The sequence below is a fragment of the Stappia sp. ABD4_338 genome (genome assembly GCF_056312175.1).
This window is the reverse complement of the sequence record NZ_CM149982.1, coordinates 571185-627263: the sequence shown is the minus strand read 5'-3', so window position 1 is coordinate 627263 and position 56079 is coordinate 571185. Positions and strand designations below refer to the sequence as shown.

General features: G+C 66.5%; 55 protein-coding genes and 1 tRNA gene (2 of these 56 running past the window's edge). 28 read left to right on the top strand and 28 right to left on the bottom strand.

What is annotated here, in order from left to right; all coding sequences use genetic code 11:
- From ACYX4S_RS02815 to ACYX4S_RS02800, 4 genes are all read right to left on the bottom strand, one after another.
- Positions 1-280: the beginning of a LysR family transcriptional regulator gene (locus ACYX4S_RS02815; protein WP_476361810.1), read on the bottom strand. It extends 608 nt beyond the left edge of the window; the window shows 280 of its 888 coding nt (coding positions 1-280); the start codon lies at positions 278-280; the stop codon falls past the left edge of the window.
- A gap of 867 nt (positions 281-1147) precedes the next feature.
- Positions 1148-1735, bottom strand: a complete 588-nt coding sequence (locus ACYX4S_RS02810; RefSeq protein ID WP_476361809.1) for a hypothetical protein — start codon at positions 1733-1735, stop codon at positions 1148-1150.
- Positions 1728-2321: a hypothetical protein gene (locus ACYX4S_RS02805; protein ID WP_476361808.1), complete on the bottom strand. Its 594-nt coding sequence runs from the start codon at positions 2319-2321 to the stop codon at positions 1728-1730. The genes ACYX4S_RS02810 and ACYX4S_RS02805 overlap by 8 nt, the downstream gene beginning before the upstream one ends.
- Before the next feature lie 71 nt (positions 2322-2392).
- Complete coding sequence (locus ACYX4S_RS02800; protein ID WP_293724069.1) at positions 2393-2869, bottom strand: Lrp/AsnC family transcriptional regulator; 477 nt, start codon at positions 2867-2869, stop codon at positions 2393-2395.
- A 207-nt stretch (positions 2870-3076) separates the two neighbouring features.
- Here ACYX4S_RS02800 and ACYX4S_RS02795 point away from each other — a divergent pair, with 207 nt between their 5' ends.
- The 3 genes from ACYX4S_RS02795 to ACYX4S_RS02785 are packed head-to-tail and all read left to right on the top strand — an operon-like array spanning position 3077 to position 6129.
- Positions 3077-4162, top strand: coding sequence for a mitochondrial fission ELM1 family protein (locus ACYX4S_RS02795; protein ID WP_476361807.1), 1086 nt, complete (start codon positions 3077-3079; stop codon positions 4160-4162).
- A 57-nt stretch (positions 4163-4219) separates the two neighbouring features.
- Positions 4220-5185 (top strand): thioredoxin-disulfide reductase, encoded by a 966-nt coding sequence (gene trxB / locus ACYX4S_RS02790; protein WP_476361806.1) that lies wholly within the window; start codon positions 4220-4222, stop codon positions 5183-5185.
- A gap of 53 nt (positions 5186-5238) precedes the next feature.
- Entirely contained in the window at positions 5239-6129 is an 891-nt protein-coding gene (locus tag ACYX4S_RS02785) for a LysR family transcriptional regulator (protein WP_293724188.1), read from the top strand.
- 517 nt (positions 6130-6646) lie between these two features.
- Here ACYX4S_RS02785 and ACYX4S_RS02780 read toward each other — a convergent pair.
- The 15 genes from ACYX4S_RS02780 to kynU form a co-directional block, all read right to left on the bottom strand.
- Positions 6647-7360, bottom strand: a complete 714-nt coding sequence (locus ACYX4S_RS02780; RefSeq protein ID WP_476361805.1) for a DNA helicase — start codon at positions 7358-7360, stop codon at positions 6647-6649.
- A gap of 201 nt (positions 7361-7561) precedes the next feature.
- Complete coding sequence (msrP, locus tag ACYX4S_RS02775) at positions 7562-8524, bottom strand: protein-methionine-sulfoxide reductase catalytic subunit MsrP (RefSeq protein ID WP_476361804.1); 963 nt, start codon at positions 8522-8524, stop codon at positions 7562-7564.
- A gap of 135 nt (positions 8525-8659) precedes the next feature.
- Positions 8660-10045: a DHA2 family efflux MFS transporter permease subunit gene (locus ACYX4S_RS02770; protein ID WP_476361803.1), complete on the bottom strand. Its 1386-nt coding sequence runs from the start codon at positions 10043-10045 to the stop codon at positions 8660-8662.
- Between the two features lie 173 nt (positions 10046-10218).
- Positions 10219-11367 carry a PQQ-dependent sugar dehydrogenase gene (locus ACYX4S_RS02765; RefSeq protein WP_476361802.1) on the bottom strand — a complete coding sequence of 383 codons (1149 nt, stop codon included), beginning with the start codon at positions 11365-11367 and terminating at the stop codon, positions 10219-10221.
- Positions 11368-11495: 128 nt separating this feature from the next.
- On the bottom strand, positions 11496-13577 hold the full coding sequence (locus ACYX4S_RS02760) for an elongation factor G (RefSeq protein ID WP_476361801.1): 2082 nt from the start codon (positions 13575-13577) through the stop codon (positions 11496-11498).
- Positions 13578-14835: 1258 nt separating this feature from the next.
- Positions 14836-16035, bottom strand: a complete 1200-nt coding sequence (locus tag ACYX4S_RS02755) for a pyridoxal phosphate-dependent aminotransferase (protein ID WP_476361800.1) — start codon at positions 16033-16035, stop codon at positions 14836-14838.
- A gap of 109 nt (positions 16036-16144) precedes the next feature.
- Positions 16145-17836: a TadG family pilus assembly protein gene (locus ACYX4S_RS02750; RefSeq protein ID WP_476361799.1), complete on the bottom strand. Its 1692-nt coding sequence runs from the start codon at positions 17834-17836 to the stop codon at positions 16145-16147.
- A gap of 18 nt (positions 17837-17854) precedes the next feature.
- Positions 17855-18286, bottom strand: coding sequence for a TadE family protein (locus ACYX4S_RS02745; protein WP_293724037.1), 432 nt, complete (start codon positions 18284-18286; stop codon positions 17855-17857).
- 346 nt (positions 18287-18632) lie between these two features.
- The gene (locus ACYX4S_RS02740; RefSeq protein ID WP_293724035.1) at positions 18633-19607 is read right to left on the bottom strand and encodes a branched-chain amino acid ABC transporter permease; all 975 of its coding nucleotides are present in this window, start codon (positions 19605-19607) and stop codon (positions 18633-18635) included.
- A 15-nt stretch (positions 19608-19622) separates the two neighbouring features.
- The gene (locus ACYX4S_RS02735) at positions 19623-20495 is read right to left on the bottom strand and encodes a branched-chain amino acid ABC transporter permease (protein ID WP_293724033.1); all 873 of its coding nucleotides are present in this window, start codon (positions 20493-20495) and stop codon (positions 19623-19625) included.
- A 5-nt stretch (positions 20496-20500) separates the two neighbouring features.
- A complete protein-coding gene (locus ACYX4S_RS02730; protein WP_476361798.1) occupies positions 20501-21217 on the bottom strand; it encodes an ABC transporter ATP-binding protein in 717 nt (238 codons plus the stop codon).
- The gene (locus tag ACYX4S_RS02725) at positions 21214-21999 is read right to left on the bottom strand and encodes an ABC transporter ATP-binding protein (RefSeq protein WP_293724186.1); all 786 of its coding nucleotides are present in this window, start codon (positions 21997-21999) and stop codon (positions 21214-21216) included. Before ACYX4S_RS02725 ends, ACYX4S_RS02730 begins: the two co-directional genes overlap by 4 nt.
- Before the next feature lie 124 nt (positions 22000-22123).
- Entirely contained in the window at positions 22124-22750 is a 627-nt protein-coding gene (kynB, locus tag ACYX4S_RS02720) for an arylformamidase (RefSeq protein ID WP_476361797.1), read from the bottom strand.
- A 42-nt stretch (positions 22751-22792) separates the two neighbouring features.
- Positions 22793-23644 carry a tryptophan 2,3-dioxygenase gene (gene kynA, locus ACYX4S_RS02715; protein ID WP_422069612.1) on the bottom strand — a complete coding sequence of 284 codons (852 nt, stop codon included), beginning with the start codon at positions 23642-23644 and terminating at the stop codon, positions 22793-22795.
- A 12-nt stretch (positions 23645-23656) separates the two neighbouring features.
- Positions 23657-24892, bottom strand: a complete 1236-nt coding sequence (gene kynU / locus ACYX4S_RS02710; RefSeq protein WP_476361796.1) for a kynureninase — start codon at positions 24890-24892, stop codon at positions 23657-23659.
- A gap of 204 nt (positions 24893-25096) precedes the next feature.
- Between kynU and ACYX4S_RS02705 the strand changes: the two genes are divergently transcribed.
- Together ACYX4S_RS02705 and ACYX4S_RS02700 are read left to right on the top strand one after the other, a co-directional pair.
- Positions 25097-25828 (top strand): GntR family transcriptional regulator, encoded by a 732-nt coding sequence (locus tag ACYX4S_RS02705; protein ID WP_476361795.1) that lies wholly within the window; start codon positions 25097-25099, stop codon positions 25826-25828.
- Positions 25829-25936: 108 nt separating this feature from the next.
- Positions 25937-27331: an L-serine ammonia-lyase gene (locus ACYX4S_RS02700; protein WP_476361794.1), complete on the top strand. Its 1395-nt coding sequence runs from the start codon at positions 25937-25939 to the stop codon at positions 27329-27331.
- Here the strand turns inward: ACYX4S_RS02700 and ACYX4S_RS02695 are convergent.
- The 5 genes from ACYX4S_RS02695 to ACYX4S_RS02675 all read right to left on the bottom strand — a co-directional run bounded on the left by ACYX4S_RS02695 (position 27312) and on the right by ACYX4S_RS02675 (position 32132).
- Positions 27312-27809 carry a GNAT family N-acetyltransferase gene (locus ACYX4S_RS02695; protein ID WP_476361793.1) on the bottom strand — a complete coding sequence of 166 codons (498 nt, stop codon included), beginning with the start codon at positions 27807-27809 and terminating at the stop codon, positions 27312-27314. The two genes, ACYX4S_RS02700 and ACYX4S_RS02695, sit on opposite strands and share 20 nt — an antisense overlap.
- Positions 27810-27923: 114 nt before the next feature.
- A tRNA-Arg gene (locus ACYX4S_RS02690) sits at positions 27924-28000 on the bottom strand.
- 182 nt (positions 28001-28182) lie between these two features.
- The gene (locus ACYX4S_RS02685; RefSeq protein ID WP_476361792.1) at positions 28183-29691 is read right to left on the bottom strand and encodes a sensor histidine kinase; all 1509 of its coding nucleotides are present in this window, start codon (positions 29689-29691) and stop codon (positions 28183-28185) included.
- A gap of 166 nt (positions 29692-29857) precedes the next feature.
- Positions 29858-31288, bottom strand: coding sequence for a dihydrolipoyl dehydrogenase family protein (locus ACYX4S_RS02680; RefSeq protein ID WP_476361791.1), 1431 nt, complete (start codon positions 31286-31288; stop codon positions 29858-29860).
- A gap of 25 nt (positions 31289-31313) precedes the next feature.
- Positions 31314-32132 carry a TVP38/TMEM64 family protein gene (locus ACYX4S_RS02675; protein WP_476361790.1) on the bottom strand — a complete coding sequence of 273 codons (819 nt, stop codon included), beginning with the start codon at positions 32130-32132 and terminating at the stop codon, positions 31314-31316.
- Positions 32133-32550: 418 nt separating this feature from the next.
- On the opposite strand from ACYX4S_RS02675, the gene rpmH reads away from it, so the two are divergent.
- The 9 genes from rpmH to ACYX4S_RS02630 all read left to right on the top strand — a co-directional run bounded on the left by rpmH (position 32551) and on the right by ACYX4S_RS02630 (position 41847).
- Entirely contained in the window at positions 32551-32685 is a 135-nt protein-coding gene (rpmH, locus tag ACYX4S_RS02670) for a 50S ribosomal protein L34 (protein WP_293724006.1), read from the top strand.
- A gap of 34 nt (positions 32686-32719) precedes the next feature.
- Positions 32720-33175 (top strand): ribonuclease P protein component, encoded by a 456-nt coding sequence (gene rnpA, locus ACYX4S_RS02665; RefSeq protein ID WP_293724004.1) that lies wholly within the window; start codon positions 32720-32722, stop codon positions 33173-33175.
- A gap of 9 nt (positions 33176-33184) precedes the next feature.
- Positions 33185-35005: a membrane protein insertase YidC gene (gene yidC / locus ACYX4S_RS02660; RefSeq protein ID WP_476361789.1), complete on the top strand. Its 1821-nt coding sequence runs from the start codon at positions 33185-33187 to the stop codon at positions 35003-35005.
- Positions 35006-35359: 354 nt separating this feature from the next.
- The gene (locus tag ACYX4S_RS02655; protein WP_476361788.1) at positions 35360-36046 is read left to right on the top strand and encodes a CatB-related O-acetyltransferase; all 687 of its coding nucleotides are present in this window, start codon (positions 35360-35362) and stop codon (positions 36044-36046) included.
- Between the two features lie 94 nt (positions 36047-36140).
- A complete protein-coding gene (yihA, locus tag ACYX4S_RS02650) occupies positions 36141-36797 on the top strand; it encodes a ribosome biogenesis GTP-binding protein YihA/YsxC (RefSeq protein WP_293723996.1) in 657 nt (218 codons plus the stop codon).
- A 216-nt stretch (positions 36798-37013) separates the two neighbouring features.
- The gene (locus ACYX4S_RS02645; protein ID WP_476361787.1) at positions 37014-39170 is read left to right on the top strand and encodes a putative bifunctional diguanylate cyclase/phosphodiesterase; all 2157 of its coding nucleotides are present in this window, start codon (positions 37014-37016) and stop codon (positions 39168-39170) included.
- Positions 39171-39309: 139 nt separating this feature from the next.
- Positions 39310-40197, top strand: a complete 888-nt coding sequence (gene argB, locus ACYX4S_RS02640) for an acetylglutamate kinase (RefSeq protein ID WP_293723992.1) — start codon at positions 39310-39312, stop codon at positions 40195-40197.
- Entirely contained in the window at positions 40194-40952 is a 759-nt protein-coding gene (locus ACYX4S_RS02635; RefSeq protein WP_476361786.1) for a pyrimidine 5'-nucleotidase, read from the top strand. The genes argB and ACYX4S_RS02635 overlap by 4 nt, the downstream gene beginning before the upstream one ends.
- Positions 40953-40962: 10 nt before the next feature.
- A complete protein-coding gene (locus tag ACYX4S_RS02630; protein ID WP_476361785.1) occupies positions 40963-41847 on the top strand; it encodes a DUF817 domain-containing protein in 885 nt (294 codons plus the stop codon).
- Here the strand turns inward: ACYX4S_RS02630 and ACYX4S_RS02625 are convergent.
- On the bottom strand, positions 41822-42751 hold the full coding sequence (locus ACYX4S_RS02625; protein ID WP_476361784.1) for a LysR family transcriptional regulator: 930 nt from the start codon (positions 42749-42751) through the stop codon (positions 41822-41824). The two genes, ACYX4S_RS02630 and ACYX4S_RS02625, sit on opposite strands and share 26 nt — an antisense overlap.
- 135 nt (positions 42752-42886) lie before the next feature.
- Between ACYX4S_RS02625 and ACYX4S_RS02620 the strand changes: the two genes are divergently transcribed.
- From ACYX4S_RS02620 to ACYX4S_RS02610, 3 genes are all read left to right on the top strand, one after another.
- Positions 42887-43990: an alkene reductase gene (locus ACYX4S_RS02620; protein ID WP_476361783.1), complete on the top strand. Its 1104-nt coding sequence runs from the start codon at positions 42887-42889 to the stop codon at positions 43988-43990.
- An 84-nt stretch (positions 43991-44074) separates the two neighbouring features.
- Entirely contained in the window at positions 44075-45085 is a 1011-nt protein-coding gene (locus ACYX4S_RS02615) for a zinc-binding alcohol dehydrogenase family protein (protein WP_476361782.1), read from the top strand.
- A gap of 137 nt (positions 45086-45222) precedes the next feature.
- On the top strand, positions 45223-45738 hold the full coding sequence (locus tag ACYX4S_RS02610) for an alkylphosphonate utilization protein (protein ID WP_476361781.1): 516 nt from the start codon (positions 45223-45225) through the stop codon (positions 45736-45738).
- A gap of 35 nt (positions 45739-45773) precedes the next feature.
- On the opposite strand, the gene ACYX4S_RS02605 is transcribed toward ACYX4S_RS02610, so the two are convergent.
- A complete protein-coding gene (locus tag ACYX4S_RS02605) occupies positions 45774-46679 on the bottom strand; it encodes a DMT family transporter (RefSeq protein ID WP_476361780.1) in 906 nt (301 codons plus the stop codon).
- 188 nt (positions 46680-46867) lie between these two features.
- On the opposite strand from ACYX4S_RS02605, the gene dapD reads away from it, so the two are divergent.
- Complete coding sequence (dapD, locus tag ACYX4S_RS02600; protein WP_293717784.1) at positions 46868-47725, top strand: 2,3,4,5-tetrahydropyridine-2,6-dicarboxylate N-succinyltransferase; 858 nt, start codon at positions 46868-46870, stop codon at positions 47723-47725.
- A gap of 84 nt (positions 47726-47809) precedes the next feature.
- Here dapD and ACYX4S_RS02595 read toward each other — a convergent pair whose 3' ends face one another.
- Positions 47810-48481 carry a class I SAM-dependent methyltransferase gene (locus tag ACYX4S_RS02595; protein WP_293717786.1) on the bottom strand — a complete coding sequence of 224 codons (672 nt, stop codon included), beginning with the start codon at positions 48479-48481 and terminating at the stop codon, positions 47810-47812.
- A gap of 196 nt (positions 48482-48677) precedes the next feature.
- Between ACYX4S_RS02595 and ACYX4S_RS02590 the strand changes: the two genes are divergently transcribed.
- Entirely contained in the window at positions 48678-49106 is a 429-nt protein-coding gene (locus ACYX4S_RS02590; RefSeq protein WP_476361779.1) for a DUF805 domain-containing protein, read from the top strand.
- Positions 49107-49163: 57 nt separating this feature from the next.
- A complete protein-coding gene (gene dapE / locus ACYX4S_RS02585; protein ID WP_476361778.1) occupies positions 49164-50333 on the top strand; it encodes a succinyl-diaminopimelate desuccinylase in 1170 nt (389 codons plus the stop codon).
- Between the two features lie 43 nt (positions 50334-50376).
- On the opposite strand, the gene ACYX4S_RS02580 is transcribed toward dapE, so the two are convergent.
- The gene (locus ACYX4S_RS02580; RefSeq protein ID WP_476361777.1) at positions 50377-51498 is read right to left on the bottom strand and encodes a PAS domain-containing protein; all 1122 of its coding nucleotides are present in this window, start codon (positions 51496-51498) and stop codon (positions 50377-50379) included.
- Between the two features lie 397 nt (positions 51499-51895).
- Here ACYX4S_RS02580 and ACYX4S_RS02575 point away from each other — a divergent pair, with 397 nt between their 5' ends.
- From ACYX4S_RS02575 to ACYX4S_RS02540, 8 genes are all read left to right on the top strand, one after another.
- Positions 51896-52105, top strand: coding sequence for a hypothetical protein (locus tag ACYX4S_RS02575; RefSeq protein WP_476361776.1), 210 nt, complete (start codon positions 51896-51898; stop codon positions 52103-52105).
- Complete coding sequence (locus ACYX4S_RS02570) at positions 52105-52323, top strand: hypothetical protein (protein ID WP_422069636.1); 219 nt, start codon at positions 52105-52107, stop codon at positions 52321-52323. Before ACYX4S_RS02575 ends, ACYX4S_RS02570 begins: the two co-directional genes overlap by 1 nt.
- Positions 52324-52458: 135 nt before the next feature.
- On the top strand, positions 52459-52869 hold the full coding sequence (locus ACYX4S_RS02565) for a DUF3775 domain-containing protein (protein ID WP_293717797.1): 411 nt from the start codon (positions 52459-52461) through the stop codon (positions 52867-52869).
- A gap of 242 nt (positions 52870-53111) precedes the next feature.
- On the top strand, positions 53112-53261 hold the full coding sequence (locus tag ACYX4S_RS02560) for a hypothetical protein (protein ID WP_293717799.1): 150 nt from the start codon (positions 53112-53114) through the stop codon (positions 53259-53261).
- A gap of 52 nt (positions 53262-53313) precedes the next feature.
- A complete protein-coding gene (locus tag ACYX4S_RS02555) occupies positions 53314-54228 on the top strand; it encodes a DMT family transporter (RefSeq protein ID WP_476361775.1) in 915 nt (304 codons plus the stop codon).
- Positions 54229-54231: 3 nt separating this feature from the next.
- The gene (locus ACYX4S_RS02550; RefSeq protein ID WP_476361774.1) at positions 54232-55221 is read left to right on the top strand and encodes an acetyltransferase domain-containing protein; all 990 of its coding nucleotides are present in this window, start codon (positions 54232-54234) and stop codon (positions 55219-55221) included.
- Between the two features lie 165 nt (positions 55222-55386).
- Positions 55387-55839, top strand: a complete 453-nt coding sequence (locus ACYX4S_RS02545; protein ID WP_476361773.1) for a hypothetical protein — start codon at positions 55387-55389, stop codon at positions 55837-55839.
- 52 nt (positions 55840-55891) lie between these two features.
- Positions 55892-56079, top strand: the 5' end (the start) of a protein-coding gene (locus ACYX4S_RS02540) for an anhydro-N-acetylmuramic acid kinase (protein WP_476361772.1). 976 nt of this gene lie beyond the right edge of the window; the window shows 188 of its 1164 coding nt (coding positions 1-188); it begins with the start codon at positions 55892-55894; the stop codon falls past the right edge of the window.

Sequence of the window (56079 nt, the reverse complement as noted above, 5' to 3'; positions counted from 1 at the left end):
GGCGAATGACGCCGCGAAACGCATCCGCATTGGCGACCCGCTCCAGCATCTCGCCGGTGAGTTCCAGGATGCGCTCCGCGTAGGGAATGATTTCACGCCCCTCCGCCGTCAGCTTGCACTGTCGCTTCCTGCGCTCAAACAGCACCACGCCGAGTTGGTTCTCGACGGAGGCCACGCGCTGGGAGATCGCCGCCTGGGTGGTGTTGAGTTTTTCCGCCACCGCGCGAAAGCTCTTCAGCCGGGCGAGCCAGACCAGTGTCTCGAGCTTGTGCTGGCGCATCCGCGTCCTTCGGGCTTCGGGTTCGACCGCCCGCGAACCGGGCACCTGGCGGGGAAACCGCGAGGACACATGCGAGACGGGGACAGGCAAGCGAGGCCCGATCCGGAAGCAGATTATCCCTGAACCGTCTCAGTTTCTTGACAGCCGGAGTGCCCTCCGCCGGCGGCACGGCGACGCCTCCCTCTCCACGTCCCCCCACGCAAGGGCGACGCGCCCGCGACCCGGGGCCCATTGGCACCCCCGGTCGCAGTGGCAAGGCTCCGACCGGGGGGCGAGGATCGGTCCCCAACGCGTAGGCCTATCGCTCTCATACGTGGATTGGGCCCCGGATCTTCGCTTCGCTACGTCCGGGGTGACGCCCGTGAGGAGGCGAGGCATGGCACCTGAGCGGCGATTGAAGGATGAAGCGGGCGGGACGAACAGGGCACGCCCACACTCCTTGTCATCCCTGCGAAGACCGGGATGACACCGGGAGGATGCACCCCTCTCCACCGTCACCCCGGGCAAGGGCGGCACGCCCGCGACCCGGGGCCCATTGGCAACCTCGGTCGTGGTGGCAAGGCACGGACCGGTGCGGCGGGGATCGGTTCCCAACACGCCGGCCTGTCGCTCTCATACGTGAATTGGGCCCCGGATCTTCGCTTCGCTACGTCCGGGGTGACGGCGGAGCGAAAAGACATGCCGGGAGGCGGTTCGCGACTGGCGGACAAAAGGTGGAGAAGTGAGAAAGCTTGCCGTTCTGTTTCGCCTTCCCTGTGACGGTAGACAACCGTTAGCCGATGGCGATTGCGTCGGATTTCGGCAGCAAATTCGGTGAAGTTGAGACAAAATCGCGGGAGTGAAACCGACTACGTAAATGCCAGCGATTTATGGCAAATTCCAAAAAGGGTTAGAATCTTCTGATGCAAACTTCGCCAAAGCCCGCCGCAAAGGAGTATCGACATATTCAGGCGCTTTCTCGATATACTCCTTCGACAAACATTTCCCCTTGTCATCCAAGCTGGACAGATATTGAAGTGCGGCTTTGACCGAAAAAGAGCGGTGGGCCTTCTCCTGAAAGTTACTTGGCAGGTCTGTCCAGACCACGGCGTCCACGTTTTTTTCCGTGGCCCACCCAAGTATCACTTCCTTGACCGAAGTACTTCTTGAGCGGCTTGCTTCGGAGCGATTCACGTATCCGATATGCTGTTCGATTGTACCTTCGCGGCGGCGAAGGTCCGTAACTGCCTCTTCCCAGGAAGTGCGCCTGCTATAGCAGTAGGAAACCTGAACCATAGCACCGTGCTTCTCGTCGAGCACGAGTGTCAACGCACCCGATCTCGAGCCGGAAATACGTGAAAACTCAATTTGCAGTGACGGCCCATCGGAACGCCAAGGTTCGTGGCGCGCATCGAATTCGCAATTGCTATCCCACAATAGAGATCCCCACCCGAGAATGGCAATTTTCTCAGTCACAAGACTTTTCCGTGCAATCAGCTTCAATCCCTTGACAGCCACACCAGAGTGGAAAGATCAGGGAGAATACAAAAGAGAGAACAAGCAACGGCCCCGCGATTTTCCAAAAACCCACAAGGTTCAACGTCGAGACGATTCCAAGAGCGGCACCAAGAAGTCCAAGCCAGAGCCCCGCAGCCGCCAGGATAAGCGCCAATCGCACGACGGTATCAGGGTGGTGTGCAGCCACCCGCATCTTTGCCCAAATAGAATTTCTCGGCTGAGGCGTAAACTTCAGACAAACATCGCCCTCGCAATTACCTGCAGGTGTCGTCCCGTCCAAGCCCAGCGCACTCCGGTACCACTCAGACATAACGACTACATTAATATTTTCACAAATACGAATTCTTCCGGAATTCTTGCAATCATATAAATTCCTAAAATTATTATCTATCTTCCTAATCTGACAGAATACAAACCGCTCCCTCTTACAATTCTCTATCTTTACAATTGTGCGAGAGGGGAAAGCAGACATCCACACCCAACCTTCATTCGCTTCATCTCTCAGAGCCGCACGAATGATCCATTTTTGACAGATGCTTTTCATGAAGATCTCCCTCCAAAAAATAGACAACATTCTATTTGTCGAAAGATCAATTTAAAAGAAAACACTCCCCCTCACCCCAGTTCCTTCACCGGGACGACGGGTTCGTTCTTGGTCTGGCGAATGGTGAGGGCCGTGCGGACGCTGTCGACGTTCGGGGCGGCGGTGAGCTCGCGGATGATGAAGTTCTGGAACGCCTGCAGGTCCGGCACCACGCATTTGAGCAGGAAATCGACCTCCCCGGACAGCATGAAGCTCTCGCGGACCTCGGGCCATGCCTGGATGCGTTCCTCGAAGGCGTTGAGATCGGCCTCGGTCTGGCTGTGCAGCCCGACCATGGCGAAGGCGGTGACATCATAGCCGAGTTGCTTCTCGTCGAGCAGCGTCCGGTAGCCGATGATCAGGCCCGCCTCCTCCAGCGCGCGCACACGCCTCAGGCACGGCGGCGCGGAAATGCCGACACGCCGGGCAAGCTCCACATTGGTGATGCGCCCGTCGCTCTGCAGTTCGTTGAGAATATGCCAGTCAATGGCATCGAGGCGGATTTTCACGCTGGTCTCCTTCGCCAATCGCAGGCACACAGGGATCCCGCATCCGCATGTGCGACGCCCACCCCCGGACCACATGCGCCAACGCAACGCGACGTACCGGAAGAAGCGCCTTTCGGCGGTGCGACTCGCATCCTGACAAGGCTCTCCATTAGGATACGCCCCTTAAGATTTTTTGCGCAGTTGTGCAATAGTGTGACACCAGAAGGCATGAACGGGAAATATCACGAAAGCGAAGGCCGCGCGCGCCCCGATCGTCCGCTCGGACACGACGAGGGCGGCGAGGGCCGCGAACCGCCACCGCTCACGGCGCGAAACTGCTGGATCGTCACCGACGGAAAGGCCGGCGACGAGACCCAGTGCGTCGGCGTCGCCGAGGCGCTGTCGCTGCCCTACGAGCTGCACCGCGTGAAACCGCGCGCGCCCTGGCGCTGGCTGATGCCGCGCTTCGGGGTGATCGACCCGCGCGAGGCACCCGGTGCCCCGGGCAGCCCGCTCGCCCCGCCGTTTCCCGACATGGTGATCGCCTCGGGCCGGCGCGCCGTCAGCTATCTCGCGCATATCAAACGCGCAAGCGGCGGACGCACCTTCACCGTGTTCCTGAAGGACCCGCGCGCGGGAAACGGGATCGCCGACTTCATCTGGGTGCCGGACCATGACCGCCTGCGCGGAGACAACGTGCTGGTGACGGCGACGGGGCCGCACCGCTTTTCCCGCCAGCGCATCGAGGCCGCGCGCAAGGCGCCGCCGGCGGAGATCGCCGCGCTGCCGCACCCGCGCGTCGCGGTTCTGGTGGGCGGTGACAGCCGGCACTACCGCTTCAACGACATCGACACGGAACGCTTCCTGAAGGGGCTGCACCGGTTCGAGGCGGAAGGGGCGCGTTTCATGATCACCGGGTCGCGCCGCACGCCGGCCGCGCTCCATGACGCGGTCAGCGTGCTGGCCCGCGACGGCGGGCACCTGATGTGGGACGGCGGGGCGGCAAATCCGCTGCTGTCCTACCTCGCCAATGCCGACGCGATCGTGGCGACCGCCGATTCGGCCAACATGGTCGGGGAGGCTCTCGTGACCGGAAAACCCTTGCATGTTTTCCACCCCTCGGGCGGTCACAGGAAGTTTGAGGAATTTATTGCCGGATTGACCCGCATGGGAGTTGTCCACCCCTTCCCCGGACCGCTCAAAGAGACTACCTACGAGCCGATCGATGCAACGCCCCGGATCGCCGCCGCGATCCGCTGGCGCTACCTTGCCCATCGCAACCGGATCGACGCCGGGGCAGCCGCGGAGGGCTGAGACGGGCCGCGGGCGGAACGCGCAGACCGACCGCGCAGAGCGAGAAAGAGAACGACCATGGCCGAAAGACACCACAAGCTCCTGATCGTCGGCTCCGGCCCCGCCGGCTATACCGCCGCCGTCTATGCCGCGCGCGCCATGCTGGAGCCCGTCCTCGTCACCGGCATCCAGCCGGGCGGCCAGCTCACCATCACCACCGAGGTGGAGAACTACCCCGGCTTCGCCGATCCCATCCAGGGCCCGTGGCTGATGGAGGAAATGCGCAAGCAGGCGGAGAACGTCGGCACCGAGATCGTCTATGACACGATCCTGTCGGCCGACCTCACCGTCCGTCCGTTCCGCCTGACCGGCGACAGCGGCACGGTGCATACCTGCGACGCGCTGGTGATCGCCACCGGCGCGCAGGCAAAGTGGCTGGGCATTCCCACCGAGCAGGAGTTCATGGGGGCCGGCGTGTCGGCCTGCGCGACCTGCGACGGCTTCTTCTATCGCGGGCGCGAGGTGATCGTGGTCGGCGGCGGCAACACCGCCGTGGAGGAGGCGCTCTATCTCGCCAACCTCGCCTCCAAGGTGACGGTCGTCCACCGCCGTGACAGCTTCCGCGCCGAGCGCATCCTGCAACAGCGCCTGGAGGCGAACCCGAAGATCGAGGTGATCTGGGACAGCGTCGTCGAGGCGGTCCTGGGCGGCGGCACCCCCAAGGCGGTGACCGGCGCGCGCCTGAAGAACATCAAGACCGGCGAGACGCTGGAGGTCCAGGCGGACGGCTTCTTCGTCGCCATCGGCCACGCTCCGGCGGCGGACCTGTTCAAGGAGCAGCTCAAGATGAAGCCGTCGGGCTACATCTGGACCGCCCCGGACAGCACCCAGACCTCGATCCCCGGCGTCTTCGCCGCCGGCGACGTGACCGACGAGGCCTACCGCCAGGCGGTGACCGCCGCCGGCATGGGCTGCATGGCCGCGCTCGAGGCGGAACGTTTCCTAGCGGAAGCGGAGCTTGCCGGAGCGCAGGCGGCGGAATAGCCTGAACATCACGAACGCTCCAACGACACAAGACTGGCAGGTCAGACGTGCCTCTGGACTGGGACAAACTGCGCATCTTTCACGCCGCCGCGCAGGCGGGCAGCTTCACCCACGCGGGCGACGCGCTCAACATGAGCCAGTCCGCGGTGAGCCGCCAGGTCAGCGCGCTGGAGCATGATCTCAAGGTGCCGCTCTTCCACCGCCATGCGCGCGGCCTGCTGCTCACCGAACAGGGCGAGGTGCTCTATCGCACCGCGCGCGAAGTGTTCATGAAGCTGGAGTCGGTCCAGACCCGCCTGACCGACAGCCGGGAGAAACCCTCCGGCACCCTGCGCATCACCACGACGGTGGGCCTGGGCTCGACCTGGCTGACCAAGCGGCTGAACGAGTTCATCGATCTCTACCCGGAGATGGAACTGCGCCTCATCTTCGACGACGACGAACTCGACCTGGGCATGCGCGAGGCCGATGTGGCCATCCGCCTGCGCAAGCCCACCCAGCCCGACCTGATCCAGCGCAAGCTCTTCACGGTGCATTTTCACCTCTACGCCTCGCCGGCCTACCTGCAGCGCTTCGGCGCGCCGAAGACCATCGAGGATCTGGAGAGCCACCGTATCGTCACCTTCGGCGAACACGCGCCTTCCTACCTGCGCGACATGAACTGGCTGGAGACGGCGGGAATGCCCGTCGGCGAGATCCGCCGCTGCGTGCTCAGGGTCAACAACGTGGTAGCGATCCGCCGCGCGGTGGAACGCGGCATCGGCATCGCCATGCTGCCGGACTACATCAACGAGGAAGGCTCCAATCTCGTGCAGCTCATGCCCGAGACCGAGGCGCCGAGTTTCGACACCTATTTCACCTACCCCTCGGAACTCAAGAACACCGCCCGCGTCACCGCCTTCCGCGATTTCCTCCTGTCCAAGGCCGAGCGCTGGACCTTCTGAAGACGGCCATCTTCCGGCACGTCCCCGACCGCGCGGCCGGCCCCGGCCGCGCGCTTCCCCTCGCCTCTCCGCGCCGTTTTCACGACCATGCCCGTCCCGGTGTTTGGCTCCGCCTCTCGGGCCGGCATGACGCGCACCTGCCCACCATTCGGTCACGCTGCACCGCGCAAAGCGCGGGAAGGTGATGCGAAACCGGGCAGATGCCGCATGTTCAGGCGGCTGGACGCACCCGATTTTTGCAGTTGCGACAAGAGCATGACAGGATCTGCAGGGCTGGCCGAAGTGCTCCGCTTATTTTGCATATCAGCAATGCAAGAGTGCCTCTTGTGTGAGCGCCTTGTGCACTGCATATATCCATCAGGCTGTTGGTTCGCTTCGTTGCTATCTCCTCCCAGCGACGTCTGATGCGGCCAACTGTTCCCCTCTGGAAGGTGATTGCGCCACTTAGGTGGCAAAATCAAATAACTGCCGGGTCCTCGGACCCGGCATTTTTTTTGCGCGCGTCGATCCCCGCCGATCAGGCCGGATCGTTCAGCCGCATCTCTCCCTCATGCAGGAAACAGGTGCGCGAGAACGCGTCGGCGCGTCCCGGCCAGGGAGCGGCCACGTCGTCAGGTCCTGGAAGCCGCGCGCGGGCCGGATCGAAGGCGCGCGCCACCTGCGACAGGAAGACGATCACAAGGCCCTGTTCGTGGGCAAGCGCGCCAAGGGCGGCAACCTCGCGCGTCTGCGCCCCGGCCCCTTCATCGCGCGCCAGAAGCTGCAGATAGTCGATGACGACGAGACTGCCGGGCGCGGCCCCCGCCATGCGCTCGCCGACGAGTACCGCATCGAGTTCGTCCAGCGTCTCGATGTGCAGCCCGCCACCCACGGTTTCTTCCGCGCCGCCACGCGGCGTCAGGAGACTGGCGGCTTCCCACGGAGCGTAGAAAAGCGAGAAGAAGACGGCCATGCGCCCCTGCCCGGCGGCTTCCCGCAGCAGATCGAGCGCGAGCGCGGTCTTGCCCTGCCCGGGCCTTGCAGCAAGCAGCAGCGTGTCACCGGGGGAAAGCTGGCCGAGAAGGCGCCGGGCCGGTGCATGGCGCTCCGCCTGCGCGGCAAGCAGGCTCCAGCGGGCCTGCCCCTGCTCGCGTGCCACGTGGTCAAGCGCGGCGTGTAGCGGAATGCCCTTTTCGCGGGCAAGCAGGCGGGCGCGGCGTTTCAGGCGATGGATGGGAGCGGTGAGACGCATGTTCGAACCTCCGTCACGGGCGGAAAACGCAATCCCTCCTCATGCGAACGCCCGAACAGATGGCTCAAGGGTGTAACGGCCCCGTATGACGGATACTTCCCCGAAGTGGAGGGAGGGAGGCGCGGGCCAAGCCTTGCGACCAAGACTAGACCGCCGCCTCGCGCCGGACAAGGGACGCACGCTCACCCTCCCCGTCTTCCCTCACAGGTAGAGGCGCTCCCCCTCCATCCCCTTGTAGAGGTCGGCGACCTGTTCGCCATAGCCGTTGAACAGCAGCGTGGGCCGATAGCTGCCGTCGTTGAGGAACTGCTCGCGCGCCTGGCTCCAGCGCGGATGCGGCACCTCCGGGTTCACATTGGCCCAGAAACCGTACTCCGCCGACTGGATCTCTTCCCAGAAGCTCACGGGACGTTCGTCGGTGAAGGAGAAGCGCACGATCGACTTGATCGACTTGAAACCGTATTTCCACGGCAGGGCGAGACGCAGAGGCGCGCCGTATTGCTTGGCGAGCGGCTTGCCGTAGACGCCCGTCACCAGGAACGCGAGTTCATTGGTCGCCTCGGCGAGCGTCACGCCCTCCACATAGGGCCAGGGATACCAGGTCGCGCGCTGGCCGGACGCCGTGTCCGGATCGAGGAAGGTCTCCATGCGCAGGTATTTCGCCTCCGCCTTCGGCCCCGCGAGACGCACGAGATCGGCCAGCGCGAAGCCGGTCCACGGCACGGCCATCGACCAGGCTTCCACGCAGCGGTGCCGGTAGAGCCTTTCCTCGAGCTGCACCTTCTTCAGAAGATCGTCGATGCCGATGGTCTGCGGATTGTCGCAAAGCCCGTCGATCACGACCTCCCACGGACGGATCTTCAGCGCCTGCGCGGCTTCCGCGATCTGCTTGTGCGATCCGAATTCATAGAAGTTGTTGTAGCGCGACGTCAGCCGTTCCGGCGTGATCTCCCGGTCCAGCTTGAAGGCCTCGTTGCGCGGCGCCGGATAGAGCCCCGCGCTCGGGTCCTCCTCGGCAAATGCCGGCCGTATGCCGCCAAGACCGGCAAGGATCGCGCCCGTTCCGGCCATTCCCGCCAGAACCGCGCGCCGGTTGAGGAACACATGCTCCGGCGTCGCCATGCTCTCGGGAAGCTCCCAGCTCCGCTTGCGAATGATGTTCATCGGTCCCGCGTCCTCTCCTCGCCGGCCGGCTCTCTCCGGCCGTCGTCTCCCTGACCTAGCGCGAGGCCCCGCGCACGGCAAATCAAGTGCCGTTGAACGGATGGTGCCATTCCCGTGAGCAGTCGGCCGCGCCACTCACGCCGGCGTGCGGAACCGGTGGCCCGACGCGTCCTGGCCGGCAGAAGCGGACAGCAGCGCGAAGACGGGCACGGACACGAGCGCGAGCCCCGCCGTCACCATGAAGGCGACATGAAAGTTGACCAGCGCCAGCGTGTCGCCCGTGAACCAGCCGGCGGCCTCCAGCACGAACCCGGCAAGCGCCACGCCCAGCGCCAGCGACACCTGCTGGAACACCGAGCTCATGGCGGTTGCCTGGCTCGCCTCGTCCGACCCGACGCTGGTGAACATCAGCCCGTTGGAGGAGGTGAAGAGGAAGGACCGCGTCAACCCGGTGACGTAGAGCACCAGAACGAAGACCCACACCGGTGTGTCGGGCTGGAACCCCGCCATGGACAGCGTCAGCAGCGCGCCGCCCAGCGAGGCAATCACCAGCGCCGTGCGGAAACCGAGCGCGGCGAGCGCCCGCTTGACGATGAACTTCATCGAGATGGCGCCGAAAGCTCCGGTGAAGGTGATCAGACCGGACTGGAAGGCGTTGTAGCCGAAGCCGGTCTGCAGCATCAGCGGCATCAGAAAGGGCATCGACCCCGAGGAAATGCGGAACAGGTTGGTGCCGAGAAGCGTGAGCCCGAAGGCCCGGTTGCGAAACAGCACCGGGTCGAGAATCGGGCGCGCCGCGCGGCGCGTGTGCCGGACATAGGCGCCGAGCGCGCAGACGCCGACGAGCGTCGTCACCAGCCCCACCACCGGCGGCAGTGCCGGCAGGCTGATGACCGAGAGCCCGAAGACGATTCCAGCCGCCGCCGTACCCGTGAGCAGGAAGCCCTTCCAGTCGAGGCCGGACGTCTCGCGCCGGGCGATGTCGGGCAGGTAGATGCCGCACATCCAGATGCCGACGAGCCCGATGGGCACATTGACGAGAAAGATCCAGTGCCACGACAGATAGGTGGTGAGGAACCCGCCGAGCGGCGGGCCGGCCATGGGACCGATGAGGCCGGGAATGGTCATCAGCGTCATGGCATGGACGAGATCCTTCTTCTCGAAGGTTCGCACCAGGATAAGACGCCCCACCGGCACCATCATCGACCCGCCCATGCCCTGCAGGAAGCGCGAAAGCACGAAGGTCAGCAGGGAGTCGGAAAAGGCGCAGGCGACGGATCCGCTCACGAAGACGAGGATCGCGGTGCGAAACACGCGGCGCGCGCCGAAGGTGTCGGCCATCCAGCCGCTCACCGGAATGAACATGCCGAGCGCCACCAGATAGGAGGTGAGCGCCAGCTTGAGCGCGATGGGACTGGTGCCCAGGTCCGCGGCGATCACCGGCAGCGAGGTGGCGATGACGGTGGAATCCATCATCTCCATGAAGAACGCAAACGCGATGATGAGCGGGATCGTGTTCATTCGGATCGTGGGCGGATCGTGGGTGCGCGCGGCCGCAAGGAGGGAAGACGGCGACCGCTCCCCTTCCAATAGCCCGAATGGCGCGCGTTGGAAATCCCGGGAGATGGACGGCGGCCCGGCGCAGGACACGCCGGACCGGAAAAGCGATCATATGATCCAACGACGGGAAAGCCTCAGGGAGCTGCGGTGATGCGGTAGATGCCGCCGTCCGCCTCGTCGGTGGAAAACCACAAGGCCCCGTCGGGGCCGTCGCGCAGCGTGCGCACGCGCCCGTACTCGCCTTCAAGCATCTGCTCCTCGCCGACGATCGCGCCACCCTCGACCTCCAGCCGCGAAATGAGCTGGTCCTTGAGCGCACCGACGAAGAGGTCCCCGCTCCAGCCCGGCACCGCCTCGCCGGTGTAGAAGGCCATGCCCGAGGGCGCGATGGAGGGGTCCCAGTAGTGGAGCGGCTGTTCGTAGCCTTCGGCCTCGGTGCCCTGGCCGATGCGCGCGCCGGAATAATGGCGTCCGTAGGAGATCACCGGCCAGCCGTAGTTGAGCCCGGCTTCGGGGCGGTTGATCTCGTCACCGCCGCGCGCGCCATGTTCCACCGTCCACAACCGGCCGGTCGCCGGCTCGATGGCCGCTCCCTGCACGTTGCGATGGCCCATGGACCAGATCTCGGGAAGGGCCTTGGTCCCGTCCGCGAAGGGGTTGTCGGAGGGGATCGACCCGTCCGCTCCAACACGCAGGACGGAGCCCGCATGATCGCGCGGGTCCTGCGCCCGCTCCGACTCGCCCCGGTCGCCCAGCGTCACGAAAAGCGTTCCGTCGGGCACGGGGACAACCCGCGAGCCGAAGTGGCGTCCGCCGCCGGTCTTCTTCTCCATGCGGGCGATGACCGAAACATCCTCGAGCCGGGCTTCACCGCCCTCGCGCACGAGCCGTGCCCGCGCGGCCGCCGTCGAGGCGCCTCCCTCGCCGGGTTCGGAGAAGGTGAAATAGAGGATGCCGCTCGTGTCGAAGTCGGGGGAAAGCGCCAGGTCGAGAAGGCCGCCCTGCCCGGAGGCCGCAACATCCGGCACGCCCGCAACCTCGGTACGGGTCTCCCCGTCAGCGGAAACCAGCAGCATCCGCCCTTCGATCTCGTTCACCAGCAGAGTGCCGTCGGAAAGGACCTCGAAGCCCCAGGGATAGGCAAGCCCGGTCGCCACCGGCGTGACGGCGATGCGCCCGGCCTGCGTGTCATGCACCCTGGCATCCGCCGCCCCGGCGGGGGACAGCGCGAAGGTGGCGATCATGGGTGCCGCCAGTGCGGCAAGAAGTGGTGTGCGTCGCAAGATCTCGCTCCTCCAGACCGTTGAGCCCCGCCCCCTTACGTGGGCCGGCGGGGAAAAAGATCCAGAGAAGGGCGGCCCGCACGCGTAGGAAAGTGCCTCGCGCGGGCCGGATGTCCGGTTCGAAGGGCCTATGCCGCCCGCCTTCCGTGACGCGCGAGCGCCTGTTCCGCAGGCTTTCCCGCAAGCTCGGAAAGATGGTCGAAGCGGGCGGTGTAGCTCGCCACGCCCGCCGTCGCCGAGCGCAGGTCGACGATAAGCCCTTCCATCTCACCGGCCGGCAGCAGGCAGGCGACCTCGTCCCAGCCCTCCCAGCCGGGACGCGCATCGAAACCGAGCAACTGCCCCCGGCGTCCGGAGACGATGGCGTTGATGCGCGCCGTCGCCTCGCTCGGGCAGGTGACGGTCACCTTGTGCACCGGTTCAAGCAGCACCGGGGAGCATTGCGACAGTCCTTCGCGCATGGCCTGGATCGCGGCCATGCGGAACGCCTGGTCCGAGGAATCCACGCTGTGGAAGGACCCGTCGGTCAGCGTTACCGCCACATCCACCAGAGGGAAACCGAGTGGTCCCTCGCGCAGCGCCTCCTCCACGCCGGCGCGCACGGCGGGGATATACTGCTTCGGGATCACGCCACCGGTGATCGTGTCGGCGAAGACGAAACCCTCGCCGCGCTCCAGCGGACGGATCTCAAGCGCCACGTCGCCGAACTGGCCGTGCCCGCCCGACTGCTTCTTGTGCCGCGCCCGCACGGACGCCTTGCCCCGGATGGTCTCGCGGTAGGCGACCTTCGGATCGAAGGTCTCGACCGACAGGCCGTATTTGCCTGAAAGCCGCTCCAGCGCCACGCGCAGGTGCATCTCGCCCTGCCCCTCCAGCCGGGTCTCGCCGCTGTCCTCGTCATGCTCCACGCGAAGCCCCGGATCCTCCTCGCCAAGGCGGGAAAGGGCGGCCGTGAGCTTCACCTCGTCCCGCCTTTCGATCGGCGAGATGGCAAGCGTCATGACCGGCTCCGGCGCCACCAGCGGCGCGAGCTGCGGGACCTCGCCGGCCCCCGCGCCGCCCAGCGTTTCACCGCTCACGACCCCCTCGAGCTTGCCGAGCGCCACGGTGTCGCCGGGCCCGGCCGTGTCGCGCTTCAGCGCCTGCTGGCCGTTGAGCCTGTAAAAACCCGAGACCCTGGCCGTTGAACCGTCGGCGCGGCGCAGCGTGTCGCCGTCCCCGACACGCCCGTTCAGGATGCGCGCGAGCGACAGCTTGCCGGTATGGGTGGTGTGGATGGTCTTGAGCACCTGCACCAGAGGTTCGCCGTCGGCCTCCACGCCGAGCCGCGCGCGGGTCTCCGCAACGCCGGGCGCCTCGTGTCGCAGTGCCTTGAGCAGACGCCCGATGCCGTTGCCATGCTCGGCCGAGCCGAAGAACACCGGGCAGATGAGCCCGTCACGCATCTCACCGGCGAGGTCGGCGAAGATCTGGTCGCTGTCGAGCACCAGATCCTCCAGCAGTGCCTCCATGAGCGTGTCGTCGTGATCGGCCAGCGTCTCGAGCATGGAGAAGCGCGCCTCCACCTCGCGCGCCGTGTCCTCGCCGGGGATCGCGATCACCTCGCTCGGCGCGTGCTCACGGTAGACATGGGCGCGTTCGAGCGCCAGGTCGATGTATCCGGTCGCGACCCCGTCGCGCCAGATCGGGATCTGGCGCAGCACCAGCGGCACGGACGAGGCCGGCTGCAGCAGCATCAGGACATCGCGCATGCGAAGCGTCGTGCGATCGATCTTGTTGAGGAAGAGAAGTCGCGGCACGCCGGCATCCTCGAGCTGCTTGAGGATGAGCTGGAGCGCGGGCACCTTCTTCTCGTCGGCCTCCGCGACCACGATCGCCAGGTCGACCCCCGGCACCACCCCGGCGCTTTCCGCGAGGAAGTCCACCGCCCCCGGGCAATCGAGAAAGGTGTAGCTGTCGCCGATGAACTCCGCCGAGGCGGTGTTGACCTCGACGCTCATGCCGTGGGCACGCGCTTCCGGCGCGCCATCGCCCACCGTGTTGCCCGCCCCGACGGTTCCCTGTCTGGAAACGGCCCCGGTGCGCGCCAGGATCGCCTCCAGCAGCGAGGTCTTTCCGCTGCCGAAGGGGCCGACGATACCGATGCACCGGGGCCCGGCGTCCTTGCCGCCGGTGTTGTCCGTGCCTGCTTTTGCCCTGTCTTCGCCCATGGTCGCACTCCTTCCCGTTCCGGCTCCCGGGGGAGCCTGTTGTCGCAGAAGGAACCGGGCGCGGCAGATACCGGACGGCGCCGCGCACCGGCACCGCCGCCCGCCGTGAACGGGCGGACATTCATCGTCGCGCCGATACGGCAGGTGACGCAAGGAAAACCCGTGCTGCACTGCGTGATGGACAGGGGCGGAAAACGGCCTCCGAGCACCCGGCGACCGGGGGAATTGGCATGTGTTTGGTGCCACTCCTCCACCGTCACCCCGGGCAAGGGCCAAAGGCCCGCGACCCGGGGCCCATTGGCAACCTCAGTAGGAGCGAAAAGGGCCGGGCGGTTACGGAGGCGGCAGCGTCCCACCATCCGGCGTCACAAGCGGAAACGTGGATTGGACCCCGGATCTTCGCTTCGCGACGTCCGGGGTGACGCCTGTGGGGAGGCAAGGCATAGCGCCCGCGTGGCAGTTGCGGAATGAGCCGTGCGGGACGAACAGGGCCGCACCACACTCCCTGTCAGCCCTGCGAAGGCAGGGAGCCAGTAACCTCGAACGGGTGTATCTCGCACCGGCGTTGCCCCTCGCACCCTGCGGAGGATACCGGCTCCGGGTCTTCGGCCTTGCCGAAACCGGGATGACACCGGGAGGATGCCCCCTCTCTCGACGTCTCCCCGGGCAAGGGCCGTAGGCCCGCGACCCGGGGCCCATTGGCAACCTCGGTGGGAGCGGAAAGGCCCGAGCGGTTGCGGAGACGGCAGCGCTTCACCACGCTGATTGCACATGCGGAAACATGGATTGGGCCCCGGATCTTCGCTTCGCTTCGTCCGGGGTGACGCCTGTGGGGAGGCGAGGCATGGCGCTCACGTGGCAGTTGCGGAATGGGAGCGCGAACGAACAGGCCCACACCACACTCCCTGTCATCCCTGCGAAGGCAGCGAGACAGTCGCCCCGAACGCTTGTGTGACGTGACGGCGTTGCCCCCTCTCCGCCGTCACCCCGGGCAAGGGCGACACGCCCGTGACCCGGGGCCCATTGGCAACCCCGGTCGTGGCGGCAAAGGCCCGGGCGGTTGCGGAGGCGGCAGCGTCCCACCATCCGGCGTCACATGCGGAAACGTGGATTGGACCCCGGATCTTCGCTTCGCGACGTCCGGGGTGACGCCTGTGGGGAGGCGAGGCCCCTGAGTGAAGACGCAAAAAGGCCGGCGGATCGCTCCGCCGGCCCCGTGTTCATGCGGTCGGGAGCCCTTGGGGGCGCCCCTTGCGCCTTATTTCAGGTTGCCGCAGAAGCGCTGGATGCGCGTGCAGGCTTCCTCGAGCGCCTCGGTCGAGGTCGCGTAGGAAATGCGGAAGTTCGGGCCGAGGCCGAAAGCCGAGCCCTGGACGACGGCCACGCCCTCGGTCTCGAGCAACTCGGTGACGAAGTCCTCGTCCGTCTCGATCACCTTGCCCGACGGCGCGGTCTTGCCGATGGTGCCCGCGCAGGAGGGGAACACGTAGAACGCGCCCTCCGGCGTCGGGCAGGTGATGCCCTTGGCCTGGTTCAGCATGGAGACCACGAGATCGCGACGGGTCTTGAAGACCTCGTTGTTGGTCGGAATGAAGTCCTGCGGCCCGGTGAGCGCCTCCACCGCCGCCCACTGGGCGATCGAGCAGGGGTTGGACGTCGACTGGGACTGGATCTTCGCCATCGCCTTGATGATCTCGACCGGCCCGCCGGCATAGCCGATGCGCCAGCCGGTCATGGCATAGGCCTTGGAGACGCCGTTGACCGTCAGCGTGCGGTCGTAGAGGGCAGGCTCCACCTGGGCGAGCGTGGTGAACTCGAAGTCGTCGTAGACGAGATGCTCGTACATGTCGTCGGTCATCACCCAGACGTGGGGATGACGCTTGAGCACCTCGGCGATGGCCTTGAGCTCGTCACGCGTGTAGGCGGCACCCGAGGGGTTCGACGGCGAGTTGAAGATGATCCACTTGGTCTTCGGCGTGATCGCCGCCTCGATGGCCTCCGGGGCGACCTTGAAGGTCGTCTGGTCGGCATCGACGATCACCGGCTCGCCGCCGGCCAGGAGCACCATGTCCGGATAGCTGACCCAGTAGGGCGTGGGAACGATGACCTCGTCGCCCGGGTTCAGCGTCGCCATGAGCGCGTTGTAGAGGACCTGCTTGCCGCCGGTGCCGACCGTGATCTGGCTGACGTCGTAGTCGAGGCCGTTCTCGCGCTTGAACTTGGCGGAGATCGCCTGCTTCAGCTCGGGGATGCCGTCGACGGCCGTGTATTTCGTCTTGCCTTCGCGGATCGCGATCACAGCCGCCGTCTTGATGTTCTCCGGCGTGTCGAAGTCGGGCTCGCCGGCGCCGAGGCCGATGACGTCCCGGCCCGAGGCCTTGAGTTCCCGCGCCTTGTTGGTCACGGCAATGGTTGCAGACGGTTTGACGCGCGACAGCGCGTCGGCGATGAAGGCCATGATGATCTCCCGATAGGATCCGATTGGCGGTGGAAGTACCGCCGCGGACCCTACTGCCGTGCCTGCGCGCGCGCAAGGTCCGCGCAGGCCGGCTGGAGACATGCAAACCCTACCCCGCCAGAACCCCGCCGTCGCAACGCACGCCGAAGAGACGCAGGTCCGCCTCGCCCACGTTGACGCCAAGCACGCCGAGCAGCGTGTTGAGCGCCGAGTCGAGCGGAAGCGCGACCTTCGCGAGCGTGTCCGTCACCGCGTCGGAGACGGCAAGCTCGCCCAGCCCCATGCCCAGCATCCTGATTTCCAGCGAGAGATCGCCCAGCAACGAGGACACGGCGGTCTGCAGGAGCGCGTCGGAAGACAGGCTCTTGCCCGGAGCGCGGCCAATGTCGGAGCGCGAAAAGGAGACGGACCGCTCCCGTGCGCTACCGCTTTCAACATGGGCGATACCGTCGACCTTGATCAGGGGCAGTTCGACAATCCGTGTCTTGTCCACCGGCGCAGGGGCGGAAAAGTCGGCCATCGTGTCCAGGTCGATCTCGCCGATCCACAGGTTCGCAAGACCCGGCTTCGCGCCAACCCGTACGGAAACCGCTCCCGATGACTGGCACGCCACCCGCTCGAGCCCCGCGCTCGCATGGGCAAGATCGAGGTAGACCGGCAGCCGCAGGCGAATGGTCTTGAGAAGCCCTTCGCCACCGACCTCCGCAAGCAGGCGAAGACGCATCTGCGCGGTGGAAATTCGCGTTCCGGGCCCGCCCACAGCCATGAGGGTGGTGCCCTGCATGGGCTCGCCGATGGCAAGGGCAAGGCGGGCGCGCGCTATACCCGGCACCCCGAGATCGAGATCGATCTCCACCTGTCGTTCGCCGTTGGCCAGCGTCGTCGCGGCGGAAACGAGTTCGAGCGCGGAGGCGGAGATGTCAAAGCCCGGCGCCTTGTCGCCGACGGCAAGACTCGCGAAGGGGCCGGCATCGACCATCGTGGAAAGCGGCACGTCGAGACCCGACCCGGCGGAACGGGCGAGCTTGCGCAGCGCAAGCGAGGCAGCGGCATCGCCATTCGCCCCGGCCACATCCGCCACGACCTCCAGGAAGTCGCCCAGCGTCACCGACGCATCCAGCACCTCGCCATAGGTGCCGGCGGTCACCTTGCCCGACGTCGCAAGGCCGGAGAGAGCATCCGCCACGGTGATATCCGCATCGGCAAGCGCGCGGTAGTCCATCACCGACAGGGACACGGAACCGCCGGTCAGCGCACCGAGAACCTGGTTGGCCACACCGCCCTGAAGCGATGCCAGCCGGCTGCCGATGCCGAAGGCCGCGAGTTCGGCACGCGCGGCAACCGCCATCACGCTGATTTCCGGCTCCTGTACCGAGAACGCGCGAGCGAAGAAGATATTGCCCGGCCGGCTCAGGGCCACCTGCACCGCGTTGTAGGGCGTGCGCCCGGGCGAGAAGCGGCTTTCCGGTGCGACCTTAGGGTCGGCCAGATAGAAGCCGCGAACCACCTCGTAGTCGGCCTCGACCCCGTTCGCCGCAAGTGTCGCCTCGACCCGCTGCTCGGCCTGCTCGATGTCGCCCGCCCCGGCAATGGCGGCAAGATCCGAAACCCCCTGCAGGACCCGCCGCTCCAGGTAGAGCGACCCGATGTCGATCGCGAGCGCGGCAAGCCCCGCGATCATCACGAAGAACAGGCCCGCCATGATGGCGACGGAACCGCGTTCATCACGCCGGAAACCACGCGTGCCCGACAGAAGTCGCGCCGGCAGGACACGAAACGAGGAGTGCTTCAACATGCGCATGACGACCTCCCCCGCGTTTCAGTAGCCGCCGCGCGACACGACCGCGGCACGCACGATGGTCTCGCTGGGAAGGGGAAGGAACGGACGCATCTGCCAGATCGGCAGGTCCGTGGCGGAATAGCTCACCACGACGCGAAACTGGCGTGTGTCCGAGGGAAGCGGCGCCGCCTCGACGCTGACCTTCTCGCCATCGATCAGGACATAGGAGCCGGCACTCGCCTGGACGTGCCCCTGAACGAGGCGCAGCCGCTCCGCGTCGGAAAGCCCCGCGACGGAGGCACGGGCCGCGTCCGCGGCAAGCTGGGCAACGCTGTGCGCGGCACCAAAATAGATGCCATAAGCAATAATACCGAGCATAACAGCCAAGAAGACGGGGGCGATGATCGCGAATTCTACCGCAGATGTCGCCGTCGTGTCCGAAGTTATGGATCTTGTTTTTCTGACTTCCATGACGGAACTCCGATGCAAGTCACCTGAAAATGACACCTCCCGACCAGAGAGGACCGCTTCTCCCCATATGCCCCTACGTTATTTTTGGTACCCGAATCTAAAAAAAGGCTGAAACAAGTACCAAAGTGACAAACTCAATACATGAGTCTGCTTAAAGTTTACGCGGAAAAATCCATGCGAATACCCGCCGCATTTTCTTCTGCGTATACATTCAAGAAAGAGAAAGTTTTGAAAAATCAATGCGCTTCGAGAGCAGCGGGGGCCAACGCAAAAAGGGCCGGCAGCACGCGCCGCCGGCCCTTTGCATTCGTATCGCCGGGGTTTGGCTCCCGGGACGAGCCCGTCTTCAGGGCGCGTCGCCCGATCCCGTGGCGCCGGCTTCAGGCGTCTTCCGGCCGCCACGCGGCTCGGGCAGAAGCCCCTCGGGACGGAACCGCAGCACCACCTGCAGCATCAGCCCGATCAGGAACACGCGAAGATACTTGGCCTTGATCGCGTATTCGGCCGGAAGCTGGTCGGTGACCATCTCCGACATGGACCAGATGATCCAGATGACCGCGACACCGAGGATGGCACCGCGGTTGTTCCCCGCGCCACCAAGGATAAGCATGATCCAGACGAGGAAGGTGGCGATCATAGGATCGATCGCCTCCGGCGTGATCGTGCGGTTGAAATGGGCAAACAGCGCGCCGCCGAGCCCCATCAGCGCCGAGCCGAAGATGAAGGCCTCCAGGCGGCGGAAGGGCACGTCCTTGCCCATGGCGCGCGCGGCGTCCTCGTTGTCGCGGATGGCCCGCATCATGCGTCCCCAGGGCGAGGCAATCTGGCGCTCGACCAGAAGATAGGCCACGAACAGGATACCGGCGACCAGCGCCAGATAGGCAAGCTGCGAGGCAAGATAGGGCAGATCGCCGAAGGGGCGGGGAATGCCGGTGATGCCGCGCGCCGCACCCGTCAACCATCCCTCGGACTTGATGACGAGGCGGATGATCTCGGCGACGCCGATGGTGGCGATCGCCAGATAGTCCGAGCGCAGGCGCAGACAGATCTTGCCGATGGGCCAGGCGATCAGCCCGGCGGCGATCATCGCCCCGATCCAGCCGACCGGGGCGGGCAGCGAAAACCCGCCGATACGGTCCGCCACCGCCGGAGACGTGAGCACTGCCGAAGTATAGGCCCCCACGGCGAAGAAACCGGCGATGCCGACGTTGAACAGCCCCGTGAAACCCCACTGGATATTCAGCCCCAGCGCCAGAAGCGCATAGATGCAGATGAAGATCCCCATGAAGACGGCGTAGTTGAGAAGGCCGATCCATTCCATGTCGTCGTCCCTCCCTTAGAGAACCTTGCCCTTGAGCAGCCCGGTCGGGCGCACAATGAGCATGATGAGCAGGATCGCGAAGGCGGTGGCCGCCTTGTATTCGCTCGGCAGGACGAGGGTCGACATCTCCTCCGCGATGCCGACGACCAGCCCTCCCAGAACGGCGCCCTCGATGCGACCGACGCCGCCGAGGATCGCGGCCGCGAACATCGGCAGCAGCATGGTCCAGCCCATCATCGCCTTGAGCTCGTAGTTCAGGCCGAGGAACACGCCGGATGCCGCGCACAGCCCGCCGACGATGATCCAGGTGAGCCGCACGACCTTGGCGTTGTCGACGCCCGACAGCAGGGCCAGGTCGGGGTTGTCGGACATGGCGCGCATGGCCTTGCCCCACCTGGAATACTTGAGGAAGAGCTGCAGCGCCGCCACGATGGCGATCATCGCCAGGACGGTCACGATCTCACGGTCGCGCAGGCGCAGGCCGAACCAGTCCTCGGGTCGCACGATGCCGCGCGAATAGGTCTGGGAATCCACGCCCCACACCATCTGCACCACGGAGCGGAGCATCAGCGCCACGCCGAGCGAGGCCATGACCGTGACGATCTTCGGCCGCTCGCGCAGATAGGCATAGAAGGTCTTGTCGAGCGCCACGGCGATGGCCGCCGTCAGCACCATGGTGATCGGCAGCGCCACATAGGGCGACAGACCGGCAAGCGTCACCAGCCCCAGGGCCAGGAAGGCGCCAAGCGTCGCAAGGTCGCCATGGGCGAGATGAGCGTACCGCAGGATCGAGAAGACCAGCGTGATGCCCACCGCGCCCAGCGCGTAGATCGAGCCGACGACGACGCCGGGCACGAGGTAGAAGTTGATGATCTCGTACATGCCCATTGCGCTCAGCCTCCCAGGAACATCGCGGCCACGTCACGGTCGGCAAGGAGCGCGGAGCCCGTGCCCTCGTGACGGTTGGCGCCGGAGGCGAGCACATAGCCCCGGTCCGCGAAGGCGAGCGCCTGCTTGGCGTGCTGCTCGACGAGAAGAATGGTGACGCCCGTGTCGCGCACGTCGCGGCAGATCTGGAAGATCTGTTCCATGTACTTGGGGGAGAGGCCAGCCGTCGGCTCGTCGAGAAGCAGCAGCTTGGGCTCCAGCATCAGTGCCCGGCCCATGGCCACCATCTGGCGCTGGCCGCCGGAGAGGTTTCCGGCGAGCGCCTTGCGCCGCTCCTTCAGGTCGGGAAACAGGCCGTAGACCCGGTCGTACGCGGCGGTCAGGTCGCCAGAGCGCAGGAAGGCGCCCATTTCCAGGTTCTCGTGCACCGTCATCTCGCGGAACACGTTGTTGACCTGCGGCACGTAGCACACGCCCGCCTCGACGATCTGGTTCGGCTTCATGCCGGTGATCTCGGTGCCGTCGACGCGGATCGAGCCGCCACGCACGTGGAGCAGTCCGAAGATCGCCTTCATGGCGGTGGACTTGCCCGCCCCGTTGGGGCCGACGATCACGACGATCTCCGCGTGCGCGGCGCGGATGCTCACCCCGTGAAGGATGTTGGCGTCGCCGTAGCCGCCGGCGACCTCGCGCATGTCGAGGATGTCCCGTGCCCCGCTCATGCGCCGGCCTCCTCGTCGGATCCGGACACCGTCTCGCCCAGGTAGGCCTCCAGCACCCGCGGGTCGGAGCGCACGGTGGCGAAGTCGCCCTCGATCAGCACGCGCCCCTCGGCCATGCAGACGACGGGGTCGCAGAGCTTTTCGATCATTTCCATGTCGTGCTCGATGAGAATGAAGGTGTAACCGCGCTCGCGGTTGAGGATCGCGATCTTCTCCTCGAGCTTGCGCAGGAGGGTGCGGTTGACGCCGGCGGCCGGCTCGTCGAGCAGCACCAGCTTCGCATCCGTCATCATGGTGCGGCCAAGCTCGAGAAGCTTTTTCTGCCCGCCCGAGAGATTGCCGGCCCGCTCCTGGGCGACATGGGTCAGCTCGAGAAACTCCAGCGTCTCCTCGGCCCGGGCACGCACCCGCTTCTCGTCGCGCGCGACCTTGCCCGGGGCCAGCCAGTTGGCCAGCAGCCCCTCACCCGCCTGGGACGGCGGCACCATCATCAGGTTTTCCAGCGTGCTCAGCCGATGAAACTCGTGCGGAATCTGGAAGGTGCGCACCAGGCCGCGCCGGAAGCGCCGGTCGGTGGACAGCGCCGTGATGTCATCGCCCAGATAGCGGATGCGCCCGGCGCTCGGCGGGAAGGCCCCGGCGATGAGATTGAAAAGCGTGGTCTTGCCCGCGCCATTGGGGCCGATCAGTCCGGTGATCGAACCTTCGTCCACGGTGAGCGAGCAACCGTCGACGGCACGAAACCCGCCATATTCCATGACGAGCCCGTCGACCTCGAGCATATGCGCAGTGGCGCTCATGTATCCCTGTCTCCCCCGCACCTCGCCTGGCCGCCCGATCTCGTTCAATGGATCGTGCCGGACCTGGAGGCATGTGTCCCAGGATTGTTCGTTTTGCGTGCGGCAATCAGAGGCGTCGCAGGACCGCGCGCACCGGGGCCGCATCAAGCCCTTCTAGCTTCAATGGTGGCGCGATCAACTCGTAATCCCCGAAATCGGCCCCGGAAAGGGCCAGATTCTCCAGAATCCGCATGTCGTGACGCAGGAACGCCATGTGGGAAGGCAGATCCTTCGAGGTTTCGGGGTCGACGGAGGGAACGTCGACACCGACGAGTCGCACCCCGCGGGCGGCCAGCATCTCGACCGTTTCCGGCGCCAGCGCGCGAAACCCCTCCGGCCAGCGCATCGGGTCGAGATCCTCCGCCAGACGCAGCAGGATGCGCGGCGGCGCACCTTCAAGCGCCGCCTCGATCTCAGCCGGCTGGCACAGGGGGCCGTCCCCGCGTGCGTCGATCAGGCGCGCCGGGCCGATATAGTCCTCCAGCGCCACCGCCTCGATGCTCTTGGCATCGGCCGCGTAGTGCGACGGCGCATCGGCATGAGCCCCGCAGTGGGTGGACATGGACACCTCGGTCACATTGACCGGGCAGCCCGGACCGATGGCGAAGGTTTGCGTCACCCGATAGGGCGCGTCACCTGGAAACACCGCCGCGCCCGTCCTCAGCGCCGGCGTGATATCGATCAGTTGCGACAAGAGTCCCTCCCGTTTCATGTCGCAGGCCCCGGTGCGCCGAGGCTACATGTCCGCGCGAATGTCCCACAACTCCGGGAACAGAACCACCTCGAGCATCCGCTTCAGATAGGTTACGCCCGAGGTTCCGCCGGTGCCGCGCTTGAAGCCGATGACGCGTTCGACCGTGGTCACATGGTTGAAGCGCCAGCGGCGGAAGTAATCCTCGAAGTCGACAAGCTTTTCAGCCAGTTCATACAGCGCCCAGTGCTTGTGCGGATCGCGGTAGACGGCAAGCCACGCCGCGTGGACGCTTTCGTTGCGCTCATAGGGCAGCGACACGTCGCGCCCCGCCTGGCCGGGATCGATCTCGAAGCCCGAGCGCACCAGCAGGCGGATGGCCTCGTCGTAGATGCTCGTGTCCTGGCGGATCGCCTCGAGCCAGTCGTGCACGCCCTTCACATGGGCATGCGGGCGCATCATGGCGGCATTCTTGTTGCCGGCCAGGAACTCGATCGCCCGGTACTGATACGACTGGAATCCGGAGGACTGGCCAAGCGCGTCGCGGAACTCGGTGTATTCCGACGGCGTCATCGTGCGCAGCACCTGCCAGGCCCCGGTCAGTTGCTCGAAGATGCGCGCCATGCGGCTCAGCATCTTGAAGGCCGGCTCCACGCGATCGCCCGCAATGGAGCGCTTGGCGGCCAGAAGTTCGTGGATCGCGAGCTTCATCCACAGTTCGGACGTCTGGTGCTGGATGATGAACAGCAATTCGTCATGGGCGTCCGACAGCGGCGCCTGGGCGGTCAGGATCTTCGGCAACGCCAGGTAGTCGCCGTAGGACATGCGCCCGTCGAATTCCATCTGCGCGCCGTCGTCGGCAGGATCATAGGGCGACAGCCCCTTTACATCGCTCATTCCCGCTCCCCCTCAGGTGACCTTCGCCCTTGCGTGAAATTCCGGCCGGTCCCAGGCGCGGGTCTTCACGATCTCCTCCAGGATCTCGCAGGCACGGATCACATCGGCGTGGGAGATGTAGAGCGGCGTGAAGCCGAAGCGCGCCACGTCGGGCGCGCGGAAATCCCCGATCACGCCTCGGCTGATAAGCGCCTGCACCAGGGCATAGCCATTGTCGAAGCGGAAGGAGACCTGCGAGCCGCGCACGGCGGCATCGCGCGGACTGGCCAGCGTCAGCTCCGGGCACCGGCGCTCCACCTCCGCGATGAAAAGCTCGCAAAGCGACACCGACTTCTCGCGCAGCACGTTCATGTCCACGTCGTCGAAGACGTCGAGCGCGGCATCCAGCGCGCTGAGCGACAGGATCGGCGGCGTGCCGACACGCATCCGGCCGATGCCCGCGTCGGGCCGGTAGTCGAGATCGAAGGCGAACGGCGCGTCATGGCCCATCCAGCCCGTGAGCGCCGGGGCAACCCGGTCCTGGTGACGGGCGGCGACATAGAGGAATGCCGGCGCACCGGGACCGCCGTTCAGATATTTGTAGCCGCAACCGACCGCGAAATCGGCGCCGGCGGCGTCCAGCTCGACGGCGAAGGCCCCGGCGGAATGGGCAAGGTCCCAGATGACAAGCGCCCCCGCGTCATGGGCCTTTTTCGTCAGCGCCGCCATGTCGTGGCAGCGCCCGGTGCGGTAGTCGACCTGCGTGAGCATCATCACCGCGACGCTGTCGTCGATGGCGCCGGCAACTTCCTCCGGCGCAACCACCTTCAGTTCATGCCCCTTGTCGAGCATGTCGCGAATGCCCTGCGCCATGTAGAGGTCGGTCGGGAAATTGCCGCTGTCCGACAGGATCACCTTGCGTTGAGGATTCAGCGACAGCGCGGCGGCCAGAACCTTGAACACGTTGATCGATGTGTTGTCGCAGGCCGTCACCTGGCCCGGAGCGGCGCCCACCAGCCGGCCGATGCGGTCGCCGACACGCTGGGGCAGCGTGAACCAGTCATGCTCGTTCCACGCCCGGATGAGGCTTTGCCCCCACTCCTGCTCGACAGCCTTCGCCATGCGCGCGGGAACCGCCTCCGGCAGGACGCCGAGCGAGTTGCCGTCGAGATAGATCACGCCATCGGGAATGCGGAAGGCCGCCTTCTTGGCGGCAAGCGGATCATTGCGGTCCAGCGCCTGCCAGTCGGTTTCGCGCGATGCGGTCATCTTTTCCGGTCCTCGGTCTGTCGTGCCTGCAAGCATGTCCACGCGGGAACACCCGTCCCTCCCCGCAGGATCGACCGGAGGCTAGCAAGAGACATTGGCGACCACAACAAGATTATATATAATCGCATCGATCATATCAGATCCGTCCTGTTCATGTGACGGCATGGCAGGACAGGACACAGGCTCGGAGATCACCGAACGGCCATGGCAAAGACCGACGAAGCCTTCGCGCGGCTCAAGTCCGACATCCTGCACTGCGTGCTGCAGCCCGGGGCGACGCTCGCCGTCTCCGGCCTGAGCGCCCGCTACGGACTGGGCTGGACTCCCCTGCGCGAGGCCCTGTCGCGGCTCGAGGCGGAGGGGCTGGTCGTGTCGGAACGCAATCGAGGCTACCGGGTCGCGCCCGTTTCGGCGGAAGCCCTGCGCGACCTCCAGGTCGCCCGCCGGAGCGTGGAGGAAACGCTTCTGGCACGATCCATCGCCCATGGGGACGAGGACTGGGAGGCGCGCGTCGTCGCGGCCCATCACCGGCTTTCGCGCGCGCCGGCACTGGGGCCGGACATGGACGCCCGCGAGACCGACGCCTGGGAGGCCGCGCACGATGCCTTTCACGAAGCGCTCCTGTCGGCCGGCCGGTCGCACACCCTGTCCCGCTTCCAGCGCCAGATCACCGAGGAACTGCGCCGCCATCACCGCCACATGGTTCTGGTGCCCACCCGCGACACCAGCCTGGACGACGGCAATCGTGCCGCCTTCCGGGCCCTGCTGGAGCGCACCGTGGGGCTATCGCATCACACGGCGCTCATGGACGCAGCACTCGCGCGTGACAGCGAAGGGGCAACGTCGCTGCTGCGCGAACACATCGGCTTCTCGCTGGCCGTCTACGCCTTCCTGTGGCCGGAAGAGGTCTCTCCCGCCCCCATGCCCACCGCCTGAAAACGACGGCGAATCTCGCGATTGCGGCGCTCCCCCGCTCGCCGGGTGACGTCGGTGCCAAAGCACGGCATGATCCTGCTCCGCGTTCGCCCGTGGGAAGGAAAGCTCATGTTCATCAGCGTGTTCGACATCTTCAAGATCGGCATTGGCCCGTCCTCGTCCCACACCATGGGACCGATGGTGGCCGCAGCACGCTTTCTGCAGGCACTGCGTGACAAGGACCTGCGACCCGCGCGCGTCGTCGCCTCGCTGCACGGATCTCTCGCCTTCACCGGCAAGGGGCACGCCAGCGACCGGGCCGTGTTCCTCGGCCTGCTCGGCCACGAGCCGGCGACCATCAACCCGGATGCCGTGGACAGTGACCTCGACCGGCTCGCCCGGGAGCGCCGCATCCATCCGCCGGGTCTCGGCGACATCGCCTTCGATCCGGAAACCGATCTCGTCTTCGACTACGGCCCCCCGCTCGAGGGCCACGCCAACGGCATGATCTTCCGCGCGCTCGACGGGCAGGACCAACCGCTTCTGGAAATGACGCTCTACTCGGTCGGCGGCGGCTTCGTGGTCGATGCCGAGGAACTGGCCGCCCACCAGAGCGACGCGCCCGAAACGGCCGAGCCGGGGGTTCCCCACCCTTTCCGGACGGCGAAGGAGATGCTGGCCATGGGCAAGGCCGGCGGCTTCACCATCGAGCAGATGAAGCGCGCCAACGAGATCGCGCGCGACGGCGGCGCGGACCGGGAGGCGGATCTGGACGCGGGTCTCGACCGGATCTGGTCGGTCATGAACGCCTGCCTCGAGCGCGGCCTGTCACGGGAAGGCACGCTGCCGGGCGGGCTGAAGGTGCGCCGTCGCGCCCGAGATATCCACGCGAAGCTGATCAGCGAGCGCGGCAACAACCGCGGCTTCCAGCACACGGTGATGGACTGGCTCGGCGTCTATGCCATGGCCGTCAACGAGGAGAACGCGGCCGGGGGAACGCTCGTCACCGCCCCCACCAACGGGGCCGCCGGCGTGGTGCCCGCCGTCATCCGCTACTACCTCGACCATTGTCCGGACGCGGGACGGGAGGGCATCCGCACCTTCCTGCTGGTGGCCGCGGCGATCGGCGGCATCATCAAGTCGAACGCCTCGATCTCGGGCGCCGAGGTCGGTTGCCAGGGCGAGGTGGGATCGGCCTCGGCAATGGCGGCCGCGGGCCTGTGCGCCGCGCTCGGCGGCACCAACGAGCAAGTGGAAAACGCGGCCGAGATCGCGCTGGAACACCATCTCGGCATGACCTGCGATCCGATCGGCGGCCTGGTTCAGGTCCCCTGCATCGAGCGCAACGCCTTCGGCGCGGTCAAGGCGGTCACCGCCGCCTCGCTGTCCCTGCGCGGCGACGGCATCCACTTCGTGCCTCTCGACAGTTGCATCGAGACCATGCGCCAGACCGGCATCGACATGACCGACAAGTACAAGGAGACCTCCAAGGGCGGTCTCGCGGTCAACGTGGTGGAGTGCTGAGCGCCCCGGTCACACGTCCCCGAGCCTGCCCGGCCAGACGCAACAGCGCCAGTTCGAACGGCAGGCCCTCGTCGTCCGTCGGCCTGCGCGACACTTCGCGAAACCCGAGGCGCGCATAGAACGCCATGGCCTGCGCGTTCGCGGTGTAGGCTTCCAGCGACAATTCGCGTTTCAGCTCAAGCGCATGGGCAATCAGCGTGCGCCCGATCCCCTGCCCCTGCAGGTCCGGCGCGACGAAGACCGCGCCGACGAAGCTGCCCAGCAGACTGATGAAGCCGACCGGATCGCCACAGCGGCAGGCCACCCATGTCTCCGCCTCGGGAAGGTATTTTTCCTTCACCAGTCCGCGCTGCGCGAGCAAACGCTGCTCGCCGAGGAAGGGATGCGCGCGGCGCGAGGCCTCAAGCCAGATGTCCGACAGCGGCTCGATGTCCGTTACCGCCTCGAACGGCCGGATCGTCACATCCCAGTTTGTCATGAGAACTCCAGCGAAACGTCATGAGCGCGAACCCCGGACAGGGAAACGCCAGACGTGTCCGCGTGCAAGACGCAGACCCTGACGAAAACGCAAATTTCGGAGGAAGAAGGAGAGTGGCGCGCCCGAAAGGATTCGAACCTCTGACCCCCAGATTCGTAGTCTGGTGCTCTATCCAGCTGAGCTACGGGCGCTTCTCTCGAGCCATGACGCTTGGACGCGTCCGGCTCCGAAACCGTCAGGTTGGCAACGCCCCCTGACAGGGCGCAATACCTATCCCGGACCTTCGCCGATTGCAAGCAAGCGCTGCGATTTTTTTCAAACGGACCCGCCCCTGTCGCAAATCTGTTGAAAACGCCCCACAAGGTCAGCGTTTTCAATCGCTTGAGGGTTCACCCCTTGCGGCACGCGCCGGAATGACAAGCTCGAATACCGCCCCGGGGCCGGGCCGGTCCAGCAGGCGGATGCTGCCGCCATGGGCGTGCGCCAGTTCGGCGGCGATGGCGAGCCCCAGTCCGGTGCCCCCTTTCTTGGCGGCCGACTGGAAGGGGTGGAAAAGCTGGTCGCGCCGCTCGGGAGGAATGCCCGGTCCTGTGTCGGAAACCCGAATCGTCGCGCCCTCGAAACCGCAGTCCGCCTCGAGCGTGAGCCGGCGCACGGCAGCCGGGTTGTCGTCGGCCCGAAGGGCCTGCACGGCGTTGCGCGACAGATTCATCAGGATGCGGAAGAGCTGCTCGGGATCGGCATCGACCTCCGCGCCCTGCGGAATGCGATTGTCGAAGGCGACGTCTCCCTCCCCGGACAGTCCAAGGACCTCGCCCACGTCCCGCGCGATCACGTCGAGACGCACGAGCCTGCGTCTCAGCGGTGCCTCGCGCGCGCTGCCGTAGTCGAGAACGGAGCGGGTGTAGCCGACCGCCCGGTCGAGCGTTGCCAGGATCTTGGGCGCCAGGCGTTGCACCGTCGGATCGGAGACCATCTCGAGACGCTCAGAAAAGAGCTGCGCCGAGGCAAGCAGGTTCCTGAGGTCATGGTTGATCTTGGACACGGCCAGTCCGAGATTGGCGAGCTGGCGACGCTGCTCGAGCGTTTCGGCAAGCTTGGCCTGCATGCCCGCCAGACGGCGCTCCGCATCGCCGACCTCGTCGTTGCGCGCGGACGGCACGATGATCCGCGCGGGATCGTCGGGCGCGGCCTGGAACCGGGCCATCGACCCGGTCAGCCGGCGGATCGGACGCACGAACATCCAGCGCAGCGACAGATAGACGAGCGTGGCGGTGATCGCGGAAATCACCAGGGACAGGGCCAGGATGCGCACGGCGAACCCGAGCATCGCATCGCGCAGCATGGCCTGGGGCAGCACGATGTCCACGCGTCCGCCAAGCCCCATCTGGCTCGGCCCCACGACCCGCAGGAACCCTCCGCCGCCGGCAAGCAACGTTTGCACGCTCTGCATGATCGACGTCACCGGGTCCGCCTCGCCCATGTCGATGGTCATGCGGATATCGTCACCGGCAACGGCCTGCGGCGCCATGGCGATGAGGCGGCGGCGGTCGCCATCGTTGAGTGCGATCGCAACCGCGCCGGTGGTGCGCAGGAGCTCGGCCTGCACCGCCGGCGACACCATGTCGGTCTCGACCAGAACGCTCGCCGCCACACCGGCGATGGTCAGCTTGTCGTTGAGCCAGGTGTTGCGGAAGTTGGCCATCGAGGGAACGAAGATCAGCACTTCGCTCAGCATGACGAACAGGACGGTCAGGATGAGCAACTTGCCGGACAGGCCGCTCCAGCGGCGCACGTCCGCCGGCGCACCGCCACTGTCCGTCCCCTCGGGCGCTGCCGCTCCGGCGCGCGCGGAGACCTGGCCCGTCGCCGGTGCTGCCACCGCTCCGGCATCCATGCCGGGCGTGGGCCCGCCCGTCTCCGGCGCCGGGTCCGGCGGAGCCTGTCTCCCGGCTGATCCGCTGCTGCCTGATTGCGGCCTCGTCACGTGGTCCCGCCTACCCTTGCGCGCTGCGGCCGCGATGGCCCGCCCACCCGCATCCGTCCGGCTAGCCGAACCATGCAAGCAGGCGCAACACCCGCCGCAGCCACGGGTTCTTCGTGCTCTCAGCATAGTAGGAAATCGCCGCGCGGCGAACAGCTTCCGACAGGGACGGATAGGGAAGCACGACGGACGCCATCTCGCGCACGCTCATGCGTCGGGCGACAAGCACGCTCAGCAGGTTGGTGATCTCTCCTCCGCTCGGGCCCACCACCGCGCCACCGACAATTCGCCCGCGCCCGGCGACCACGAGCCGCACACAGCCTTGCGTGGCGCGCTCGGTCCGTGCCCGGTCATTGCCGGAAAAGGGCGCCTCCAGAACGCGAACGGCCTTGTCCCCGAACCGCGCGCGCGCCTCGTCCGGTGTGAGGCCGACGTGCCCGATCTCGGGTTCGGTGAAGGTCACACGCGGCAGAATGTCGCGATTCTCACGTGCCGGCAGGCGAAACAGGATCGAGCGCACGACCAGCCCGGCATGATAGCCGGCAACATGGGTGAACTGCGCGCCCCCGGCCACATCGCCAATGGCGTAGACGCGGCGGTTGGAGGTTCTCAGGTCGGATCCGACCTCGATCCCGCGCGGGCCATGGGCGATACCGGCCGCCTCCAGTCCCAGTCCGCCGATCGAGGGCCTGCGCCCGACGGCGACCAGAAGATGGGTGCCGGCAATCTCGCGGGGCGCGCCGTCGCACTCCAGGGTCAGGCGGATGTCGCCGGCCCTCCCCTCGACGGCCACGACCCTTGCGCCCTCCACCATATCGACGCCATCGGCGCGCAGTGCCTCCAGCACCGGAGCGACGAGCGCGGGATCCTCGCGCCCCAGGAGGCGCTCCGCCTCGACGACGCTCACCCTGGCACCGAGGCGCGCATGGGCCTGGGCAAGCTCCGCGCCGATCGGCCCGCCTCCGATCACCAGCAGGTGTCCGGGGCACTCGGTGAGGCCGAACACCGTCTCGTTGGTGAGATAGGGAACGCGGTCGAGACCGGGAATCGGCGGAACGGCCGGACGCGAGCCCGTGGCGATCACGAAGCGGCGCGCGCGAACCAGCATGCCCGCGCAGGCGACCGTGCGGGCATCCACGAAGCGGGCCGTGTCCTGCAGGACCCTCACGCCAAGTCCCTCGAAGCGTTCGACGGAATCATGCGGGGCAATAGCCTCGATCACGCCATGCACATGCGCGTTGACGGCGGCGAAATCGACATGCACCTCCCCGGCGGAAACGCCGAAACCGCCCGCGTCCCTGGCATGGCGGGCCGTACGGGCCGCCGCGATCAGCGCCTTGGAAGGCACGCAGCCAGTGTTGAGGCAGTCGCCGCCCATCGGCCCCTTTTCGGCAAGCACGACCTCCACTCCGAAGGCGGCGGCCGCGGCGGCAACGGACAGGCCGCCCGAACCGCCACCGATGACGCAGATGTCGGGAGTCAGGACATGCGACATGGCGACTTCCTTTCCAGGGACGGGATCACGATTCGCCGGACGGGCCGCCGCGCGGACGCAGGCGACGCACGACGACCGGAACGAGGGCGGCAAGGGCGAGAACCGCGAAGGCCGCCACAAGCTCGCCCGTGACGAGCGCCGAAACCTCTATATGGCAGGTTCCGGCGGCCGCACATCCGGGATCGGCGGCTTCCTGCGCCGCGATGACGCTGTCGAGCCCCGTGCCGATGAAGGCGTAGGCATAGGTCCCCGGCAGGATCCCGACGAAGGTGGCCACGAGATACGGACGCAGGCGCATGTCGAACAGCGCCGGGGCGATGTTGACGAGCCAGAACGGAAAGACCGGCGCCAGACGCAAGAACAGCAGATAGTGGAAGCCGTCCTTGCGAAAGCCGTCCGCCATGCGTGTCAGGAACGGGCCGGCCTCGCCCCGCAAGGCGGATCCGAGTGATGTGCGCGCGATCAGAAACACGACCGTCGCGCCCAGGGTCGCGGAAACCGCCGTCAGGGTGCCGCCGAGCAGCCAGCCGAACAGGAAACCGCCCATGATCGTCAGCAGCGACGCGCCGGGAAAGGACAGCGCCACGGCAACCACGTAGACGACCGCGAAGGTGGCGCAGGCAAGCAGCAGATTCGCCTCGACCAGAGCCGCGAGCGCCGCGCGCTGGCGGATCAGGTTCGACAGGGAGAGAAACGCGTGACCGCCGGAGAGATAGACCGCGAGCATCACACCGGCGAGCCCGGCAAGCGGCAGAAACCTGCGCATCATGCCGCGACGCCCCGCATGGGCATCGTCGCGGGGGGCGTCGCCCCGGCGCGTCTCTCGTGTGGTCTCGTCCGGCATCACCTCTCCTCATGCCTCGGGGCCGGGACCGGCACTTTCGGTCCCGGAAACGGAGCCGGCGGTCGGCCTTCCGCGTTCTCCCGTCTCCCCTGCTACCGTGAATCTGGTATCGATCGGGTGGAAAACGGGCTGTCTCACCGCGAAGTGATCCCGCCGCGAGGCCGGCTTCACCCCAGCGTGAGAAGACGGGAAACCCGGCGTTACAATCCCCCCCGATCATGCCCCGTTTTCGTTGACTTCCCGCGGGACGACCCGTATAAGCCCCGAAATCGGGTCGTGCTGACACGCTCGGCGCCCAGAACGACCGTACGACTGCCGTTCAGACCGTCTGCGGACTGACCGGTGATCGGGCGGGACTCGACCACCAGACAATTCGAAAACCAGGGCCGCGCGCCCATCGCGCGCGGGAGAAGAAACAATGAAGCGCACCTACCAGCCGAGCCGCCTCGTTCGCAAGCGCCGCCACGGCTTCCGCAGCCGCATGGCCACCAAGAACGGTCGTCAGGTCATCGCCCGCCGCCGCGCCAAGGGCCGCAAGCGGCTGAGCGCGTAACGGCCAGCGCCAACGGCGGCGGAAGGGGGCTCTCGTGTCCGCGACACTGCCGAGCGATCCCGTGCCGCCGGATACATTGCCGACGCTCAAGAAGCGTGCCGAGTTTCTGGCCATCGCAAAGGGTGGCCGGTTGCCTCGGCGCGCTTTCGTGCTGCAGGCAGCCCCGGTTCCGGGCCCGCCGCGCATCGGCTATACGGTCACGAAGAAGACCGGCAATGCCGTGGAGCGCAACCGCATCCGCCGACGCCTGCGCGCGGCCGTGCGCGAAGTCGCCGCCGAGGCCCGGCACGATGTGTCCTATGTGCTTGTGGGCCGCCGCGGCGCGCTGAGCCAGGACTTTCAGGATCTCCTGCGCGATCTGTCGCGGGGGCTTGCCCGGGCGCCGCTTTCCGCAGAGACTTCGCCGCGCCCCGCAAGGGGCAAAAAGGGCTCGCGGACGCAATCGCGCCCCGCCCCGGCCCGGTCAAACCGTCCCAACCCGCAAGGATGACCGCCGACTATGGCTGACAACCGCAACACGATCCTGGCAATCGTCCTGTCCCTGATCGTCCTGCTCGGATGGCAGTATTTTGTCGCCCAGCCCCAGATCGAGCGACAGCGCGAGGCCGCCCAGTCGCAGCAGGCCGAGCAGGCTCAGTCCGGCACCGCCGATGGCGAGACCCATGCCACGCCCGCCCCGGGCGGCAGCGCGACGACGAACGCCAGCGTGCCCGGCAGCGCCGGCCAGGCGGCAACGCTCGACCGCGCGGCGGCACTTGCGGAAAGCCCGCGCGTGCCCATCGAGACGCCGAGCATTTCCGGCTCGATTAATCTCGTAGGTGGCCGCATCGACGACATCCGGCTGAAGAAGTTCCGCGAAACCGTCGAGGACGACAGCCCGACCATCGTGCTGTTCTCGCCGCGCCAGGCGCCCGACGCCTATTATGCCGACTTCGGCTACGCGACCGCCCAGGGCGCGAAGATCGCCGTGCCCGGCCCCACCACGACCTGGAACGTCCCCGAGGGCGCGCGCCTGACCCAGGACACCCCGGTCACGCTGAGCTGGGACAATGGCAACGGCCTGACCTTCGAGCGCGTGATAACGGTCGACGCCAACTACATGTTCTCCATCGACCAGCGGGTGACGAACGCGACCGGCGAGCCGGTCGAGCTCTATCCCTACGGCCTGATCGACCGCTTCGGCACCCCGAAGACCGCCGGCTTCTACATCCTTCACGAGGGACTCATCGGCGTGCTTGGCGAGGAGGGCCTGCGTGAGGTCGACTATTCCGACCTCAAGGACGACGGTCCGCAGCGCCTCGGCTCGACCACCGGCGGCTGGCTCGGCATCACCGACAAGTACTGGGCCTCGACGCTCATTCCCGAAGGCGAAACCGCGTTCGAGCCGGAGTTCGCCTATGCGGCCGGCACCGACAGCTACCGCGCAAGCTATCTCGGCGACGCCCTGACCATCGCGCCGGGCGAGACGAACGGCACCAAGACGCATCTCTTCGCGGGCGCCAAGGAGACCAAGCTCCTCAACGCCTATCGCGACGACCTGTCGATCAAGCAGTTCGACCTCCTCATCGACTGGGGCTGGTTCTACTTCCTCACCAAGCCGATGTTCTTCCTCATCGACTGGCTCTATCACCTCGTCGGAAACTTCGGCGTGGCGATCCTGGTCGTGACGGTCATGATCAAGCTCCTCTTCTTCCCGCTCGCCAACAAGTCCTACGTCTCCATGAGCAAGATGAAGCTCGTGCAGCCGCAGATGACCGAGATTCGCGAGCGCTATGCCGACGACCGGCAGAAGCAGCAGCAGGCGATGATGGAGCTGTACAAGAAGGAAAAGATCAATCCGCTGGCGGGCTGTCTGCCGGTGGTGATCCAGATCCCGGTCTTCTTCTCGCTGTACAAGGTCCTGTTCGTCACCATCGAGATGCGGCACGCGCCCTTCTTCGGCTGGATCCAGGATCTCTCCGCCCCGGACCCGACCTCGATCTTCAACCTGTTCGGCCTGATCCCCTGGGATCCGCCGCACCTGCTGATGCTCGGCGTCTGGCCGCTCATCATGGGCATCACGATGTTCGTCCAGATGAAGATGAACCCGGCCCCGCCGGATCCGACCCAGCAGATGATCTTCACCTGGATGCCGGTGCTCTTCACCTTCATGCTGGCCTCCTTCCCGGCCGGTCTGGTGATCTACTGGGCCTGGAACAACTCCCTGTCGATCACCCAGCAGGCGGTGATCATGCGCCGCCAGGGCGTGAAGATCGAACTCTGGGACAATCTCAAGGGCACGTTCTCGCGACGAAAGCCCGCGGACGACAAGGCCAACTGAGGCCTGTCCTCCAGTGTGACCCGAAAGCCCCGCGTCCTCCGGCGCGGGGCTTTTTTTGTGGTCCTGTCCAGGCCGCGCGGGTTGCGGCACGCGCAAGGGCTCACCATTATTCTAGCTATCCGGCACGAGGCGGACGCATTTGCCCGCACATGCCCGCTCAGGCGGAGGACCCTGCCAATGAACAAGCAGCACTGAGGGCGGACCGAACGGTCACGACAAGGGCACGGAGACCTCCCGACGGGAGCCGTACCATCGTCATGTTGTGAGGCCCGTCCCGCGCGCCGCCGCCAGCAAGCAGGCGGGCTGCGCGAACGACCCGCCAGACCTCACACGCCTTTCCGGATGCCGCGAGCGATGCGGACCGCGCCGGAACGGCGTCCCTCCCGCTGCCAGGACCTCCTCATGCACGGACCATCACCCGAGACACGCCACCCGATGGGCGGCGCCACGCACACGGTTTTCCTGAAGACCGTCATCACGCGCCCGACCATCGAGGTGGGCGACTTCACCTATTACAACGACCCCGACCACGCGGCGGAGTTCGAGGACCGCAACGTCCTCTATCACTACGATTTCATCGGCGACCGGCTGGTGATCGGGCGCTTCTGCGCCCTTGCGACCGGCGTGCGCTTCATCATGAACGGCGCGAACCACGACATGACCGGGTTGTCGACCTACCCCTTCAACATCTTCGCCAATGGCTGGGAGGACGGGTTCGACCCCGCCGGGATCCTTTCCGGATTGCGCGGGGACACGAAGGTGGGCAACGACGTGTGGATCGGCCGTGACGCGACGATCCTGCCCGGCGTCACCATCGGCGACGGCGCCATCGTCGGCGCCATGAGCGTGGTTGCCGGCGACGTTCCCCCTTACGCGGTGGTGGCTGGCAACCCGGCGCGGGTTGTGCGATACCGCTTCGATGAGGTGACGATCGCGACGTTGCTGGAAACGGCCTGGTGGACCTGGCCTGCGGACCGCATCACGCGCAATCTCGACGCCATCCGCGGTGCGGATCCCGAGGCACTCCGCCAGGCCCCTTGAGGCACGACGGTCCGCGCCTCGTGGTTCGGACCGTCACAATCACACAAGAGCATGCCGCGCCGGGCTGCCCGGGCGGCACAGGCACCGGGCCACGATGAGCGACGCCGAAAACCCTTTTGCCCCCACCGAAGAGGCCCTGGAAGCCGGCCGGCTATTGTTCCGCCGTCCCTGGACGTTCCAGACCAGCGTCGCGACGCTCGACCAGCTTCCGCAGGCCGAGCGGGTCGAGGTGGCCTTCGCGGGCCGCTCGAACGTCGGGAAGTCCAGCTTGATCAACGCCCTGACCGGCGTGAAGGGACTGGCACGGACATCGAACACCCCCGGCCGCACCCAGATGCTCAACTTCTTTCACGCACCCGACAGTCCGGTGACACTGGTCGACATGCCCGGATACGGCTACGCCCAGGCGCCCAAGTCGCTGGTCGATGCGTGGACCGACCTCGTCTTCACCTTCCTTCAGGGCCGCGCGCGCCTGCGGCGCGTCTTCATGCTGATCGACAGCCGTCACGGCATTAAGGATGTCGACCTGAAGACGATGGATCTTCTCGACCGGGCGGCGGTCAATTACCAGATCGTCCTGACCAAGATCGACAAGATCAAGCCGGGCGCCGTCGAACGCGTCGCGGAGGAATCGCTGGCGCGGATTTCCAAGCGCCCGGCCGCATACCCCTCGCTGATCAGGACGTCATCGGACAAGATGGCGGGAATTGCGGACCTCCGCGCGGAGATTCATACGCTTGCCTCCTGGTAGGCAAGGCTTGACGACCGCCGCTTTCGAGGTGTGAATTTGCTGGCAGGCAGGTCGGGTTGGCAACTCGACTTCCCTCACGACTCTGCACATTTTAACGTAGCGTAAATTTACATATGTAATTTATATGTTTTGGAAGGGGTGGACATGGTCGAGCACAACGGAGGTGCGCCCGGTTCAGGCGGCAATGGCCGACCGAGGACCGGGCAGAGCCGGGACATGGTGGCCGGTTTGCCGCTGGCCGACGGGCGCGGGGATGTATCGCTCCAGCGTATCGTCGAGATCGCGGCGCGGGTCACGGGAACCCGAAAGTCGTTCATCACGCTTGCCGAGGGCGAGATCCTGCATGTGGCGGCGGCGGTCGGCTCGGACGTGCGCCAGACCGAAACCGCAAAGTCGGTTTGCGGCGTCGCCTATTGCGGCAAGATCCCCCTCATCGTGCCGGACCTGAGCAAGGACCCCCGCTTCGCGCATTACCCCTACGTCCTGCCCGAGGATGGCAACCGCTTCTATGCCGGCTTTCCGATTCGCTCGGGCCGTGGAACGGCTCTCGGTACGCTGTGCGTGATCGACCCGGCCGTACGCCCGGAGGGGCTCACATCCGACCAGCACGCCGTCATGGAGGCCCTGACGGCCTTGTGCGTGCGCGTGTTCGAAGGCATGAAGCGCGACGCGCGGCTCAGCGACTATCTCGACATCGCCTCCGACTGGATCTGGGAACAGGACACGGCCTACCGGTTCACGTTCCTGTCCGGTTCGGACGACGGCGCGCGTGCGCGCTTTCACGACCTGCTGGGCAAGACCCGCTGGGATTCCGTCATCGGAAACGGCGAGAGCGAGGCCTTCTGGGCCCGGCACAAGGCCGATCTCGACGAACGCAAGTCATTCCGCGACCTGCGCTTTCGCTGGCATGACGGGGATGTCGAGCGCGTGCACTCGATCAGCGGGCGCCCCGTCTTCGGACAGTCCGGCGTTTTCCTTGGCTATCGCGGGTCCGCGCGCGACGTGACGGCCGAGGAAGTGGTGCGGCGCCAGATCGAGGCCCTCGCCCATCGGGATCCGCTCACCGGCCTCGCCAACCGGCGCCGGTTCGAGCAGCGCGTGGCCGACACCTTCCGCGACTGGCAGGAGACCGGGCGCAGCGCCACGGTGTTCGTCCTCGACGTGGACAACTTCAAGCTCGTCAACGACACACACGGCCATTCTTGCGGCGATGAACTCCTGATCGAGATCGCCCGCCGCCTCAAGGCCTGCGTCGGCGAAAACGCTTCCGTCGCCCGCCTCGGCGGTGACGAATTCGCCATCCTGGAGCCGAACCTCGCGCGCGACGGCGCGATCCCCGAATATGCGGCCGCGATCGCCCAGGCCGTCGGCGCGCCCTTCGAGGCGGGCCCCGAGATCGTGGAGTGCGGCTGCAGCATCGGTGTCGCCGTGCTGCCCGACCACGGCGCCTCGTTCGGCCAGATCATGGGCAACGCCGACCTTGCGCTCTACCAGTCGAAGAGCCTCGGCCGGGCGCGCTTCACCATCTTCGACATGCAGATGCGCCGCGACGCGGACACCCGCAACACACTGACCCGTGAGCTCGGCGAGGCCATCGACGCGCATCAGTTCCAGCTCGTCTACCAGCCCGTGGTGCGCATCGACGACGAGGCCATCGTCGGCGCGGAGGTGCTGCTGCGGTGGAACCACCCCGAACGCGGCACGCTGCCTCCGGGCGCCTTCCTGCCCGTTCTCGACGGCAGCCGGCACGCGCTCGACGTCGGCTACTGGGTGCTGGAGGAGGCCTGCCGGCGCACGCAAGGCTGGCGCGGCGCGAACGGCAAGGGATTCCGCCTGTCCGTCAATCTCTTCGCCGCGCAACTGCGCGATCCGCGCCTCGTCAACCGGGTGCGCACGATCCTGGAACGCACCGGCTTCGACGGTCGCGACCTCGAACTGGAGATCACCGAGGACATCCTGCTCACCCCGAGCCGGGACCTTGCCGCCGTGATCCGCGAGCTCAAGATGATGGGCATCGCCATCGTGCTCGACGATTTCGGAACCGGCTACGGCTCCCTCACCCATCTGCTGCAGTTCTCCATCGACCGGCTCAAGGTCGACCGCGCCTTCGTTCGCGGACTCGGCGAGAGCCACGACCACAACAAGGTCACGCAAGCGGTGGTGAAGCTGGCCGTCGACCTCGGCCTGAAGGTGACGGCGGAGGGAATCGAAACCGACGAGCAGAAGCACTTCCTCGCCCGTATCGGCTGCGACGACCTGCAGGGCTTCCACTTCTCCAGGCCGGTTCCGGTGGAGCAGATGGAGGATCTTCTGGCCCGCTCCCATGCCCGCATCTCCGGCGAAACCCGCGACATGCGCGCCGGCGTTGCGTGAGGCGGCCACATCGCGCCCGCAATTGAGCGATACCCGGAAAGCCGTTATAGAGCGGCAGGGGCGCGCTCACGCGGAGTCGTCCTCCTGCCCGCCGTGACAGCGGCCTGACTGCCGCCCGCATCCGAAGGTGCCCGCCGACATGACAGATACCGCCGCCCTCAACCCGGCCCAGGTGATTTCCAAGGCCCTGCCGCACATGCTGCGCTACGACGATCAGGTCGTCGTCGTGAAATACGGCGGACACGCCATGGGAGACGCCGAGCTCGGCCACGCGTTCGCCCGCGACATCACGCTCCTGCGCCTCGCCGGCGTGCTCCCCGTCGTGGTCCACGGCGGCGGACCGCAGATCGGCTCCATGCTCGACCGACTCGGCATCCGCAGCGAGTTCCGCAACGGCCTGCGCGTCACCGACCGGGCCACGGTGGAAGTCGTCGAGATGGTGCTGGCCGGTTCGATCAACAAGGAAGTGGTGCATCTCATCAATTCCGAGGGCGGCAAGGCCATCGGCCTTTGCGGCAAGGACGGAAACCTGGTCAAGGCCGAGAAGCTGCAGCGCAAGGTGCGTGACCCCGATTCGCAGATCGAGAAGGTTCTCGACCTCGGCTTCGTCGGCGCGCCGCGCACCGTGGACCCGACCGTGCTGCGCCTGGTGATGAAGGAAGAGATCATCCCCGTCGTCGCGCCGGTCGCTCCCGGCGAGGACGGCGAGACCTACAACATCAACGCCGACACCTTCGCCGGAGCCATTGCCGGTTCGCTGGACGCCAAGCGGCTGCTGTTCCTCACGGATGTTCCCGGCGTGCTCGACGCCGACAAGAAGCTCATCAAGGAACTGACCGTCAGCCAGGCGCGCGAGCTGATCGCCGATGGCACGATCTCGGGCGGCATGATCCCCAAGGTGGAAACCTGCATCGAGGCCATCGAGCGGGGCGTGGAGGGTGTCGTCATCCTGGACGGCAAGGTGCCGCACGCGGTGCTGCTGGAGCTGTTCACCGACCACGGCGCGGGAACGCTCATCCGTCCATGACCGCACACGAGGAAGACGGCGAGAAACGCGCCCGCGCCCACCGGCACGACCTGCGCGCCTTCGCGGGCGTCGAGGCGTGGGTGTTCGATCTCGACAACACGCTCTATCCGGCGAGCGCCGACCTGTTCTCGCAGATCGATGCCCGCATCGCGGACTATGTCTCGCGCGCCCTCGACCTGTCGCGGGAAGAGGCGCACCTGCGCCAGAAGGCATTCTATCACGAGTACGGAACGACCCTGCGCGGGCTGATGATCGAGCATGAGATCGAGCCCGACGCGTTTCTCGAGTTCGTGCATGACATCGACTATTCGCCGGTCGAGCCGAACCCGGAGCTTGGTCACCTGATCGGGCGACTGCCCGGGCGCAAGTTCATCTTCACCAACGGCGACCGGCCGCATGCGGAACGAACCGCCGCGCGGCTCGGCATCTCCGAGCATTTCGACGATATCTTCGACATCGTGGCGGCCGGGCTCCTGCCCAAGCCGAATCTCGAGACCTACAATCTCTTCCTGGAGCGCACGGGCGTGGCACCGGCACGCGCGGCCATGTTCGAGGACCTGTCGCGCAATCTCGACGCGCCGCACCGGCTCGGGATGCGCACCGTGCTTCTCGTGCCGGATGGCGCGCGGCCCGTCTTCAGCGGCGCCTGGGAACTGGAGGGACAGGCGGCGCCGCACGTGGACTTCGTGACGGACGACCTCACCGGTTTCCTGCGTGCCGTGCACGGGGCGCTCGGTTCGGCTCCCGGTCGCTGAGGCAAGATCCATGGGTCTGGACCTCGTGCGCCGTCTGGGCCGCCCCGCCAACGCCGCCTCGCGCACGGAGAAGATGCTCCACCGGGTGCTGCCGCTCGTCTACCGGCGGCTTGGAAAGGGCGTGTTCGCACGCGCCGCGACCGAGTTTCTCGCCTTCGGCATCAAGCAGGCCTACGCCTGCATCTTCGGCGCGCTGCTGCTGGCACTGATCCTGGCGACCCGCTTTCTCTATCCCGACGACGCGTCCCTCACCCGCTACGACTTCCTGTTCCTCGCCGCACTGGCGATCCAGGTCTGGCTGCTGGCGGCACGCTACGAAACCCTGGACGAGGCCAAGGTCATCCTGATCTTCCACGTCGTGGGAACGGCGATGGAGGTGTTCAAGACTGCGGCGGGCTCGTGGATCTATCCGGAGGAAAGCTTCTTCCGCATCGGCGGCGTGCCGCTTTTCTCGGGCTTCATGTACGCCGCGGTCGGCAGCTATCTGGCCCGCATCTCGCGCATTCTCGATTTCGGCTACACCAACTATCCGCCGCTGTGGACCACCTGGCTCTTCGCGCTGGCGATCTACGTCAACTTCTTCACCCATCACTACACGGTCGACATCCGGCTCGGCCTGTTCGCGGTGCTCTTCGTGCTCTACGGGCGGACCTGGGTGCATTATTCCGCCTACCGCTACCGCCAGCGCATGCCGCTGGTGCTCGGGTTTTTCCTGGTCGCGCTCTTTATCTGGTTCGCCGAGAACCTCGGCACCTTCGCCCGTGCCTGGCGCTATCCCGACCAGGCCAACGGCTGGACATTCGTCTCGCTCGCCAAGCTCAATGCCTGGGTGCTTCTGATGATCATATCCTTCGTGCTCGTGACGCTGGTCAACCGTCCAAGGCGCGAGGACTGAGGTCCCGACAGGCGGCTCCCTCGCTCCCGAGTTCCGCCACCAGATGATCGATCAGCATCCGCACCCGGCGCGGGCGGGTCATTCCCGGCGGATAGACGATCTGCAATGCCGTGCAGCCTGCGGAAAAGCCGCCGAGAAGCTCCACCAGACGCCCCTCGGCAAGGTCTTCGGCAACATCGCGGACCGATTTCAGGGCGATCCCGCGTCCCTCGCGACACCACCGCCTGACGATGCCGCCGTCATTGGCGATCCGCCGCCCGCTCACGGTCACGTTGCGGATCTCGCCATCGACGAGAAACGACCACTGGCGGTCGAGGTTGCCGCCAAAGCGCATCAGCAGGCAATCGTGGCCGGCAAGATCGTCCGGATGCGCGGGCGCGCCATGCCGCTCCACATAGGAGGGCGCGGCGACGACCACCCGGCGGTTCTCGCCGAGCGGACGCGCCTTCAGGCTGCTGTCGGCAAGAACCCCGTGACGCACGGCGAGATCGAAGCCCCGCCCGACCAGATCGACATAGCCGTCGGTCAGGTCCAGATCGACGGTCACCTCGGGATGCGCCTCCAGGAAAAGATCGAGCGCCGGCACGATGATCTGACGCCCAAGATCCTCGGGCGCCGTCACACGGATGACGCCCGAAAGACGGTCGGCGCCCAGGCGGATACGCCCGTCGAGATCCTCCGCGGCCGCCAGAAGCCGGCGGGCGCCATCCACCAGCGTCGCCCCTTCCTCCGTCAGCCGCAGGCTGCGCGTGGTGCGCACCAGCAGGCTCACTCCATAGTGACGTTCCAGCGCCGCGAGCCGCTCCGAGACGCTCGCGGGCGACAGCCCGAGATCGCGGCCGCCGGCCGCAAGACCGCCGCGTTCAACGATCCGCAGGAAGAGGGCCAGGTTGTCGAGCAGCATTATTCGCCTTTCTCGAATTATGATTTCGAGATCCTGCCGATTTTCCGAAGGAGCCGCAACACCTAGATCGGGATCAACGCGGGCGGCCACGGTGGCCGCCCCTCCCCCAGGCGGACACACCGGAGATCGAATCCGATGACCACATCCCTTTTCGAACCCGTCACGCTCGGCCCCCTCGAGCTGGCCAATCGCATCGCCATGGCTCCCATGACCCGGGCACGCAGCACGCAGCCCGGCAACGTGCCCAACGAGATGATGGCGACCTACTATGCCCAGCGCGCCACGGCCGGCCTCATCGTTTCGGAGGCAACGCAGATCTCGCCCCAGGGGCAGGGCTATTCCTATACGCCCGGTCTCCATTCCGATGAACAGGTTGCCGGCTGGCGCAAGACGACGACGGCGGTACACGCGGCCGGCGGACGCATCTTCGCCCAGCTCTGGCACGTGGGCCGCATGAGCCATCCGGTCTTTCACGGCGGCGAGCTGCCGGTGGCACCCTCGGCCATTTCCCCGCAGGCGCAGGTCTGGGTCGCGGACCCCGAAACCGGAACGGGCGGCACGGTCGACAGCCCGGTTCCGCGCGCGCTCGAGACAGGCGAGATCCCCGGCATCGTCGCCGACTACGCCCGGGCGGCGGAAAACGCCATCGCCGCCGGATTTGACGGCGTGGAAATCCACGGTGCCAACGGCTACCTGATCGACCAGTTCCTGCGCTCGAGTTCCAACACCCGCGACGACCGCTACGGCGGCTCGCAGGAAAACCGCCTGCGCTTCCTGCAGGAGGTGGTCGAGGCGGTCGCGGGAGCCGTGGGAGCCGAACGCACCGGGCTGCGGCTCTCGCCGGTCATCACGCAGCGGGGCATGCATGACCCGCAGATCCTCGACACCGTGGTGAAGGCGGGCCGGCGCATCGACGCGCTCGGTCTCGCGTATCTGCACCTTGCCGAGGCCGACTGGGACGACGCGCCGGAGACACCGGAGGACTTCCGCAAGGCGCTGCGCGCTGCCTACTCCGGACGCATCATCGTCGCCGGACGCTACGACCTGTCCCGCGCCGAAGCGATCCTTGCGGCGGAATACGCGGACATCGTCGCCTTCGGGCGTCCGTTCATCGCCAATCCCGACCTTCCCCGCCGGCTGCGGGAGAACCTGCCGCTCGCCGACCTCGATCCGGCGACACTGTTCGGCGGCGACGAAGCAGGGTATTCGACCTACCCCGCCTTCGAGACCGCCGCCTGACCGGTCTTGTCACGACCGGGCGGACGATCCACCGTCCGCCCTGTCCACCCATCCCTTCCCTTTTCACGACATGGAGACCTGGCGATGAAAGCCGTTGGACTGACTCGATATCTGCCAATCGACGATCCACGATCCCTGGAGGATTTCGACCTGCCGAAGCCGGCCCCCGAAGGACGCGACATTCTCGTCGCGGTCCAGGCCGTGGCGGTCAACCCGGTCGATACCAAGCAGCGCGCCCCGAAGGACGCGGTGGAGGACACTCCGCGCGTGCTCGGCTATGACGCAAGCGGCATCGTCGAGGCTGTCGGGCCTGACGTCGCCCTTTTCAAGCCGGGCGACGAGGTCTTCTACGCCGGCGACGTGACCCGGCCGGGCACGAACCAGGAATTCCACCTCGTCGACGAGCGCATTGTCGGCCCAAAGCCGAAGAGCCTTTCCTTCGCCGAGGCCGCCGCGCTGCCTCTCACCGCGATCACGGCCTATGAATCCTTCTTCGACAGGCTGGGGCTCGACCGGGACGGCGCAAATCGTGGCCGCTCGATCCTGATCGTGGGAGGCGCCGGCGGTGTCGGCTCCATCGGCATCCAGCTTGCCAAGCGTGCGGGTCTTGTCGTGATCACCACCGCCTCGCGTCCCGAGACGGAGGCATGGGTGCGCGAACTCGGGGCCGACCATGTGGTCAACCACCGGGAACCGATGGTGCCCCAGGTCCGCGCGCTCGGCTTCGAGCACGTGGATCACGTTGCGATCTTCAACGACATGGCGCACTGGGAGGAAGCGGTCGAGCTCGTCCGCCCGCAGGGCTCCATCGTCACCATCGACCAGACACACCTGCCCATGCCCATGGAACAGATGAAGCTGAAGGCCGCGAGCCTGCATTGGGAGCTGATGTTCGCGCGCGCCATGTTCCAGACACCGGACATGATCGAGCAGCATCGGCTTCTGGCGTTCATCGCCGGGGAGGTCGACGCGGGACGTCTGCGCACGACGGTCTCGGAGACACTCTCCCCGATCAATGCCGAGACGCTGCGCGAGGCGCACAGGCGGATCGAGACGGGAACCGCACGCGGCAAGATCGTCGTCGAGGGTTTCTGAACAGCCAGCACCGGACTTGGTGTATTCCCGCATGGACAGGACCCGGGCGGGGGGCGTATGCCACACGGGCACCCGCCCTCCCCCGGGCTTTCCGCCCGGGCCCGCCATAAAAGCCCAAGAGCCAGTCCGGAGCCTTCATGACCCAGTGCGCCCTGTGTTCCTCCTCCGATGCAACCGCTTTCGAGGTCGCCCCCCGCGATGTGAGCGTGCCCGTTTGCGACACCTGCCGCGAGGGACTTGAGAACGGCCCGCAGGACGCGCCGCACTGGCAGTGCCTGAACGAGGCCATCTGGAGCACGGAGCCGGCGGTGCAGGTTCTCGCGTGGCGGCTGCTCAAGGGGCTTTCCGAGGCCCCCTGGGCACGCGACGTGCTCGACATCGCCTATCTCGACGAGGACACGCTGAGCTGGGCGGAAGCCGGCCTCGAAACGGGCGACAAGGTCGTTCACGTGGACAGCAACGGAACCGTTCTGGCCTCCGGCGACACGGTGACCCTCATCAAGGACCTCCCCGTCAAGGGCGCCGGCTTCACCGCCAAGCGCGGCACGGCCGTGCGCAAGATCTCGCTGGTGGAAGACAACCCCCGCCACCTGGAAGGCAAGGTCGAGGGCCAGCGGATCGTCATTCTCTGCGAGTTCGTGAAAAAGGCCTGAACCGGCGGTCGGTGCTGCCGTTTCAGGCTGCCCGTTCAGGTGCCAAGAAGCAGCAGCACGATGCCACCCGCGATCAGCGCCGTGCCGATCAGTTCGGCCGGATGCAGGGTCTCGCGGAAGATCCGCCAGGAAACGATGAAGGTGAAGATCAGCTCGATCTGGCCGAGCGCGCGCACATAGGCCACCTTCTCCAGCGTCATCGCGGTGAACCAGCCGGCCGATCCGGCGACACCAACCAGCCCCACCCACACCGCGCCGCGCCAGTTGACCGCACTGGCGCGGAGCTGGTCCGGCTCGCGCCACGCCATCCAGACGATCATGGCAATGGTCTGGAAGGTCGTGACGAAGGCGAGCGTGAAGGCCGCCTGCATCAGGAAACCCGGCCCGCCCAGCGACAGCGACGCGGCGCGGTAGCAGACGGCCGACAGGCCGAACATCGCCGCCGAGGCGAGACCGATCTGCGCGGGGCGCCCGGCAAGCGCGGTGACGAGGGATCCGAACCCGACCGGCTTGCCCGCGAGCGAGACGAAAATCACGCCGACCACGCCAACGGCAATCGCCAGCCCCGCGAGCGGCGTCACCGTCTCGCCGAGCAGCACAAGACCGAAGATCGCCGCCTGGACGGGCTCGGTCTTGGAGTAGGCCGTGCCGGCAACGAAGTTTCTCAGCGAGAAGAGATAGACGAGCAGGAAGGTCGCCAGGATCTGCGCGATGCCGCCGACCATGCCATAGAAAGCAAAGGGCACGTTGGGCTCGGGCAGCGGATGGCCGCCGAGCCAGTGCAATCCGGCCAGATAGACCAGCGCGAAGGGAACGCCATAGCCGAAGCGCACGAAGGTCGCGCCCGTCGTGCCGAGCCGTCCGGCGAGATGACGCTGGAGGGCGGAGCGGGCGTTCTGGCAGAAGGCGGCGAAAATGGTGACGGGAATCCAAAGGTCCATCCGTCTGCAATACCCCAACACCCGGGAAACCGACAGGATTTCTTGTCGGGGATCGCATTTGCGGCGGCGCGGTCATCGCCTTACGGATCGCCCGCGCCTTCCCGCGCTTGACACCGGATTGAGGGGCGGCTTAGGTCGCGCCTGATTTTTCACGTTGACCGATGTCCTTCCCTGCAGGAGTTCCGCCGATGAACCACGCCCACACCGACCAGGCGAAGCTCGCCCAGACCATCGACGCCGCCTTCGAGGATGCCGCCTCCATCGGCACCCACACGACCGGCGAGGTCCGCGAGGCGGTTGAAGCCGCCCTCGACCTGCTCGACAAGGGTCTGGCCCGCGTTGCCGAGAAGCGCGACGGCGAGTGGGTGGTGAATGCGTGGCTGAAGAAGGCCGTGCTGCTTTCCTTCCGCCTGAACCCGATGGAGATCATCAAGGGCGGCCCGGGCGACGCGACCTGGTGGGACAAGGTTCCCTCCAAGTTCGACGGCTGGCGTGGTGTCGATTTCGAGGAAGCGGGCTTCCGTGCGGTTCCGGGCACGATCGTGCGCCGCTCGGCCCATATCGCGAAGACCGTCGTCCTGATGCCGTCCTTCGTCAATCTTGGCGCCTTCGTCGACGAGGGCACCATGGTCGACACCTGGGCGACGGTGGGATCCTGCGCGCAGATCGGCAAGAACGTCCACCTGTCCGGCGGCGTCGGCATCGGCGGCGTGCTTGAGCCGCTGCAGGCCGGCCCCGTCATCATCGAGGACAACTGCTTCATCGGCGCCCGTTCCGAGGTCGTCGAGGGCTGCATCGTGCGCGAGGGCTCGGTGCTCGGCATGGGCGTCTACATCGGCAAGTCCACGAAGATCGTCGACCGGACCACCGGCGAGGTCTTCTACGGAGAGGTGCCGCCCTACTCCGTGGTCGTGGCCGGAGCCATGCCGGGCAAGCCGCTGCCGAACGGCGAGCCGGGCCCGAACCTCTATTGCGCCGTGATCGTGAAGCGGGTCGACGAGAAGACACGCTCCAAGACCTCGATCAACGAGTTGCTGCGCACCTGATCGCGCCTCGCGCGAACAGACTGCCGCACATACAAAAGGGGCGCCTCGCGGCGCCCTTTTTCATTGATGCAGACAGCGTTGCGATCAAGGCACGCTGTGGCGTACGGCCAGAAGCGACTTTCCAAGCAGCATGAAACGCTCCATCTCGATGTCCGCGTCGGGAAACAGATGGCGCATCTGCCGCCGGTCGAGCATGGCGGCATCCTCCGCCGAGGTCATCGCCTCGTCGAGCGTCGACGCCTTGGGATAGAACCCCGTGCGCATCATCATGTGAATGCGGTAGGCCACCGGACGCGGCAGCCAGTGCAACATGGGGAAGCGGGCGTGCGGCTCGATCGGAAACCAGAAGTTCGGTGTCTGGATCAGGAAACTCGGCGCGAGACGGCGCGCCTCGCGGGCGAAGGCGACCTTGTTCGGCCACAGGCCGACATGCTCGATCACCGAGTTCGAGAAGATCACGTCGAAGGAATTGTCATCATATTCCGGCATCGCGCAGGCATTGCCGATGCGGTCTTCCACCGGCAGGCCGTCGTCGGCGCCCTCGCCCTGGTCGAGCGCGAGATTGACGCAGGTGACCTGCAGGTTGGAGAAATCGATCTCGTCGCGCCACACCTGCCAGAACGATCGCGTGCCGCCCATGTCGAGCAGCCGGCAATGACCCTTTCTGGCGACATGATCGGCGATCATGGCGTTGAGACGTTCAACGCGACGCTTGCGAAACACGTTGTTCTTGGACACGGGCGAAAGACTGAACACGCGTGGCTCCCGGCTGACTGGACAGATCCCCCTCCCGCAAGTCAGGCGGGACGACAAACCTGCTCTACCACCTTCGAAATAACCGCGGATTAACGCGCTCAAAAAGCCCGATGGCCTTCGGGAGGAAGCCACCCGACTTGATTGTCTTCCGCAGGCAGCCTAAGTCCGGGACAGTTTTCCTGCACCCAAGGCACCCATGACCCTTCCTACGCCCCATACCGGCCCGCTCGGTCTCGCGTGGCTCATGTTCAGCCCGATCGGGCGCGTTTCGCGCGAGCCCTTCTGCCTGGGGCTGGCGCTCGCCTGGTGCCTGTTCGCCATCCCCATGTCGATCTGGATCCAGGACCTGACGCTGACGAGCGAAACGGACATGGAAACGGCGATGTCGCAACTGGTCGGCGAGCATCCCTCACTGCCGCTGATGCTGCTCGCCTTCCAGTGGGTGGAGATCGCGCTGGTGATCAAGCGGCTACAGGACAAGGCGCTGACCGGGTTCCTGGCCGTCCTTCTCTTCGTGCCCTTCATCAACATCGTGCTGCTGCTTGGCCTGTGCGTGATGCCGGGAGACAGCGGCGCCAACGTCTACGGCCCGCATCCCAACAGCCGCTGGAAGCGTCCGGGCTGAGCAAGCCGCCACCCGGAAAAGCTCGCCCCCTCAAGACTCGTCCCGAAAGATCGCCGCATGACCGCCTCCACGCTTTCTCCCGCCGTCGAACTCGCCCGGGACCTGCTGCGCTGTCCCTCCGTGACCCCGGCCGAGGGCGGTGCGCTCGCGCTGCTTCAAAAACATCTGGAAGCCGCCGGCTTCACCGTCGAGCGGCCGGTGTTCTCCGACCGGGACACCCCGGACGTGGAGAACCTCTTCGCCTCGATCGGCAAGGAAGGACCCCATTTCGTCTTTGCCGGGCATACCGACGTGGTGCCGGCGGGCGACGTGGCCGCGTGGAGCCATGAACCCTTCGGCGGCACCATCGCAGACGGCATCCTTTACGGACGCGGCGCGGTGGACATGAAAGGCGGCATCGCCTCCTTCGCGGCGGCGGCCCTTGCCTTTCTGAAGGAGCGCGGCGCGGACTTCGGCGGTCGTATTTCCTTCCTCATCACCGGCGACGAGGAAGGCCCCGCGGTCAACGGCACGGTGAAACTGCTGAAGTGGGCCGAAGAGGCGGGGCACCGCTTCGATGCCTGCATCGTCGGCGAACCCACGAACCCCGACAGGCTCGGCGACGCGATCAAGGTCGGCCGGCGCGGATCGCTGACCGGCACGCTCACCGTCACCGGCGTTCAGGGGCACGTTGCCTACCCGCATCTGGCGCGCAATCCGCTGCCGGATCTGGTGCGCCTGGCCGAGGCCCTCAACACCTTTGAACTGGATGCGGGAAACGAGCGGTTCCAGCCCTCGAACCTGGAAATGACCACCATCGACGTGGGCAATGCGGCGACCAACGTGATCCCCCGTCAGGCCGTGGCCCGGTTCAACATCCGTTTCAACGACATCTGGAGCATAGAGACGCTGCGCGTCAGGGTGCGCGAGGCGCTGGAGGCTGTCGGGGGGCTCACCTGCAACTGGACGCTCGAGTTTTCCAGGGATGCGAGCGAGAGCTTTCTCACCAACGACGCCGTGCTGATCGAGGCACTGGGCAAGGCTGTCGAGGCCGAGACGGGCAAACGTCCCGAGCTTTCCACCGGCGGCGGCACGTCGGACGCGCGCTTCATCAAGAACTATTGCCCGGTGGTGGAGTTCGGGCTCGTCGGCCAGACGATGCACAAGGTGGACGAACAGGTTCCCGTGGCCGATCTCGACCGGCTCGCGGCGATATACCGCCGTTTCCTCGAAAGCTATTTCCCCTGACCCGACGCCCCTCGCATCCAGCGCCCCGGACGTCCGGTGGCAGCTAGTGCTTGCTCTCGATCATCAGGTACTGCGCGCCACCGCTGTCGACGAGATTGACCCGCAGCCGCTTGGACCGGGACACGCCGTCGAAGCCGCTCACGGTCGCCTGCATGGGCGTGCCTCCCCCCTTGCGGGCATGGGTCAGCAGCGACATGAAGGTCTTGGGATGCAGCATGGTCTCGGTGATCGGAGCCGACTCCATAAGCTGCTCCGTGATCGCGAAGGTCTTTCGCGCCGCCGCATTGATGGCGACGATCATGCGCGTCTTCACGTCGATCACCAGCATGGGTGAATGCACGGCGTTGAAGACATGGAAGAAGTCGATGCCGTTGGAGGCGACCTTCTCCGCCGAGAAAACGACGCCACCAAGCCCCGAGGACACCCGGAACGGCATGATCGAGAACGTCAGCGTGAGCGAGTCGCCGGAGGCAAGGAAGAACCGCTTGTTGCCCTCCACCGGCGCGCGCCGCGCCAGGGTGGTGAGAATCACCGAGGTCAGGGTCTTGCCGACACGGTTGGGGATATGCGCGACATTGCGCCCGATGCACAGCGAGGCGTCGGCGATGTGAAACAGCGACACCAGCGCGTCGTTGGCGTAGCGCAGGTAACCGAAGCTGTCGACGACGAGAACCGCCTTTTCGCTCGATTCGACCAGGTGACGGATGAGCGGCGCCACGCCACGCACGGCCGAACCGCTGGCCTCGTCCTCCTGATCCTCGTCGGCCACCGCCACGACGAAGGTGCGTCCACCCTCGACCTGGTAGCGCGATGCGGTCAGGGTCAGACCCGATCCCATGTCGCCGCCGCCGAGTTCGACCGGACCGGCCTGACCGAACTTCACCGCGTTCTGGATGAGCCCCAGCACCTGCTTCTGGTCGGTCTGCGAAAGGAGCCTCAGTGCCGTCGAAAGCGGCGCCTCGTTGAGCCCGGCACGCTGCGCGAAGTCGAGGGCCTGGGACTCGAGCCAGACGATGCGCTTGGCCTGGATGTCGACCAGGAAGAACGAAAGCCCGGCAAGAGACAGCGCCCCTTCGACGGCGGTGCTTCCCGCGGGCGAACGGGAACTCTCCTCCGTCTTCTGCTCGCTCTCGGGCTGAGGCTCCGCTTTCTCCAAGGCTTCCATCGCAGTTCTTCCGTTTCGGCACGCCCGCGCCCCTGGCACGGACCGTCTCCATAGACGACGTGTTGAACGCCCATCTTGGGCGAAAGCTCCTGCCAATCGGTAAAAACGGGATGACAATCCGCACCTGATCGGCGGTTTTCCAGAGGTGGAGCGCACCGTCTCCGGCTGCCACGAAACCGCCGCGAAATGACACAGGAAGCGCCAGATTGGGAACCTCTCGCCGCCCGCTTCCCCCCTCACCTTCGCCAGTGTCGAGGAACAAGATCTCGCGGAGTTGAGAGTGATGCGTAACAGGTTTCCGTCTCGAGACAGACACACGACCGCGAAAACGGCCCCCGCCCCCCGGGGTCGCTCGCGAATCCGCTTTGCCGTCCCCCTGCGTGCCGGGCTCGCGGCAATGCTCGGTGCCATTCCCGCGCTGGTGATCGCCTCCAGCGCCCGCGCCGCCGGCTCTACTCCGGCCGACGACTGGACCATGGGCCTGCTTGCCCTCGCCTTTGCCTCCATGCTTCTGGTTCTGGCCCTGATGGGCACCCGGCTGAGCAAGGGGCTGCGTCAGGGCATCGCCGCCCGCGACGGACATCATGACGGCGGGGAGTTCCGCTGATGCGCCGCGCCCTGCCCATGCCCGTCCGCCTGTCCCTCTCCGGCCTCTTTGGAGGCGACAGCGAGCAGAACGCCGCCGCCCGCCTGGCCGCGGCCGTCGCGCTCGGGCTGCTCTTCGCCGTTTCGCTGACGCTTTTCGGCGGCCCGATCGCCCATTCCCTCAAGGGCCTGCAGGCCGAGCCGGTCTCGACCTCCCAGGAGCTGCCTTTGCGGCAGTGACCGCCGTCCGCCAGGCGACCGGGTGCCGCATCTTCCCGCGCGCCATTGCAGAGGGCGACAAAACGCGCCAAACATCGTGGCATGACTTGCGGGCGCGCCCCAAGGCGCGCCCGCGCCACGAGAAGGGCTTAGACAATGGCGACCGACCTCAATCTGTCCCCTGACACGATCCGGATGTTCATCCAGAAAGCGCGCGCCGCCTCGGGCGCCGTGGAAGACGGCTTCGAGGACGGACGCGACCACGAGGTCGAGTTCGACGCGGACATGCTCGAGGACACGCATGCCCACGACGGGCTGGCGGAGGAAGAGGTCGAGGACCTCAGCAGCGAGGAACTGCGCGAGCTGATCGACGACCTGAACGTCGACGAGGCAGCCGAACTCGTCGCCCTCCTGTGGGTCGGACGCGGCGACTACGACGCCGCCGACTTCCCGCAGGCGGTGGAGGATGCGCGCGAACGTGCGGTCGGCTCCACCGCGAAATATCTCACCGGGATGCCCCTGCTCGCCGACCACCTCGAAGCCGGTCTGGACGCACTGGAGCTGTAAGGCCATCGCACCGGGGCGACTCACTTCTCGCTCCAGGCCCAGCGACCCGGGCTTTTTTCAGGCTCTTCTTCGAATCTCCTGCTCTCCAACACCCCTTGCCGGCCATCCGGCGAGGGGTGTTTTCCCCTGCGTCCCTGCAAGATCTCTGGATAACCTGCCGTTCACGTCAGCCGGCGCTTTACACTTTGTTAACCATACCGGCCAAATGTCTTGCGTGCGACAACGCGTGGCGGAGACAACGCATGAACTACTCCAATCGGTCCGACGTGGATTCCCTGTCCCGCGACGGGTTCACCGCGCGACCCGTCTCTCCCTGGCCGACCGCCCTCTGGGTGACGACGGCGGCACTCGCGCTGACCCTGGTCGTCTGCTTCGCCTTCCCCAACGGCTGAGTCCCGCGCGATCGCGCTTGCGGCCCCGCCGGCTTTGGGATAGCCGGTCGCCATGAGCCGTTTCGCAGCAAATTCACTTCTTCTTCTCGCAGCTCTCGTCTGGGGATCCGCGCTGGTCGCGCAGGCCACCGCCATGGATCACCTGGGACCGCTGACCTTCACCGGGCTGCGCTTCCTGATCGCCTCGGCCGTGGTTCTTCCCTTCGCCCTGGCGGAGGGGCGGCGCGCCAGGGCACGCGGTACGCCCGGCGGGCACCTCACGCGGAATCACTACGCGCGCTTCGTGCTGCTCGGCATCGTCTTCTTCTTCGGCATCACCGTGCAGCAGTACGGCCTGCTGTCCACGAGCGTGACCAACGCCGGCTTTCTCACCGCCATCTACGTGGTGATGACGCCGATCATCGCATATCTCGTCTTCGCCGAACGCCCCCACCCGATTGTCTGGCCCGCCTCCCTGACCACGCTCGGCGGCATATGGCTGCTTGGCGGCGGATCGATTGCAAGCCTGGGTGCCGGGGATCTGCTCATGGTCGTCTGCGCCGTCTTCTGGGCCATGCACGTGTGCCTGATCGGACGCTTCGCGGCGGCAAGCGGGCGGCCCTTCGCGCTCTCGTCGTGCCAGTTCGCCGTGGTCGGCGTGATCGGGCTCCTGCCGGGCCTCTATCTGGAGCCGGTTTCGCTCGCAACCCTTGCCGGCGCGGCGCCGGAACTGCTCTACACCGGCATCATCTCCGGCGGCATAGGCTTCACGCTCCAGGCCGTCGGCCAGCGCTGGACGCGTTCCGCCGACGCTGCAATCCTGTTGTCCTCCGAGGCGCTCTTCGCGGCGATCTTTGCAGCCCTTCTGCTGGGCGAGCGGCTCACGCCGGCCGGCCTGACGGGGTGCCTGCTGATCTTCGCGGCGATCCTCGCCGTGCAACTCGCACCCATGATCCGCTTGCGCCGGGTCCGCACCGAAGGGATCTAGACGATGAGCGGCGCGCCGCCCCCCGATCCCGCCACGCGGCATCCCGACGACACCGGCGCCGCGAGGCCAGCAACACCCAGGGGGCGGATGGACGCGCTCGACGTGGCCCGTGGCCTCGCCCTGCTTGCCATGGCGGTCTACCACCTCTCGTGGGACCTGCGCTGGTTCGGCCTCGTCGACTGGCCCGTCGACAGCTCCCGTGGCTGGCGGATTTTCGCCGGCCTGATCGCGGGCTCGTTCCTCGTCCTCGTGGGCGTCGGCCTCGTGCTTGCCCACGGACGCGGCATCCGCTGGCGCAAGGCGCTTGTGCGCGCGGGCAGGATCGCGCTCGCCGCCGCCGCCATCAGCCTTGGGACATGGCTCGCCCTCGACGCGCAATACGTCCGCTTCGGCATCCTGCACGAGATCGCGCTCGGCTCGCTGCTCGCGCTTCCGGCGGTTTTCCTGCCATCCCTCGTCACGCTGGCGCTCGCCGCATTCGTCGTCGCGCTGCCGCATCTGGTGACGCTGAGCTTCGCCGGTGACAGCTGGTTCACCTGGACCGGCCTGGTCGGCTATGCGCCGCCTTCGGTCGACCACGTGCCGCTCGCCCCCTGGTTCGGAGCCATCCTTGCAGGCGTCGCCCTCGCCCGTCTGGTGATCGGATCGCGCCCCTGGAAACGCTTCGCCGCCTGGCGCGCGGGGGGGCGTGGCAGCCGGGCGTTCGCCTTCGCCGGCCGCCATTCGCTGGCCGTCTACCTGCTCCACCAGCCGATCCTCTTCGGCACGGTCTGGGCCATCGTCGAACTGGGACTTGTGGCCGACCCCGCGCACGAGGCCTTTCTGGACCAGTGCCGCATGGCGTGTGTCGCCGCCACGCCGGGCCAGGAGGCGGCCTGTGCCTCCGCCTGCGAATGCACGCTGGACGCGCTTCTCGCAAAGGACAAGCAGGAAGCCGACATGAACGTGATTTTCGGCCAGTGCCGGCGCGAAGCCGGTCTCCCCGGCTCCTGAGCACAAGCCCCGAAGCTTCCCTGACGGCAAAGTGACCGGCGTCACAGTCGCGGTCGCGCGGATCGGCGAGCCTCGTGCTATCATGTTCGCGCAGGTCGCAAACTCCGGAGGCCGCAGCCTCCCGGTGTCTGCCGCTCGCCCAAGCCATCACCGAGGAGGACACCGATGCGCCCGCCCGACGCCCGCCCGATTGCGCACAGGACCGTTGCTGTCGCCGTCACCCTTGCCCTGGGTATGGGCTTCCTCGCCACGATGCCCGGGCAGGCAAGAGCGGACAGCTGCTGGGTCCACAACGGTTCTCTCATGCGGCTGAAGGCGGAGGGAAACCGGCGCTGGTTCTTCTATGAAGAGCCCCGAGAAACCCTTCGCCGTGCCGGTGTCGTGCCGGGCACGCTCCTGTTCGACGGCGTGAAACAGGGCAACTGGTACTCGGGCACATCCAGGGTGTTCTCGCGGTTCTGCGCGGAGGACGAACTGCCCTATGCGGTCGAGGGGCCGGTGCGTCCCGATCAGCTCCAGGTGACGCTGTCGGGCACCCGCGAAGTCCAGGACCGCTGTCAGCCGACCGGCCGCACCACCACCGACACGCTGGTCTTCACCTACAGCCATCGCTGCTGAAACCTGAACGCCCCTTACCCGCGCCACCGGATCGACCCGACGACGGATCACGATGACACGCATTGCCTCCCCCCGCCCCCAGTCCTGGGCCATCGGCCTGATGACCGGCACCGTTCTGGACGGAAACATCGACATCGCGCTCATCCGCACGGACGGAGAAACCGTGTCCGAGTTCGGCGCCTGGCGACTCGCCCCCTATCCGCACGGGCTGCAATCGCTCCTGCGCGAGACCCTCGCCGC

What these genes read in the sequence shown, in the direction of transcription:
- ACYX4S_RS02795 (WP_476361807.1), top strand. Translation starts at nt 3,077, where the DNA reads ATGAACGGGAAATATCACGAAAGCGAAGGCCGCGCGCGCCCCGATCGT.
- ACYX4S_RS02620 (WP_476361783.1), top strand. Translation starts at nt 42,887, where the DNA reads ATGACCACATCCCTTTTCGAACCCGTCACGCTCGGCCCCCTCGAGCTG.
- ACYX4S_RS02750 (WP_476361799.1), bottom strand. Translation starts at nt 17,836, where the DNA reads ATGCGCATGTTGAAGCACTCCTCGTTTCGTGTCCTGCCGGCGCGACTT.
- ACYX4S_RS02575 (WP_476361776.1), top strand. Translation starts at nt 51,896, where the DNA reads ATGCTCGGTGCCATTCCCGCGCTGGTGATCGCCTCCAGCGCCCGCGCC.
- ACYX4S_RS02560 (WP_293717799.1), top strand. Translation starts at nt 53,112, where the DNA reads ATGAACTACTCCAATCGGTCCGACGTGGATTCCCTGTCCCGCGACGGG.
- ACYX4S_RS02735 (WP_293724033.1), bottom strand. Translation starts at nt 20,495, where the DNA reads ATGGGCATGTACGAGATCATCAACTTCTACCTCGTGCCCGGCGTCGTC.
- ACYX4S_RS02635 (WP_476361786.1), top strand. Translation starts at nt 40,194, where the DNA reads ATGACCGCACACGAGGAAGACGGCGAGAAACGCGCCCGCGCCCACCGG.
- ACYX4S_RS02705 (WP_476361795.1), top strand. Translation starts at nt 25,097, where the DNA reads ATGGCAAAGACCGACGAAGCCTTCGCGCGGCTCAAGTCCGACATCCTG.
- ACYX4S_RS02770 (WP_476361803.1), bottom strand. Translation starts at nt 10,045, where the DNA reads ATGAACACGATCCCGCTCATCATCGCGTTTGCGTTCTTCATGGAGATG.
- ACYX4S_RS02730 (WP_476361798.1), bottom strand. Translation starts at nt 21,217, where the DNA reads ATGAGCGGGGCACGGGACATCCTCGACATGCGCGAGGTCGCCGGCGGC.
- kynA (WP_422069612.1), bottom strand. Translation starts at nt 23,644, where the DNA reads ATGAGCGATGTAAAGGGGCTGTCGCCCTATGATCCTGCCGACGACGGC.
- ACYX4S_RS02545 (WP_476361773.1), top strand. Translation starts at nt 55,387, where the DNA reads ATGCGCCCGCCCGACGCCCGCCCGATTGCGCACAGGACCGTTGCTGTC.
- ACYX4S_RS02700 (WP_476361794.1), top strand. Translation starts at nt 25,937, where the DNA reads ATGTTCATCAGCGTGTTCGACATCTTCAAGATCGGCATTGGCCCGTCC.
- kynU (WP_476361796.1), bottom strand. Translation starts at nt 24,892, where the DNA reads ATGACCGCATCGCGCGAAACCGACTGGCAGGCGCTGGACCGCAATGAT.
- msrP (WP_476361804.1), bottom strand. Translation starts at nt 8,524, where the DNA reads ATGAACATCATTCGCAAGCGGAGCTGGGAGCTTCCCGAGAGCATGGCG.
- ACYX4S_RS02605 (WP_476361780.1), bottom strand. Translation starts at nt 46,679, where the DNA reads ATGGACCTTTGGATTCCCGTCACCATTTTCGCCGCCTTCTGCCAGAAC.
- ACYX4S_RS02580 (WP_476361777.1), bottom strand. Translation starts at nt 51,498, where the DNA reads ATGGAAGCCTTGGAGAAAGCGGAGCCTCAGCCCGAGAGCGAGCAGAAG.
- ACYX4S_RS02570 (WP_422069636.1), top strand. Translation starts at nt 52,105, where the DNA reads ATGCGCCGCGCCCTGCCCATGCCCGTCCGCCTGTCCCTCTCCGGCCTC.
- ACYX4S_RS02625 (WP_476361784.1), bottom strand. Translation starts at nt 42,751, where the DNA reads ATGCTGCTCGACAACCTGGCCCTCTTCCTGCGGATCGTTGAACGCGGC.
- ACYX4S_RS02725 (WP_293724186.1), bottom strand. Translation starts at nt 21,999, where the DNA reads ATGCTCGAGGTCGACGGGCTCGTCATGGAATATGGCGGGTTTCGTGCC.
- ACYX4S_RS02645 (WP_476361787.1), top strand. Translation starts at nt 37,014, where the DNA reads ATGGTGGCCGGTTTGCCGCTGGCCGACGGGCGCGGGGATGTATCGCTC.
- ACYX4S_RS02590 (WP_476361779.1), top strand. Translation starts at nt 48,678, where the DNA reads ATGACCCTTCCTACGCCCCATACCGGCCCGCTCGGTCTCGCGTGGCTC.
- dapD (WP_293717784.1), top strand. Translation starts at nt 46,868, where the DNA reads ATGAACCACGCCCACACCGACCAGGCGAAGCTCGCCCAGACCATCGAC.
- ACYX4S_RS02550 (WP_476361774.1), top strand. Translation starts at nt 54,232, where the DNA reads ATGAGCGGCGCGCCGCCCCCCGATCCCGCCACGCGGCATCCCGACGAC.
- ACYX4S_RS02610 (WP_476361781.1), top strand. Translation starts at nt 45,223, where the DNA reads ATGACCCAGTGCGCCCTGTGTTCCTCCTCCGATGCAACCGCTTTCGAG.
- yihA (WP_293723996.1), top strand. Translation starts at nt 36,141, where the DNA reads ATGAGCGACGCCGAAAACCCTTTTGCCCCCACCGAAGAGGCCCTGGAA.
- trxB (WP_476361806.1), top strand. Translation starts at nt 4,220, where the DNA reads ATGGCCGAAAGACACCACAAGCTCCTGATCGTCGGCTCCGGCCCCGCC.
- rpmH (WP_293724006.1), top strand. Translation starts at nt 32,551, where the DNA reads ATGAAGCGCACCTACCAGCCGAGCCGCCTCGTTCGCAAGCGCCGCCAC.
- dapE (WP_476361778.1), top strand. Translation starts at nt 49,164, where the DNA reads ATGACCGCCTCCACGCTTTCTCCCGCCGTCGAACTCGCCCGGGACCTG.
- ACYX4S_RS02805 (WP_476361808.1), bottom strand. Translation starts at nt 2,321, where the DNA reads ATGAAAAGCATCTGTCAAAAATGGATCATTCGTGCGGCTCTGAGAGAT.
- ACYX4S_RS02755 (WP_476361800.1), bottom strand. Translation starts at nt 16,035, where the DNA reads ATGGCCTTCATCGCCGACGCGCTGTCGCGCGTCAAACCGTCTGCAACC.
- ACYX4S_RS02615 (WP_476361782.1), top strand. Translation starts at nt 44,075, where the DNA reads ATGAAAGCCGTTGGACTGACTCGATATCTGCCAATCGACGATCCACGA.
- ACYX4S_RS02675 (WP_476361790.1), bottom strand. Translation starts at nt 32,132, where the DNA reads ATGCCGGACGAGACCACACGAGAGACGCGCCGGGGCGACGCCCCCCGC.
- ACYX4S_RS02760 (WP_476361801.1), bottom strand. Translation starts at nt 13,577, where the DNA reads ATGGGCGAAGACAGGGCAAAAGCAGGCACGGACAACACCGGCGGCAAG.
- ACYX4S_RS02565 (WP_293717797.1), top strand. Translation starts at nt 52,459, where the DNA reads ATGGCGACCGACCTCAATCTGTCCCCTGACACGATCCGGATGTTCATC.
- argB (WP_293723992.1), top strand. Translation starts at nt 39,310, where the DNA reads ATGACAGATACCGCCGCCCTCAACCCGGCCCAGGTGATTTCCAAGGCC.
- ACYX4S_RS02695 (WP_476361793.1), bottom strand. Translation starts at nt 27,809, where the DNA reads ATGACAAACTGGGATGTGACGATCCGGCCGTTCGAGGCGGTAACGGAC.
- ACYX4S_RS02745 (WP_293724037.1), bottom strand. Translation starts at nt 18,286, where the DNA reads ATGGAAGTCAGAAAAACAAGATCCATAACTTCGGACACGACGGCGACA.
- ACYX4S_RS02555 (WP_476361775.1), top strand. Translation starts at nt 53,314, where the DNA reads ATGAGCCGTTTCGCAGCAAATTCACTTCTTCTTCTCGCAGCTCTCGTC.
- yidC (WP_476361789.1), top strand. Translation starts at nt 33,185, where the DNA reads ATGGCTGACAACCGCAACACGATCCTGGCAATCGTCCTGTCCCTGATC.
- ACYX4S_RS02780 (WP_476361805.1), bottom strand. Translation starts at nt 7,360, where the DNA reads ATGCGTCTCACCGCTCCCATCCATCGCCTGAAACGCCGCGCCCGCCTG.
- ACYX4S_RS02740 (WP_293724035.1), bottom strand. Translation starts at nt 19,607, where the DNA reads ATGGAATGGATCGGCCTTCTCAACTACGCCGTCTTCATGGGGATCTTC.
- ACYX4S_RS02680 (WP_476361791.1), bottom strand. Translation starts at nt 31,288, where the DNA reads ATGTCGCATGTCCTGACTCCCGACATCTGCGTCATCGGTGGCGGTTCG.
- ACYX4S_RS02630 (WP_476361785.1), top strand. Translation starts at nt 40,963, where the DNA reads ATGGGTCTGGACCTCGTGCGCCGTCTGGGCCGCCCCGCCAACGCCGCC.
- ACYX4S_RS02655 (WP_476361788.1), top strand. Translation starts at nt 35,360, where the DNA reads ATGCGGACCGCGCCGGAACGGCGTCCCTCCCGCTGCCAGGACCTCCTC.